Source organism: Chitinophaga nivalis, assembly GCF_025989125.1.
GTDB lineage: Bacteria > Bacteroidota > Bacteroidia > Chitinophagales > Chitinophagaceae > Chitinophaga > Chitinophaga nivalis.
Genome location: NZ_JAPDNR010000001.1, coordinates 8,160,378 through 8,218,048, shown reverse-complemented (window position 1 = coordinate 8,218,048; position 57,671 = coordinate 8,160,378). Strand labels below are relative to the sequence as shown.

At 44.7% G+C, this 57,671-nt stretch carries 46 protein-coding genes and 3 CRISPR repeat arrays (1 of these 49 only partly in view); of the genes, 25 read left to right on the top strand and 21 right to left on the bottom strand.

The features are described from left to right. Positions 1–837 precede the first annotated feature (837 nt). The 3 genes from OL444_RS30255 to OL444_RS30245 form a co-directional block, all read right to left on the bottom strand. Complete coding sequence (locus tag OL444_RS30255; protein ID WP_264727064.1) at positions 838–1,560, bottom strand: NYN domain-containing protein; 723 nt, start codon at positions 1,558–1,560, stop codon at positions 838–840. Between the two features lie 373 nt (positions 1,561–1,933). After that, positions 1,934–2,500, bottom strand: coding sequence for a hypothetical protein (locus OL444_RS30250; protein ID WP_264727066.1), 567 nt, complete (start codon positions 2,498–2,500; stop codon positions 1,934–1,936). 54 nt (positions 2,501–2,554) lie between these two features. Next, positions 2,555–2,854, bottom strand: a complete 300-nt coding sequence (locus tag OL444_RS30245) for a helix-turn-helix domain-containing protein (protein ID WP_264727068.1) — start codon at positions 2,852–2,854, stop codon at positions 2,555–2,557. Between the two features lie 295 nt (positions 2,855–3,149). On the opposite strand from OL444_RS30245, the gene cas9 reads away from it, so the two are divergent. Both cas9 and cas2 read left to right on the top strand, forming a co-directional pair. Beyond that, a complete protein-coding gene (gene cas9, locus OL444_RS30240) occupies positions 3,150–6,749 on the top strand; it encodes a type II CRISPR RNA-guided endonuclease Cas9 (protein ID WP_264727069.1) in 3,600 nt (1,199 codons plus the stop codon). Between the two features lie 21 nt (positions 6,750–6,770). Next, positions 6,771–7,001 carry a CRISPR-associated endonuclease Cas2 gene (gene cas2, locus OL444_RS30235; RefSeq protein WP_307735118.1) on the top strand — a complete coding sequence of 77 codons (231 nt, stop codon included), beginning with the start codon at positions 6,771–6,773 and terminating at the stop codon, positions 6,999–7,001. A gap of 110 nt (positions 7,002–7,111) precedes the next feature. Then, a CRISPR array of direct repeats spans positions 7,112–7,543; the repeat unit is 36 nt; unit sequence AATGAAGTTATACCTTTTTTGCAACCAATCAACAGC. A 702-nt stretch (positions 7,544–8,245) separates the two neighbouring features. Next, positions 8,246–8,808: a CRISPR direct-repeat array (repeat unit 36 nt; unit sequence AATGAAGTTATACCTTTTTTGCAACCAATCAACAGC). Between the two features lie 94 nt (positions 8,809–8,902). Next, a CRISPR array of direct repeats spans positions 8,903–9,269; the repeat unit is 36 nt; unit sequence AATGAAGTTATACCTTTTTTGCAACCAATCAACAGC. A gap of 472 nt (positions 9,270–9,741) precedes the next feature. Here the strand turns inward: cas2 and OL444_RS30230 are convergent. Further along, positions 9,742–10,014 (bottom strand): hypothetical protein, encoded by a 273-nt coding sequence (locus OL444_RS30230; protein ID WP_264727070.1) that lies wholly within the window; start codon positions 10,012–10,014, stop codon positions 9,742–9,744. 186 nt (positions 10,015–10,200) lie between these two features. After that, positions 10,201–10,878, bottom strand: coding sequence for a hypothetical protein (locus OL444_RS30225; protein ID WP_264727072.1), 678 nt, complete (start codon positions 10,876–10,878; stop codon positions 10,201–10,203). A gap of 494 nt (positions 10,879–11,372) precedes the next feature. Here OL444_RS30225 and OL444_RS30220 point away from each other — a divergent pair, with 494 nt between their 5' ends. Continuing rightward, on the top strand, positions 11,373–12,329 hold the full coding sequence (locus OL444_RS30220) for a D-2-hydroxyacid dehydrogenase (RefSeq protein WP_264727073.1): 957 nt from the start codon (positions 11,373–11,375) through the stop codon (positions 12,327–12,329). A gap of 231 nt (positions 12,330–12,560) precedes the next feature. After that, entirely contained in the window at positions 12,561–13,283 is a 723-nt protein-coding gene (locus OL444_RS30215) for a response regulator transcription factor (RefSeq protein ID WP_264727075.1), read from the top strand. A gap of 100 nt (positions 13,284–13,383) precedes the next feature. Here OL444_RS30215 and OL444_RS30210 read toward each other — a convergent pair whose 3' ends face one another. Next, the gene (locus OL444_RS30210) at positions 13,384–14,094 is read right to left on the bottom strand and encodes a YebC/PmpR family DNA-binding transcriptional regulator (RefSeq protein WP_264727077.1); all 711 of its coding nucleotides are present in this window, start codon (positions 14,092–14,094) and stop codon (positions 13,384–13,386) included. Positions 14,095–14,237: 143 nt separating this feature from the next. Then, positions 14,238–15,737, bottom strand: coding sequence for an amino acid permease (locus tag OL444_RS30205; protein ID WP_264727079.1), 1,500 nt, complete (start codon positions 15,735–15,737; stop codon positions 14,238–14,240). A 205-nt stretch (positions 15,738–15,942) separates the two neighbouring features. Between OL444_RS30205 and OL444_RS30200 the strand changes: the two genes are divergently transcribed. The 3 genes from OL444_RS30200 to OL444_RS30190 all read left to right on the top strand — a co-directional run bounded on the left by OL444_RS30200 (position 15,943) and on the right by OL444_RS30190 (position 19,300). After that, complete coding sequence (locus OL444_RS30200; RefSeq protein ID WP_264727081.1) at positions 15,943–17,223, top strand: dicarboxylate/amino acid:cation symporter; 1,281 nt, start codon at positions 15,943–15,945, stop codon at positions 17,221–17,223. A gap of 44 nt (positions 17,224–17,267) precedes the next feature. Beyond that, on the top strand, positions 17,268–17,954 hold the full coding sequence (locus tag OL444_RS30195; protein WP_264727082.1) for a DedA family protein: 687 nt from the start codon (positions 17,268–17,270) through the stop codon (positions 17,952–17,954). A 110-nt stretch (positions 17,955–18,064) separates the two neighbouring features. Beyond that, positions 18,065–19,300, top strand: a complete 1,236-nt coding sequence (locus OL444_RS30190) for an MFS transporter (protein ID WP_264727084.1) — start codon at positions 18,065–18,067, stop codon at positions 19,298–19,300. Here the strand turns inward: OL444_RS30190 and OL444_RS30185 are convergent, their stop codons facing one another. The 3 genes from OL444_RS30185 to OL444_RS30175 form a co-directional block, all read right to left on the bottom strand. Beyond that, positions 19,301–19,762 (bottom strand): MarR family winged helix-turn-helix transcriptional regulator, encoded by a 462-nt coding sequence (locus OL444_RS30185; RefSeq protein WP_264727086.1) that lies wholly within the window; start codon positions 19,760–19,762, stop codon positions 19,301–19,303. A gap of 270 nt (positions 19,763–20,032) precedes the next feature. Next, a complete protein-coding gene (gene mdh / locus OL444_RS30180; protein ID WP_264727088.1) occupies positions 20,033–20,974 on the bottom strand; it encodes a malate dehydrogenase in 942 nt (313 codons plus the stop codon). A 108-nt stretch (positions 20,975–21,082) separates the two neighbouring features. Further along, on the bottom strand, positions 21,083–21,586 hold the full coding sequence (locus tag OL444_RS30175) for a peroxiredoxin family protein (protein WP_264727090.1): 504 nt from the start codon (positions 21,584–21,586) through the stop codon (positions 21,083–21,085). 192 nt (positions 21,587–21,778) lie between these two features. On the opposite strand from OL444_RS30175, the gene efp reads away from it, so the two are divergent. The 3 genes from efp to accC all read left to right on the top strand — a co-directional run bounded on the left by efp (position 21,779) and on the right by accC (position 24,431). After that, entirely contained in the window at positions 21,779–22,345 is a 567-nt protein-coding gene (gene efp, locus OL444_RS30170) for an elongation factor P (RefSeq protein ID WP_264727092.1), read from the top strand. Between the two features lie 141 nt (positions 22,346–22,486). Continuing rightward, positions 22,487–22,972 (top strand): acetyl-CoA carboxylase biotin carboxyl carrier protein, encoded by a 486-nt coding sequence (gene accB / locus OL444_RS30165; RefSeq protein ID WP_264727093.1) that lies wholly within the window; start codon positions 22,487–22,489, stop codon positions 22,970–22,972. A 121-nt stretch (positions 22,973–23,093) separates the two neighbouring features. Then, the gene (gene accC, locus OL444_RS30160; protein ID WP_264727095.1) at positions 23,094–24,431 is read left to right on the top strand and encodes an acetyl-CoA carboxylase biotin carboxylase subunit; all 1,338 of its coding nucleotides are present in this window, start codon (positions 23,094–23,096) and stop codon (positions 24,429–24,431) included. A gap of 134 nt (positions 24,432–24,565) precedes the next feature. Here accC and OL444_RS30155 read toward each other — a convergent pair whose 3' ends face one another. From OL444_RS30155 to OL444_RS30125, 7 genes are all read right to left on the bottom strand, one after another. Further along, positions 24,566–25,387 (bottom strand): hypothetical protein, encoded by an 822-nt coding sequence (locus OL444_RS30155; RefSeq protein ID WP_264727097.1) that lies wholly within the window; start codon positions 25,385–25,387, stop codon positions 24,566–24,568. Between the two features lie 96 nt (positions 25,388–25,483). Further along, positions 25,484–26,308, bottom strand: a complete 825-nt coding sequence (locus tag OL444_RS30150; protein WP_264727099.1) for a hypothetical protein — start codon at positions 26,306–26,308, stop codon at positions 25,484–25,486. Between the two features lie 75 nt (positions 26,309–26,383). Beyond that, positions 26,384–27,196, bottom strand: a complete 813-nt coding sequence (locus OL444_RS30145) for a hypothetical protein (protein ID WP_264727101.1) — start codon at positions 27,194–27,196, stop codon at positions 26,384–26,386. Positions 27,197–27,265: 69 nt separating this feature from the next. Beyond that, positions 27,266–28,096, bottom strand: coding sequence for a hypothetical protein (locus OL444_RS30140; protein ID WP_264727103.1), 831 nt, complete (start codon positions 28,094–28,096; stop codon positions 27,266–27,268). A gap of 97 nt (positions 28,097–28,193) precedes the next feature. Next, on the bottom strand, positions 28,194–29,021 hold the full coding sequence (locus tag OL444_RS30135; protein ID WP_264727105.1) for a hypothetical protein: 828 nt from the start codon (positions 29,019–29,021) through the stop codon (positions 28,194–28,196). Positions 29,022–29,116: 95 nt separating this feature from the next. Next, entirely contained in the window at positions 29,117–29,953 is an 837-nt protein-coding gene (locus OL444_RS30130) for a hypothetical protein (protein WP_264727107.1), read from the bottom strand. Positions 29,954–30,136: 183 nt separating this feature from the next. Next, positions 30,137–32,326, bottom strand: a complete 2,190-nt coding sequence (locus OL444_RS30125; RefSeq protein ID WP_264727109.1) for a glutamine synthetase III family protein — start codon at positions 32,324–32,326, stop codon at positions 30,137–30,139. Between the two features lie 291 nt (positions 32,327–32,617). Here OL444_RS30125 and purL point away from each other — a divergent pair, with 291 nt between their 5' ends. Beyond that, positions 32,618–34,840 (top strand): phosphoribosylformylglycinamidine synthase subunit PurL, encoded by a 2,223-nt coding sequence (purL, locus tag OL444_RS30120; RefSeq protein ID WP_264727111.1) that lies wholly within the window; start codon positions 32,618–32,620, stop codon positions 34,838–34,840. Positions 34,841–35,502: 662 nt separating this feature from the next. On the opposite strand, the gene OL444_RS30115 is transcribed toward purL, so the two are convergent. Then, a complete protein-coding gene (locus OL444_RS30115) occupies positions 35,503–36,744 on the bottom strand; it encodes an aminotransferase class I/II-fold pyridoxal phosphate-dependent enzyme (protein WP_264727113.1) in 1,242 nt (413 codons plus the stop codon). Between the two features lie 172 nt (positions 36,745–36,916). Between OL444_RS30115 and pafA the strand changes: the two genes are divergently transcribed. From pafA to OL444_RS30080, 7 genes are all read left to right on the top strand, one after another. Continuing rightward, positions 36,917–38,587: an alkaline phosphatase PafA gene (gene pafA / locus OL444_RS30110; protein WP_264727115.1), complete on the top strand. Its 1,671-nt coding sequence runs from the start codon at positions 36,917–36,919 to the stop codon at positions 38,585–38,587. A 111-nt stretch (positions 38,588–38,698) separates the two neighbouring features. Further along, positions 38,699–39,529: an enoyl-CoA hydratase/isomerase family protein gene (locus OL444_RS30105; RefSeq protein WP_264727117.1), complete on the top strand. Its 831-nt coding sequence runs from the start codon at positions 38,699–38,701 to the stop codon at positions 39,527–39,529. Between the two features lie 45 nt (positions 39,530–39,574). Then, positions 39,575–40,222, top strand: a complete 648-nt coding sequence (locus tag OL444_RS30100) for a hypothetical protein (protein WP_264727118.1) — start codon at positions 39,575–39,577, stop codon at positions 40,220–40,222. A gap of 100 nt (positions 40,223–40,322) precedes the next feature. Further along, positions 40,323–40,901: an RNA polymerase sigma-70 factor gene (locus OL444_RS30095; protein ID WP_264727120.1), complete on the top strand. Its 579-nt coding sequence runs from the start codon at positions 40,323–40,325 to the stop codon at positions 40,899–40,901. A gap of 82 nt (positions 40,902–40,983) precedes the next feature. Next, complete coding sequence (locus tag OL444_RS30090; RefSeq protein WP_264727122.1) at positions 40,984–41,949, top strand: FecR family protein; 966 nt, start codon at positions 40,984–40,986, stop codon at positions 41,947–41,949. 34 nt (positions 41,950–41,983) lie between these two features. Then, complete coding sequence (locus OL444_RS30085) at positions 41,984–45,349, top strand: SusC/RagA family TonB-linked outer membrane protein (protein ID WP_264727124.1); 3,366 nt, start codon at positions 41,984–41,986, stop codon at positions 45,347–45,349. An 11-nt stretch (positions 45,350–45,360) separates the two neighbouring features. After that, positions 45,361–46,875, top strand: coding sequence for a SusD/RagB family nutrient-binding outer membrane lipoprotein (locus tag OL444_RS30080; RefSeq protein ID WP_264727126.1), 1,515 nt, complete (start codon positions 45,361–45,363; stop codon positions 46,873–46,875). A gap of 128 nt (positions 46,876–47,003) precedes the next feature. Here OL444_RS30080 and OL444_RS30075 read toward each other — a convergent pair whose 3' ends face one another. Next, positions 47,004–47,282 (bottom strand): hypothetical protein, encoded by a 279-nt coding sequence (locus tag OL444_RS30075; RefSeq protein WP_264727128.1) that lies wholly within the window; start codon positions 47,280–47,282, stop codon positions 47,004–47,006. Positions 47,283–47,561: 279 nt separating this feature from the next. Between OL444_RS30075 and OL444_RS30070 the strand changes: the two genes are divergently transcribed. The 3 genes from OL444_RS30070 to OL444_RS30060 all read left to right on the top strand — a co-directional run bounded on the left by OL444_RS30070 (position 47,562) and on the right by OL444_RS30060 (position 50,808). Then, positions 47,562–48,983 (top strand): tetratricopeptide repeat protein, encoded by a 1,422-nt coding sequence (locus OL444_RS30070; RefSeq protein WP_264727130.1) that lies wholly within the window; start codon positions 47,562–47,564, stop codon positions 48,981–48,983. Positions 48,984–49,163: 180 nt separating this feature from the next. Beyond that, the gene (locus tag OL444_RS30065) at positions 49,164–49,928 is read left to right on the top strand and encodes a phosphosulfolactate synthase (protein ID WP_264727132.1); all 765 of its coding nucleotides are present in this window, start codon (positions 49,164–49,166) and stop codon (positions 49,926–49,928) included. 148 nt (positions 49,929–50,076) lie between these two features. Further along, positions 50,077–50,808 carry a shikimate dehydrogenase family protein gene (locus OL444_RS30060; protein ID WP_264727134.1) on the top strand — a complete coding sequence of 244 codons (732 nt, stop codon included), beginning with the start codon at positions 50,077–50,079 and terminating at the stop codon, positions 50,806–50,808. A gap of 92 nt (positions 50,809–50,900) precedes the next feature. On the opposite strand, the gene OL444_RS30055 is transcribed toward OL444_RS30060, so the two are convergent. Next, positions 50,901–51,698, bottom strand: a complete 798-nt coding sequence (locus OL444_RS30055; RefSeq protein ID WP_264727136.1) for a class I SAM-dependent methyltransferase — start codon at positions 51,696–51,698, stop codon at positions 50,901–50,903. Between the two features lie 146 nt (positions 51,699–51,844). On the opposite strand from OL444_RS30055, the gene truB reads away from it, so the two are divergent. Beyond that, positions 51,845–52,540, top strand: coding sequence for a tRNA pseudouridine(55) synthase TruB (gene truB, locus OL444_RS30050; RefSeq protein WP_264727137.1), 696 nt, complete (start codon positions 51,845–51,847; stop codon positions 52,538–52,540). On the opposite strand, the gene tamL is transcribed toward truB, so the two are convergent. Then, on the bottom strand, positions 52,521–54,956 hold the full coding sequence (gene tamL / locus OL444_RS30045; protein WP_264727139.1) for a translocation and assembly module lipoprotein TamL: 2,436 nt from the start codon (positions 54,954–54,956) through the stop codon (positions 52,521–52,523). The genes truB and tamL overlap by 20 nt on opposite strands. Positions 54,957–55,056: 100 nt before the next feature. On the opposite strand from tamL, the gene OL444_RS30040 reads away from it, so the two are divergent. The 3 genes in view from OL444_RS30040 to OL444_RS30030 are tightly spaced (at most 6 nt apart) and all read left to right on the top strand, a layout consistent with a single transcriptional unit that may run on beyond the window. Next, a complete protein-coding gene (locus OL444_RS30040) occupies positions 55,057–55,797 on the top strand; it encodes a TrmH family RNA methyltransferase (protein WP_264727141.1) in 741 nt (246 codons plus the stop codon). 6 nt (positions 55,798–55,803) lie between these two features. Next, positions 55,804–56,832: a hypothetical protein gene (locus OL444_RS30035; protein ID WP_264727143.1), complete on the top strand. Its 1,029-nt coding sequence runs from the start codon at positions 55,804–55,806 to the stop codon at positions 56,830–56,832. Further along, positions 56,798–57,671, top strand: the 5' portion of a protein-coding gene (locus OL444_RS30030; protein ID WP_264727144.1) for a hypothetical protein. 1,448 nt of this gene lie beyond the right edge of the window; the window shows 874 of its 2,322 coding nt (coding positions 1–874); it begins with the start codon at positions 56,798–56,800; its stop codon lies beyond the right edge, outside the window. The genes OL444_RS30035 and OL444_RS30030 overlap by 35 nt, the downstream gene beginning before the upstream one ends.

The window sequence follows — 57,671 nt, the reverse complement described above, 5'->3', positions numbered from 1 at the left end:
AAATAAATGATGTTATACTTTTTTTGCAACCAATCAACAACACATTTCAATTCCCATGTAACCGGTAACGAAATGATGTTATACCTTTTTTGCAACCAATCAACAACTGTCCAAGCTTTCCAGAAGTCGTGCTGGTAAATGAGGTTATACCTTTTTGCAACCAATCAACAACACATAAATCGCTTTCAGGCATTTCCCCTGTAATGAAGTTATACCTTTTTGCAACCAATCAATAACCGGAATGCTACATTCATTAATATCCTTCATTATGAAGTTAAACGTATTTTTAAACAGCCTGTATAATAAAATTATTTAGGAAGATGAATAACGAATCCTATAGCCGTTTTTTTTCCGACATGATCATAAGTTAATTTTTTATGTCTACTTTCTGAAAATAGTTTCTACTCCTTACCGTTGCTTTGTCAGTGGTGAAATATTAATAAAAATAACGGCGCCATACTTTTAAAATAAGCTATCCCGGATAAGTGTCCGATGGATAATTATAAAATAAAGTCGCCTCCGCTTGGGATGGCGACTTTTTATATTTAGAAGGATAGCCATGAAAATGCCATCAACACGAAGGTTGATGGCAGTGGTGTGCATTAAGATGCGTAATCCTAGCGTTAATCAGGACATTTCATCCTAGTGTAAATCTGGGGGTAAATCTAATGGAACAATATTTTTTTGTTGGTCGCTAATAAGAGAGGTTTTTTGTTATATCTGATTACATTCTGACTGAGTTTTTTTATTATTAATATTTAACCCCCTTGTGATAGATAATATTTTAAGAAGTAAGAATATTTCTAATTATAGTTTACTAAATGATTTTTTTAGCCATTAACAACCCTTAAGGAATTTCTCATGTATATCAGTTTCATAAAGATCAATGACTTTGTCTGCCAATACTATAAGATCCCGTGAAACGCTTTTGCTTTTTGGAGGGTTGCCTTTATGCATTTTTACGATATGTACCTGTGTCATATTATTCTTAACGTATCTTATGGCTTCTGCATAGTCATAATCACCACTAACCAGAATAATTTTATCACATTTCTTTTCAACACTTAATGCAATCATTTTGACAGCTAAGGAGATATCAACACCTTTTTCTCCCGAATAGCTTTTATTATATGGATTTACTTTAACAACGCCTGTTTTAACAAACTCAATTCCACCAAACTCAAGACATAGTTTATCATATTGAAATTCTAATGAATTGAAACGTTGCTTTTCATCAGCTAGCCATTTTTCTATGTCCCTTGATTTATCTTCTATGTCATCTAGTACTTGTTTGGGTATAGAGGAGTGAGCCCCACTTTGGTAATTGTTAGTATGTGTTCTATGGAGTTTCCAGACAATAGTATTTCTTATATTAACTGAAGTATAATAAGTGTCTAGTATTTTGGCAGGTCTGAACCAATAGGTTCTCACTAGTTTATCATCAGGCTCAATCAAATGAGAGAATAATAAGTCCCATTTAATATTATTTTCTTTTAAACTAATGTCTTTTAGATTGTAATAAAGGTTTTGTCCATCGATTAATATAACAACTTTATTCATGTGTATGAATTTGAAAATAAAAAGCCATCAACTTGCTGTTGATGGCCAAAGTGTTAATCAGGATGGAAGTCCTAGTGTAAATCACGCATATAAAGCGTTAGTATAAATCTGAGTTTTTGTTAATGTGATATTAAAATCACATTATGAAGCAAAGGTAAATTTTTTTATTAAAAAAACTAAAAAATGGTATTCTTTTATTCATGGATTTAATTATACTTTACCTATCTCACCAGATTTTCTATCATTAAAAGGACTAAGCATTTTTGAAAACACATCAACAGTGTTGGATGATACAGATAAGAGTGAGTTTGTGTGAAAGGTAATGACATCTAAAAATGGTTCTAAGAAAAATATTTTTAGATGTACCATTTAGTCACTTTGGATCCTTATACTGTTTAAGTATCATTTCGCCCAGTGGCGATAGGGTATACCCCGGTTCGTAACTGATGGTTAGTCCAATGTTTTTCAGTTTACGGATATTCAGTTTCAGCCAATCTTTTTCTTTCCCGGTTTTAATGGCGAGATCGGCGGCACGTAGCTTGGGGTTAGCTTTAATAGCTTTTAATATATCGATGGTCCAGGGGCCTTGTTTACTGTAGGCGTCTAATCGTTCCAGTTGGGTTTTAATGGTTGTTATCTCTTCGGTAGTGAGGGCGGTTTGTTCGCGCAGTTGAATACGGGGATCGGCTGCATAATAGCGTACCTGGATTTTATAGATGTCTCCAGTGGGGATTTTTTGAAATGTATCCAACAGGTCTTTGAGATCTTTATAACCTGCTTTGACAGCATCGGCTGCGGTAATTTTGCCGGGAGCTATTTTTTTAATCGATATTATTTCAACGAGTCCGATACTTGTTTTTATCTGGCTGCCGGCAGTAGCGGCAGCTTTATTCCATTTACGGAATGCCAGCGAAATGGTGCCGGATTTTATTCCATCCAAATGTATTTGTTTGAATAGCATAAAAGAACAGATAATATGAATGAGGAATGTCGGTTAGTGTTTTGTTGAGATAGGATCAGGATGTATATAGTCGGACAATAAAATTTTTTCGCCTAAAACCTGCTCTATCTGCAGCATTATTTCTGGTGTGAAATGATGATTGCCTGCCATCCAGTTGTGAACAGTTTCGGGGGATACTTGTAAAGATTTTGCAAAAGCTGTCAGGCTGATACGCTTATGTTCCAGTATGGCTAAAACTTGCTCACTAATGGCGAAAGAATCGGCAATGCGGTTTTTAGTTTCAGCAGGCGTAGCCTGAACAATACGATCAAAATATGGACTTCTTTTATACATGGCGAATGGTTATTGGGTGACTGCAATAAACATACAGTAAGATACTAATTAATAGGGACCCGTTTGGGTAAAAAAATAGCGCCACCGAAGCAGCGCCAAAAGGTTTTACACCTGCGGCCAATGGCCTTACTGTTAAAAGGTTGCAAAAAAGGAATAAAAATATAGAATATCTTATAAAAGCTTTTTAAAGATAACGGCTTTCTACATATGTAAATGTTATGCACTGGTTAATCCGCGCCGGTCCTATGGGGAAGAGTATTACATTCATAGCCTCACTGTATATTAAATCCCTCTTATGACGAAAATCCTGGGTATAGATGCCGGTACCAATTCCCTCGGCTGGGCACTCATCGACGATGTACAACAAGAGATTATTGCTGCCGGTGTACGTATTTTCCCCGAAGGTGTAAACCGTGATAACAAGGGGAAAGAGATCCCGAAAAATATGCACCGCAGAACCAAGCGGCAGGTAAGGCGGCAAAGCGCCCGGCAGAAATACCGTAAATACCGGTTGGCCAGGTATCTGATGCAGTATGATATGTTTCCGGTGGTAGCCGATATCAGGAAAGAGCTGCAGGTGAGTCCGCTGCCGGCAGTCTTGCGGCTTTTTTTCAGTATCGATCCGTATGAATGTCGTAGCCGGGCTTTTAATGGGGAGAAACTGGGTTTATGGGAGTTGGGTAGGGTATTATATCATTTTACGCAGAGGAGAGGCTATAAGGAGGCTATTAACCAGGATAATGACGAAGAAGGCAAGCTGTATGAAGGCAGTGTGAAGGATAATAAAATCGGTATCAATGAAACGCAGCAGCTGGTAATGGAGTATGGCACATTGGGGAATGGCCTGTACCAAACCAATCCCCACGAAAAACGGTGGCGGAACCGGTATACCACCCGGAAAATGTATACCGATGAATTTGAAGTGATCTGGGAACGCCAGCAAATCTTTTATCCGGATCTATTAACGGCTGCATTCAAAGCGCAGATAGGCGATGCTACTACCGGATTGTTGTTTATGCAACGGCCATTGAAATCGCAGTCGCACCTGGTGGGAAAATGTACCCTGGAGAAAAATAAAAAACGATGCCGGGATAGTAGTATCGCATTTGAACGGCGCCGCACCTGGGAGTTTATCAACGGTATTAAATTAGATGGTAAACCGTTGTCAGAACAGCAACGGCAGTTGTTAGTAGGATTATTTTTCAGCAAGGAAAAATTCAATTTTGATGTTATTGCGAAGAAACTGAAAATACCCATTAATCGGTTTAACTACGACGATAAGAAAATGGTGGCAGGTACGTTGTCTATTTCCTCACTACGGAAAATATTCACCCCTGCCATATGGGACGCCAAAACCCTGGAAGAACAGGAAGAAATTTTACAGATCAAATATTTCGCGGAAGACAAGGAAAAAACGAAAGCTTATCTCAGCAGAAAATTCCAGCTGACAGAAAAACAACTCATGCAGTTTCTGCAGTTTAAACCCTCCAAAGGATATAGCAGCCTTTCCTATAAAGCTACCCTACAGGTTTTACCTTTCCTGGAAGAAGGTTATCTGTATCATGAAGCAGTGTGGCTGGGTGGCATTGTTAATGTATTTGGGAAAGCCGCGTGGGAGCTTTTTCCGGAGGAGAAGAAAAATTATATCCTCTCCGGTGCGATCGATCTGTATGGTACTAAGGACTTAGATGTGCCTGCGGCTACCAAACAATGGTTGCAGACAGAATTTGATATTTCTCCGAAGCAGTCTGAAAAAATATACCACCATTCTATTGATTTTGATAAAGGAGATGGCAGTATGCCTTGTTTACCGGAACCGGAAAATGTGCGTAACCCGGTAGTACAGCAGGCATTGTTTGAGCTGCGAAAAGTGGTCAATGCCATTATTGAAAAGTATGGTAAACCGGATGAAATAAGGATAGAACTGAGCAGGGAGTTAAAATCCTCTATTGAAGATCGCAACGAAATCAGGATACGGCAGTTTGAAAATGAAAGAGAAAATGATGCTATCAAATTGCTGCTGGATGAATGGGGTAACCTGCCATATACTGTCGGTAATATACAGAAGGTGAAGTTGTACCGGGAGATTGAGAAAAAATTTGGTCAGGTATTATGCCCTTATAGGGGCGATGTGATTACACCACGGAAATTATTCAATGGGGAAGTAGATGTAGAGCATATCGTTCCCTACACCGTATCACTGGATGACAGTTTGGCGAATAAAACGCTTTGTTTCCGGGAGATGAATAACCGGAAAGGTAATCGGACGCCCTATACATTCTTTACCCAGGATATGGGACCAGCGCATTGGGAAGAAGTAAAAGCCCGCGCTTTACAGTTATTGCCTTATTCCAAATGGCGACGTTTTATTGAAGAGAAAACACCTACCCTGAAAGAATTTGAAGACAAAAAGCTGAATGATACCCGGTATATCAGCCGGGTAGCTAAAAAGTACCTGGAAAAAGTCTGTAAAAAGGTAACTGTCACGCAAGGAGAGGTTACGGGGAAGCTCCGGCATTACTGGGGGCTGGATAGTCTGTTGAATGCCCCGGTAACTACGGAGGAGCTGCCGGATGGAGAATACTATATTGTGATCAATGAGAGCAAAGAAGTGGTGAAAGCGGTGGCCTGGCAAAGCAATAAAAAGGCGAATGACAACACCATAAAAGAGTTGTCTAAATCAGGCATCGTATTACAGGGGAATGTCCGGAAGCACATTTTTTATCCTTATAAAAGCAGGTCTGATCACCGGCATCACCTGGTAGATGCGCTTACTATTGCATTCACGAAAACATCTTACCTGCAACAGCTATCTACCATGAAAGGAAAAGGTCTGCTGAAAGAAGAATTTGTGAAACGGGAGATGAATTTTCCAGAACCCTGGCCAGGTTATTATAACCAGGCATTACAGGCAGTACAGCAGGCAATGGTGAGTCATCAGCAAAGACTACGAATTGTAACCAGCATCTCCAAAACAATAGTGGTGGATAACATCAAACACCAGATAAAGGCAAAATCCATACGGGGACCTTTACATGGAGAAAGTATTTATGGCAGAAGAAAAGACGCCGCCGGTAACACGGCCTTTCATATAACGAAACCATTATCGCAAATTACTAAACGGGCGCAGGTAGATAAAATTGTTGATCCGGCAGTACGCAACGCAGTAGAAGCAGCTATTATCAGCACCTGGCAACAAACGCCTCTATTGTTTACCGCGCTCACCGACAAACAGCTGGTTATCCCGGCTAGTAATGGCTGGAAAATAAATCACTACTCCAAAGAAAAATATGAAGTGCCGGAAGGCGCATTTTTCGAGGTGGAAAAAGATGAGGTAGATAAAAAGATAGTGGCTATTAAACCGAAGGTTTTTTTAACAGCATACAACGGTACTCAAACACCTATCAGGAAAGTACGGATCAAAGAAAACTTTTCCAACGCCGTACCGCTAAAAGAAGGTATTAATCAGTGGGTGGAGCCGGATAATAATTTTGGCGTAATGGTTTACCAGCAATCCGATGGACAACTGGCGGAATACGTGGTTACCTTCTGGGATGCTGTGGAAAAAAGAAAGCAACAAGTACCTGTTTTTGATATGCCGGCAGATGGGTATAAAATAATTGCCATTCTCCAGATCAACGACCTGTTTATACTGGGATTACAGGCAGATGAAATCGACTGGCATAACAAACAGCAGCTGAGTAAACATTTATACCGGGTGCAAAAAATATCCAAGGGAGATTATACATTCCGGAAAGTGACCGCTGCTACGTTGAGTTTCGATAGTGAGTTGTTACGTATCGGCAGCTTCAAAGCCTGGAAGTTGCAAAACCCGATGAAGGTAAAGCTGGATGTATTGGGTAATCTGCAACACAGGGGCATGTTACAGCAATAGTATGTTGAGCGTTCTTATCGTCTGTGTATCAAGGATGAATTTGTAATGATGCAATTCTCCATCTATACCCGTCATTGTGCCAGTGAAGAAAGTACAGAAGTACATATGAAACGGGTTCGGGAGGCGGTTCCGCAAAAAGGACATGTCAGTATTCTGAAAGTTACAGATAAGCAGTATGGAGATATACTTAACTTCTTTGGCGCCACTGAGCAATTGTTACCCCCTGCCCCTACACAACTGGAGCTTTTCTGATAGGATAGTAAAAAATGCAGAATTTTAATGGATTTTTGACAAATTACAATAGATTTTTTAACGAAAAACCTACTGTAATAGTCTGCCTTTCAGCGGATTAGTGAAATACTAATGAAGTTATACCTTTTTTGCAACCAATCAACAGCAGGATCCGGTACCAGCCTGAAACAGATTATAATGAAGTTATACCTTTTTTGCAACCAATCAACAGCTGGTAACATTTTTTAGGCTTTTAATATACCAATGAAGTTATACCTTTTTTGCAACCAATCAACAGCACTATGAATCAATGATCACATCGATGAGATAATGAAGTTATACCTTTTTTGCAACCAATCAACAGCCTGTAAAACATTACATACAAAAGCCGTTAAAATGAAGTTATACCTTTTTTGCAACCAATCAACAGCCCGCGCTGAAAAAGTGGTTACCTAGCGAGGAATGAAGTTATACCTTTTTTGCAACCAATCAACAGCAAGCCGACAGCATTCAGCAATCCTACATTAAATGAAGTTATACCTTTTTTGCAACCAATCAACAGCGAGCCCCTTTCGCGATAGGGAGAGTCGAATTTGAAGCCCAAGTCACCACTTTCATCCAGGAAAATGTGGCTTTGCATAAAAAGTTTTGGGTATAAAAAAAGCCAGACCCTAAAGGCGGCATATTTACAATATGCTTATGATAACCCATTATTGGTCGTCACGCTGATTTAGGCTTTACCTGGCAAGTATAAGCTGGTTATACTGATAAACAAATCTACTGTTTATACTTTGAAGTAGCAATTGAAAACAACAATTATTTAATAGCAAAAAGCATATTTCTATTCCCAATATATAAAATAGAGGTGTTGAATATCTGATAATAGAGAGAAAAATTGTAAGGGAATATTTGAACGTTTATGTTTTTCGTTTGGAGATGTGAGATTGTATTGTATGCCGTGTTATAAGTCTTTGTTTACTGTCTGTATTGGCTGAATAGTTGATCTTATTTCGGAAAATAATGCTTTCCTTTTTTAGGCTTTACTACCTCGAATAAATTTATGATGGCTATGAGGTTTTGTACTTATCAGATTGAAATTATTATAGTACTTGCGAACAGTTTTTCACCTGCCCCTACACAACTGGAGCTTTTCTGATAGGATAGTAAAAAATGCAGAATTTTAATGAGTTTTTGACAAATTACAGTAGATTTTTCAACGAAAAACCTACTGTAATGCTTTACCTTTCAGCGGATTAGTGAAATACTAATGAAGTTATATCTTTTTTGCAACCAATCAACAGCGGGCGGCATCAAACAGATGGTGTATAAAAAATGAAGTTATACATTTTTTGCAACCAATCAATAGCATATGTGAAAGATAACATGGATAATCTTCTAATGAAGTTATACCTTTTTTGTAACCAATCAACAGCTGACAGCAATGTCTTCCCAGTTACCAGTAAAATGAAGTTATACATTTTTTGCAACCAATCAACAGCGATAGGCGAAGAAGGCAGCAGCAAACAGTTAATGAAGTTCTACCTTTTTTGCAACCAATCAACAGCGGAAACGTCGGAAATTTCAAGGAGACATCGAATGAAGTTCTACCTTTTTTGCAACCAATCAACAGCCCGATTACTCATACATAGCAGACAATAGGAATGAAGTTCTACCTTTTTTGCAACCAATCAACAGCTGATCTGCGATACTGGATTGTCAAAGTCCCAATGAAGTTATACCTTTTTTGCAACCAATCAACAGCCGCAAAGATACTGCAGCCAAATCCTACCACAATGAAGTTATATCTTTTTTGCAACCAATCAACAGCCAAGCCGGTCGCCGATAATGTGAATGAAGTAATGAAGTTATATCTTTTTGCAACCAATCAACAGCGAAATACGGAAAAGGTGTACCTGTTTCTGCAATGAAGTTATATCTTTTTTGCAACCAATCAACAGCCGATATCCGGAAACAAATGACGCACAAAATAATGAAGTTATACCTTTTTTGCAGCCAATCAACAGCTAGAACACGAAATTATCCGGGGCGGTGGCAAATGAAGTTATACCTTTTTTGCAACCAATCAACAGCATATATGATGCAGGAGTCATATACGGGATGAATGAAGTTATACCTTTTTTGCAACCAATCAACAGCGGGACAGTTCAGCTGGGCCGGATGCATTGGAATGAAGTTATACCTTTTTTGCAACCAATCAACAGCTGTGATTAAAACCCTAAATACAGATATTACAATGAAGTTATACCTTTTTTGCAACCAATCAACAGCAATATAGTTACAAGAACACACTTTTTCTGCAATGAAGCTATACCTTTTTGCAACCAATTAACAGCAGATATTATTTATGTTGCCCAAAGTACAATAATGAAGTTCTACCTTTTTTGCAACCAATCAACAACAACATCAACTCACCATAATGTAGAAACAAGAATGAAGTTCTCTTTTTTTGCAATCAATCAACAGCACACCAAATAAACATCAAAATATATAATAGGTAAGCCATCCTGATTAATTACAAATTTTAAAAACCCAAAAGCAACATAAAGCAAAGCAAAAGTCCCCAAGCATTATACATCAAACATCTGAACAAACAACAAGCAGCAAACATTTGAAACACCTTGTGGGACAGGTATTCAAATGTGCATTAAATAACAAAGTTACATGGATACAAAGTTAGCTGAGGAAGCTGTTTTGAAGTTACTATTTTTCATCAGAATAAAAAATATTTCTCTCAAAAAAATTACGACACTTGTGCTGCCAGCACTTTGATACATTCTTTTAACTGATCGGTGGTACGCAGGTATTTTGCTTTGTAGCCTAATACATCGGCGTTTGAACTGGTATATCCAAACCGGAGTTCATAATGATAAGGCCCTCTACGTTTTCTGTTAACGCCGGGGAGGGTGTCGAATATAGCTGCGTCATTAGGTTCTTCACCTAAGATAGAGAGTAATAATTTGCCTTTAGAAGAGGGATGCTGGGAGGTGACTTCTACCAAGAATTTTTTGCTCATAGGGAAATTTTTCTATCGAAAATAACGGGAAAAGTTATTCAAAATGGATATTCACCATTATCGAACTAAAGTACTACAGGGAGTATAAGAGGTGAGACTATTTGTGAATTAAAAAAGTTCATAAATGAAAAAACGGCGATGCTCTCACATCGCCGTCTCCGAAACTATACACCTATATTCCAACCATCAATTGTCTTTGGAGGGTTTGGAATTATTCCTGCCGGGTGTATCGTTAATTCGTCTCAGGTTAAAATACGTTTCTGCAAAGGTGACGTCGGTCACCAGTCCTTCTACTAGGTCGTCGAGAATGTCTAATTTTTCTTTTGCTGCATTAATAATTTCAGGAATCGTGCTGGTAGCAGTTTTCCTGGAGCCCGCAATGACGTTACGTTGCGGGGCGAGTGGGGCGGCTTCTGCGATAAGTTTTTCGAGGGCCGTGATTTCCGCTTCTGTTACCTGATAAGGTTCCAGGGAGGGCAATGCCTGCCGGGTATGCTGCGCAATACGCGCGCCGCGTTGCAGCAGCAATTGTTCGGAGGTGTTTTCCAGGGCGGAGTAGGGGAAATCTACATCCTGGAGCATGACGTACAAAGAATCGCTTTTGGCGTATGCGCGTGCTTTCAGACTGAGCTGGTGCATGGCGTCGCGCAGTTTGTCGAAGTGCTGATCTTTGTTTTGGGTGTGCCCGACAGTGTTGTGTTGCTCCTGCAACTGAGATTGGGTAAGTAGCTCAGCAACGTTGGTCCGGAAACCGGCTATCAAGGGTACCGCCGGCGCGATAGGCTGCCAGGTGGCAGGGAATTGGTCCAGGTGGGACAGTACTGCCTGGAACATGCTGAGTACATTGAGTTGTCTACGGTTCATGTGGTTTTTCTTAAAAGGATAAATAAATCATTGAGGGTTGTATATAGTGTGTACAGTTTCTCTTATGTGATTTGCTCAGAAAGTTGGGGTAGGCAGGAAATAAATATCGTGCAAACGATCGGTCGCAATATCAATAATTAATTAACATCACCAAAAAAATAAATCAAGTGTTGTCAGTTGTTTATCCAGTCTTGTCAACGGTTAAACAAGCCTTGTCAATTGTAAAAAACAGGATGTAACGGGGCAGTCAAGTCATGTAAACTGACAGTCAAGCAGTGTAAGCAAACAGAAAGGAAATGTCAGTAAGCAGTCAAGGGTTGTAAACTGACAGTAAGGCGGTGTAAACAGGCAGTCAAGGTCCGACAGCGGGCAGTCAAGGTGTGTAAGCAGGCTATCATAAATTGACAATCGGATGATAAGACACGCCCACCGTTAATACAATTTGTTATGACGCATAATATTATAGGCCTAATTTTATCGCCAAAAAAATAGGGATGAAGAACATTGTTGTACTGGACGGATTTGCTTTAAACCCCGGTGACCTGGACTGGTCGTCTTTGGAGGCGCTGGGTAACGTAACGATTTACGACAGAACACCGGAACACCTGGTACCGGAACGGTCGAAACATGCGCATATCTTGTTAACGAATAAATCGGTGATCAGTGGAGCAACCATCCGGGAGCTGCCCCAGCTGGAATATATCGGGGTTATTGCTACAGGATATAATGTGGTAGACCTGGCGGCAGCGCGGGAGCGGGGTATACCGGTGACCAATGTACCGGCCTATGGTACGGCGTCGGTGGCCCAGCTGACTTTTGCGCTCATCCTGGAATTATGCAACCGGGTAGGCCTGCATGCGGATAGTGTACGGGCAGGGGAGTGGACGCGCAGCATAGATTTCAGCTACTGGAAAGCGCCGCTGACAGAGCTGGATGGCAAGACGCTGGGGATTATCGGCTTCGGGCAGATAGGGCAGGCCGTGGCCCGTATAGCGCTGGCTTTCGGCATGAAGGTAATCGTGAGTCATAAGTATCCGGAGCGGGACGCGATGGCAGGAGTGGCGTTTGTGAGCCAGGAAGTTTGTTTCCGGGAGGCGGATATCGTATCGCTGCATTGCCCGTTGAATGTGGATAACCGGGAGTTTGTCAATGCCGCGTTGCTGGCTACCATGAAAAAAAGTGCGTTCTTAATTAATACCAGCCGGGGACCTTTGATCCGGGAGGCGGATCTGGCGGCAGCTTTGGCAGCAGGTACGATTGCCGGCGCCGGACTGGATGTATTATCGGTGGAGCCACCGGCGGCAGATAATCCGTTGATCACGGCGCCCGGTGTATTGATAACTCCGCATATTGCCTGGGCTACACGCGATGCCAGAAGCCGGCTGATGATGACGGCCATTGATAATGTGAGGGCGTTTTTAGCGGGTCAGACCCGGCATGTGGTGAATTAAAACGGAGCGGGTAAAATTTTTTTTACGGAGAGATACCCCGCCGTTTGTTAAAACCTGTTTATTAGAATGTAGAATGACAACAAATCAAATTTAGTCGGTCCCTCGGGTTACCTTATCGTTGCACATCATGAAAATTCGGAGTCGATCACCCTTTTGTTGCCTATTACATTTAACTGATAACTTATGTATTAACTAACTGCTGAGATTCAATCATCCAAAATCACCCGCAATATGAAAACAGGCATTCTTTTCGTGGAAGACGATCAGTTCTTTGCGAAGGTTGTGAAAAGACAACTGGAGCGAGCTGGTTATGATGTAACCCTTTGTGAAGACGGTGAAGACGGTTGGGATCATTTTCAGAAAAGTATCTACGACGTTTGTTTACTCGACGTGGTAATGCCGAAAAAAGATGGTTTTACCCTTGCGCGTGATATCCGTTCCATCGATGAGAATATTCCAATCATTTTTACGACGTCCCGCTATATGGAGCAGGACAAAATGCAGGGCTTTGAATGCGGCGCCGATGATTATGTGACCAAGCCCTTTAATGTACAGGAACTCATCTATCGCATAGAAGTATATGTGAAACGCAGTAAACTCCTCCGGAGCGAAAAGCGGATCGTATATACCATGGGTAACCTGGTTTTTGACTATACTCAATTCAACATCAGACATAAAGATTCTGAAGCCCATGTTCGTATGGCCCCAAAAGAGGCGGAACTCCTTCGCTTCCTCTGCGAAAATTCAAATAAGAAATTGTTAAGGGAGCAGATCCTCAACAGCGTTTGGGGACAAGACGATTTCTTTACAAAACGGGTAATGGACGTTTACCTCACCCGTTTACGCAAGCACATTGCGCAAGATCCCTCCGTAAAATTGGAAACCTATCATGGAAAAGGCCTCATGTTCATTATCAATGAACTGGACCGAACCCACATGATTGCCAAAGCGTAAAAGCCAGGCCAGGAACTATTTTACCGTTCCAATCAGCAAAAACGTCCGCCTGTAATAGGCGGACGTTCTTGTTTGGTGGTAATATTATAAAAAGATAACCTTATTTCAGATTGTAGAAAACCTGCTGTACGTCGTCGTCCTGCTCCAGGCGGTCTACCAGTTCCAGCACTTCTTTCGCCTGCTCATCATTCAGCTCCACAGTGGTAGTAGGAATACGTTTCAGCTCAGAGCTGATCACTTCCAGCTTTTTATCTTCCAGCGCTTTGGCCATGTTACCATATTCGGTAAAGGCTGCCCGGATGATAATATTGCCTTCACTGTCTTCCCCGATTTCTTCCAAACCAAAGTCGATCAGTTCCAGTTCCAGCTCTTCTATATCCTGGCCGGCATTTTTAATTTTGAATTCACCTACACGGTTAAACAGGAAACCTACGGAACCACTGTTACCCAAACTACCGCCACCTTTGGTAAAGTGCATACGGAGGTTGGCTACAGTACGGGTAGTATTATCAGTAGCAGTATCTATGATAACGGCCACACCATGCGGTGCATACCCTTCATAAACCACTTCTTCGTAATCGGTCTTGTCTTTGCCCATCGCACGCTTAATGGCCGCATCTACGCGGTCTTTAGGCATGTTTACGCTCTTCGCATTGAGGATGCAGCGGCGCAGCGCAGGGTTGTTGTCGGGGTCGGGGCCTGCAGCCTTTACCGCAATGGCTATTTCTTTTCCAATTCTCGAGAATGCTTTGGCCATTTTATCCCAGCGGGCAAACATGGTCGATTTTCTTACTTCAAATATTCTTCCCATTTTGAGAGGTATATAATTATAGGTGACTTGTAAATTCAGAACGCAAAAATAAGAGATTCTGTATAAGTGAGAAAACAGCAAGGGGGAAAAGTGAAAATGAATGCATTTTCGCCTTTCCCCCTTGCTGTAAGATATATAATTAATTATTTATCCAACATTTTACGGGCTTTACTGTGTTTCACGCTATAACCGAAGTATATAATGAAACCAATGCCCAGCCATACAAATAAACGGGCCCAGTTTTCCAGTCCAAGGCTGATAATCATGGTTAAGCAGAAAAGTGCCCCCAGGATAGGAACAAATGGCACCAGCGGCGTACGGAAAGAACGGGGAACCTCCGGATTGCTCTTACGCATCACAATAACGCCGATACATACCAGTACAAAGGCAAACAGGGTACCGATACTGGTCATGTCGCCTACTACGTTGTCAGGTATGAAACCGGAAAACAGGGATACAAACACAAAAAACATCCATTGAGAACGGTACGGTGTACGGTATTTCGGATGCAGTTTGGAGAATACAGGCGGTACCAGTCCGTCGTTACTCATAGAGTAAAATACGCGGGTCTGACCCAGCAGCATCACCAGGATAACGGAAGAAAATCCCGCCAGGATAGCCACTGTGATAAAGGTAGATAACCACTGGTAACCAGGCATGTAAGTATCAATCGCATACGCTACAGATGCTTCACCACCTGCTTTCAGGAAGTCGGAGTAAGGTGCGATACCTGTCAGTACAAAGGAAAAGAGAATGTATAACAGGGTACAGATAGCCAGCGATACCAGGATACCGATAGGCATGTTCTTCTTCGGATTTTTGGTTTCCTGCGCAGCGGTGGAAACGGCATCAAAACCAATGAAGGCAAAGAATACCACCCCGGCTCCCCGTAGTACACCCGGCCAGCCATGATTCCAGAAGCGGGAGTAATCCACGATCTGACCATTGTGCATTTTTACCGTGCCGGCATCAGCTGCAATGGTGAAAGGCGTGTGGTTAGCAGGATTGATAAACTGCCATCCCAGGAAAATAAACAGCAACACAATGGCAACTTTGGTGATAACGATGATGTTATTCACAATAGCAGAACCGCTTATACCGCGGATTAGCAATAAGGTAAGCGCCAGCACGATAAACAGGGATGGTACGTTCATAATACCCTGTACGCCGGCGTCGGAGGTCTCAAATGGGCTATGACACCATTCATAGGGAATGGTAATGTGGAAAACATTGGTCAGCAGTTTATTGAGGTACTGCGACCACCCGATAGCTACGGTAGCGGCGCCTAATGCATATTCCAGCACGAGGTCCCAACCGATGATCCAGGCAATAAATTCTCCCAGAGTAGCATAGGAATAAGTATAGGCACTACCGGCAATAGGGATCATAGAGGCAAATTCTGCATAGCATAATCCTGCCAGTGCGCATCCGATAGCGGCAATGATGAAGGAAATAGTGACAGCGGGTCCGGCATGCTGTCCGGCAGCTGCCGCTGTTCTTACAAACAAACCGGCTCCAATGATAGCGCCGATACCGAGGGCAATCAGAGAACCGGCACCCAGCGTTCGCTTGAGTCCTTTTTCTGAGTCTGATGCTTCGGAGAGTAAAACAGAGAGTTGTTTTTTAGCAAAGAGTTTGCTCATAGCAATCTTATTGTGGTTGACGTGTTAAGGTAGTTTAGTTTGTTGTTGATGGTTGTCGGTCGCCAAATATAATATCTAAATTATAAACGATTACTTTTATTTTGCCCGCTCAGGTTCGTTTTTAGCTGCTTAACCTTATTTTTGGGAAATTTTCCATTAGCAACATACATTATTAAATTTTTTAAAGAAGAAATACCGGCTCTGCATGAAGAAATCATCAAACGTATTGACATTATATATTTTTATAGCCATGGTAGTTGGTATCGGCACCGGTTACGCCGTATTCCTCCTCTATGGCAATGCAGATGCTAAAACCCCCGGATTCGCGCAGGAATTCGCCGATAAAATTTCTATTCTTACTGATATATTTCTGCGGCTCATTAAAATGATCATTGCTCCATTGGTATTTTCCACCCTGGTAGTGGGGGTGGCGAAGCTGGGCGATATCAAAGCAGTAGGCCGTATTGGCGGTAAAACGATGTTGTGGTTTATCAGTGCAACCTTTGTATCATTGTTCCTGGGATTGGTGCTGGTAAACATCCTGCAACCAGGGGTATCGCTGAATTTACCGTTGCCGGATGCACATGCCGCAACGGGAATTGCCAAGGCAGATATGTCCCTGAAAGGCTTCTTTCACCACGTGGTACCGGATAGCGTGATCAGTGCGATGGCTACCAATGAAATATTACAGATCGTTGTATTCTCTATTTTCTTTGGGGTAGCCGCTGCTGCCATCGGCGAAAAAGCGATGCCGGTTGTCAAGTTACTGGATAGCGTGGCGCACATCATGCTGAAAGTAACCGGCTTTGTGATGAACTTCGCACCATTTGCTGTATTTGGCGCTATGTCTGCCATCATCGCCATCAAAGGGCCTGGTGTATTAATTACCTACGGTAAATTCATCGTACAGTTTTATGGCGGCTTATTCAGCCTGTGGATAGTACTGGCATTGGTAGGATGGCTGATTTTAGGTAAACCCGTATTTAAATTACTGAAACATATTAAAGATCCGTTGTTACTGGCTTTTGCCACTGCCAGCAGTGAGGCGGCTTACCCCCGCACCATGGAAGAACTGGAAAAATTCGGATGTGATAGCCGTATCGTAAGTTTTGTATTACCGCTGGGTTACTCTTTTAACCTGGATGGTTCTATGATGTATATGACCTTTGCCAGCCTGTTTATAGCCCAGGCTTATGGTATGCACCTGACTATTGATCAGCAGATCACCATGCTGCTGGTACTCATGATTACCAGTAAAGGTATTGCCGGCGTTCCCCGCGCATCGCTGGTAGTAATAGCAGGAACCCTGTCTATGTTCCATATTCCGGAAGGAGGACTGGTATTGTTGCTGGGTGTGGATCACCTGCTGGATATGGGCCGTTCTGCTACCAATGTAATCGGTAATGCCATGGCTACAGCAGTAGTTTCTAAATGGGAAAATAAGAACGCCGGCGAAATTGCTAACGCTACCTTAACAAAAGTGTAACAGATTAATTCATATTTTACCGATTCTGAAACTGAGTATTTAGCATGGACCAGATGATTGAGTTTTTTAAACACCTCATTAATCCCTCGTGGATTATTGAACATGGTGGACTGTACCTGTTGCTGGCAATTATTTTTGCAGAAACAGGCTTGTTTATTGGATTTTTCCTGCCGGGAGACTCCCTGCTGTTTGTAGCAGGTATCTATGGGGAAGACCTGAGCCGCAGCTTCTTTGATATGCCCCTGGTGGTACTCATGTTGCTGATTGCGGTAGCAGGGGTGCTGGGAAATATGGTGGGTTTCTGGTTCGGTCAGAAATCCGGTCCGCTGATGTTTAAAAAGAAAGACACGTTTTTCTTTAAACAGAAACACCTGCATCAGGCCCACGATTTCTTCGTTAAATATGGTGGCGGCGCTATTTTCTTTGCCCGCTTCCTGCCGATCATCCGTACGTTTGCCCCGATTGTGGCAGGTATCGTACAAATGGACCGCAAAAAATTCATGTTATATAATGTCATCGGTTCCTTTGCCTGGGTATTCTCTATGATGCTGGCAGGGCACTACCTCGATAAACTGTTCCCAGGTCTGAAAGATCGCCTGGAACTGGTGATCCTGGTGATTGTACTGGTTACTACCTTACCGGTGTTTATCAAACTGATTTTTGGTAAAGCCAAACCGCGGCCACACGATCCGGCCGAAGAGAAGCCGGAAGTCACCGATTCCGCGGTGTAAAAAAATACTACATAGTTGTAAAAAAAATACTACAAAAAGGACCTATATGGTCCTTTTTGTTTTTATATTACAGTTATCAACCAATAACTGACGTTTATCAACCAAAACAAATGAAAACCGAAAGCCGTTCCGTTTCTATTTTTAATATAGCGGTGATCGTGGCATCACTGGGCTATTTTGTAGACATTTACGATCTCCTGCTATTTACCATTGTGCGGGTACCCAGCTTAAAGGAATTAGGCCTGCCACAAAGTGAAATCGATGCCGGTGCGGGATTGCTGCTGATCAACATTCAAATGCTGGGACTACTCGTCGGCGGTATCTTCTGGGGGATCATCGGCGATAAAAAAGGACGACTCAGTGTCTTATTCGGTTCCATCCTTATTTATTCTGTTGCCAATATTGCCAATGGTTTTGTGCATAGCATCAATGGTTATCTGCTGTGGCGCTTCGTGGCAGGCTTCGGCCTGGCCGGAGAACTGGGCGCAGGGATTACCCTGGTATCAGAAATACTACCGAAGGAAAAGCGCGGCTATGGTACCATGATTGTGGCTACAGTAGGCGTTTCCGGTGCGGTGGCGGCCAACCTCATTGCCAAGCTGGTAGAAAACTGGCGGATCTGTTATTTCATTGGCGGCGGACTGGGATTGGCGTTGCTGATCCTGCGGGTGAGTGTAATGGAGTCGCAGATGTTTAACCAGGTGAAGGCAACTTCGGCGGCGAGAGGGAGCTTTTTTTCCTTATTTACCCAAAAAGACCGTTTTTTGAAATACCTGAAATGTTTATTGTTAGGTACCCCTACCTGGTTTGTGGTAGGTATCCTGATAGCTTTCTCCAATAAATTTGCGGCTATCATGCAGGTACAGGGCAGTATTAATCCTGGTGACGCAGTGGCTTTTTGTTATGCCGGGTTAACGGTGGGCGATTTTGCCACCGGTTATCTCAGTCAGGTATGGAAAAGCCGCCGGAAGGTGATGCTGTTATTCCTGGTGTTCACGGCTATTATGGTGGCCATATACCTGAATATGCACGGCGCTACGCAGGCGGCATTTTATACGGTATGCACCCTGCTGGGATTCAGTGTGGGCTTCTGGACTATTTTCGTCACCATAGCTGCCGAAAGTTTTGGTACGAATCTGAGAGCCACGGTGGCTACGACGGTACCTAACTTTGCCCGCGGCATGTTACCCTTGATTTCTATATTGTTTATTAAAACACAAAACTACTTTACGTTCTTACAAAGCGGAGCTATTGTTGCAGTGATCTGTATTGGGATTGCGGTGATCACCGCCTGGAAGATCGAAGAAACATTTGGGAAAGATCTCAATTACCTGGAAGAAATATAATTAATGATAGCTTTCGAGCATTTTGTCCAGCAGTTTATTGAGCTGCTGGACTTCTTTTTCATTCAATGATTTGAATGCATCGTCCAGCCGGCCGAGTTCTGTATCAATGGTTTTAAGCAGCTCCAGTCCTTTGGCCGTGATACGCACATCTACTGCACGCCGGTCCATTTCGCAGCTTTTACGTTCTACGAGGTCTGTTTTCCGCAGTCTTTCTACCAGCCGGGAAACATCGCTCATTTTGTCCAGCATTCTTTCCTTTAATACGTTGATACTTGCCGCTTTAGGGTGTTGGCCACGCAGAATACGCAAAATGTTGAACTGCTGCATGGTGATATCATATTGCTTAAAAAATTGCTGATGTCGGGAGGTGATCCAGTTACCTACAAATATGAGGCTGATTAAACCCCGCTGGTTTTCATTTTCGAAGGTTTTTTGTGTGATTAGTTTTTCAAGATTAGACATATACTCAGAGTTAAACTAAATGTGATGTAACGGTTTGGAAGGCTTTCATTTATACCGTGTTAGCACCTTCTATCAAAATTACAATTCTTTTTTAACACTGAATCCGCTTCCAGAGGGAAAATAATATTAAAAAAAATTACGAATTACAGTTTAAAAATTACGCACTGTAAGTAAGATATAAAGGAGATTGTATGAGCGGCTCATAGCGGATGATCTTCCCGGGTATCTTGCTTGCAGTGCGTAACCAATGCTTTAAACGTGATTTTCTTCCTATGCAGTAGCAGACTGCATTTTATCCAATACGTCCATCACTTCTTTTACGTGTTGGGCGGAAGTATTCAGGGAAGCTTTTTCTTCATCGTTGAGTTGCAGTTCAATGATTTTTTCGATGCCTTTTTTGCCTAAAACTACAGGTACTCCCAGGTAAATATCTTTCAGGTTATACTGGCCGGTGAGCCATGCACATACAGGGAATATACGTTTTTCATCTTTTACGATGGCTTCTACCATCTGTGCTGCTGCAGCACCTGGTGCGTACCAGGCGGAAGTGCCCAGGAGGTTTACGATTTCGCCGCCGCCTACTTTGGTGCGTTGGATGATCGCTTCGAGTTTATCTGCTGCTACCAGTTCTGTTACCGGAATACCGGCTACAGTAGTGTAACGGGGCAGTGGCACCATGGTATCGCCGTGGCCACCCATGAGTATTGCCTGGATATCTTTAGGTGAACAGCCAATTTCGTCGGCCAGGAAAGCACGGTAACGGGCAGTATCCAGGATACCAGCCATACCGAATACTTTGCTGCTGTCTTTTTTGGCAGTCAGGAAAGCACAATAGGTCATCACATCCAGTGGGTTGCTCACTACAATAATAATGGCTTCCGGAGAATGTTTGGTGATATTTTCGGTAACAGATTTTACGATGTTGGCATTCGTAGAAATCAGGTCGTCGCGGCTCATACCAGGTTTACGGGGTAAGCCGGAAGTAATTACTACTACGTCACTGTTGGCTGTTTTAGCGTAATCGTTGGTAACGCCGGTAACTTTGGTGCTGTAATAATCGATGGGAGCCTGTTGCCAGGTATCAAGTGCCTTTCCTTCAGCTGTTCCTTCCTTAATATCCAATAAAACCACCTCCTGCAGAAAATCTCTGTGGGCCAACACGTTGGCACAGGTTGCGCCCACATTTCCGGCTCCTACTACGGTAACTTTCATTTTGTCTATAGCTTTAAAAGTGAAGAATGATTGTGATGAATGTAATTAAACAAATGTAATGATTCGGCACTATATAAACAGTTCGTTCCGCGACAATTTAACGCGATATTATTTGTTCAGGAAATACAGCAGGGAATCTACCTTAGCTGTTCCCTCAAAACCCTTTACGAAATGCTGTTTTTTATCATATATATATAATCCCGGGAAATATTTCAGGTCATAAAAGTACATGATCTGGCGGGTGGGTTCACTGGCCATGATGATATTCGGATAGTTTTTGATATTATAACGATCATAATATTCCTTCATTTGCTCTACCTTGAAGGGGGTTACCATCAGGATCTGTGTTTTTTTGAACTTGTCAATATCTTTCAACACTTCTTCGGTCAGGTGCTTACAGTGATCACAATCTACGCTGAAAACAAATACCATGGTTTTTTCATTTTTCCGCAGGTCATTTTTGGTAATGATGTGTCCATCTACCATCGTCAGCGGAAAAGCCGGAATAATTGGATATTGCAGATAAGGTGGTTTGGTAGTGGTGGCAGTAGTGGTTTGAGCCTTTGCTAAAGCGGGCAGCCAGCATAAAATAACTAGAATCAGGTAACGCATGGTCAGAAAAAATTGCTTGATTTAATGTTCAATTTACCCCTTTAATGTGATTTATTGGAGAAAAAAGCCGAAAATTGGGTTGAAAAGGCGCGAATCTCCCTATTTTTGGGAATTAGTTGCTCGTTCATATGCGAAAATTTTTACTTTTGCAATCCGTATAAATTTTTAACTTAAAATCCGTAACCTAAATTTATGGCTACCACCGCAGATATCAGAACAGGATTAATCATCAAACTGGAAAACAGTTTGTATTCTGTTGTAGAGTTTGGTCAGAATAAAACCGCCCGTGCAGCTGCAAAGGTTTGGGCTAAATTGAAAGGCGTTGACAATAGCCGTTCCATAGAGCATACCTGGAATTCCGGAGATACCATCTTCCCGGTGCGAATTGAAAAGAAAGCTTTTCAATTCCTGTACAAAGACGATACTGGTTATAACTTCATGGATAATGAAACTTTTGAACAAATCATTATGCCTGAAAACACCATCGATGCCCCTCAGTTTTTGAAAGATGGTCAGGAAGTGAGTGTACAGATCAACACTGAAACAGATCAGTTTATGGCGGTAGAACTGCCGGATAAAATAGTAATGCTGGTTACTTACTCCGAACCAGGTGTAAAAGGCGATACTGCTACCCGTACCCTGAAACCGGCTACCGTTGAAACAGGTGCTACTGTAATGGTTCCGCTGTTTGTGGAAGAAGGGGAGAAAATTCGTGTGAACACCAAAACCGGTGAATACATCGAGAGAGTAAAAGAATAAACTTTTTATTGGGATTTTTTTATTTAACTGTTTAACCGGAGACTACTGCTGTGACATCACTTGTAGTGGCGCCCTCCCGGATAATAGGAATAGAAAAATCCCTACATATTTTATATAATTTCTAAACCAAAAACTGTCTACATGGACTTTAAACAGATTCAGGAACTGGTAAAAATGATCAACAAATCAAATATCAGTGAACTGAGCATTGAACAGGACAAGTTTAAGATTACAATAAAACAGAAAGATAACGAAGTACAACAGGTTATCGCAGTGCCTGCCGCCGCAGCGCCTGTACAAACAGTAGCCGCTGCAGCTCCTGTAGCAGCCCCTGTAGCCGTTGCTGCTCCTGCCGCCACAGCACCTGCTGCCGCTGCTAAAGCAGACAACCTGGTTACTATCAAATCACCCATGATCGGTACCTTCTACCGCAGCGCTGGTCCAGACAAAGCTGCTTTCGTAAACGTTGGTGACGAAGTAGCTTCCGGTAAAGTAGTTTGCATTATCGAAGCCATGAAATTATTCAACGAAATCGAAAGTGAAGTGAGTGGTAAAATCGTGAAGGTATTGGTAGACGATGCTTCTCCGGTAGAATATGATCAACCTTTGTTTTTAGTTGAACCGTAATAATAGCATCTGAATATAAGCAGTTAGCCTTTAGCCGCTGGCATCCGTGTCAGGTTAAAGGCTAACTGCTGAAAGTCAATTGCTACAAGCTAACCGCTATTATTAACTTATAAGGAAAACAATGTTTAAAAAAATATTGATTGCTAACCGTGGCGAAATTGCCCTCCGGATTATCCGTACCTGTAAGGAGATGGGAATCAAAACGGTGGCAGTTTATTCTACAGCAGATAAAGACAGCCTGCATGTGAAGTTTGCAGATGAAGCGGTATGTATAGGCAAACCGCAAAGCAGCGAGTCTTACCTGAACATCCCTCACCTGATGGCTGCAGCGGAAATCACCAATGCAGACGCTATCCATCCCGGATACGGCTTCCTCGCCGAAAATGCCCGCTTCGCAGAAATATGCGGTGAACATGGTATCAAGTTCATCGGACCCACACCGGATATGATCCGCAGAATGGGTGATAAAATGACCGCCAAAGAAACCATGATTGCTGCCGGTGTACCGGTTATTCCTGGTTCCGAAGGCCTCCTGGAGAGCGTAGAAGAAGCGAAAGTAATTGCGCTGAAAATGGGTCTCCCGGTAATCATCAAAGCTACTGCCGGCGGTGGTGGTAAAGGTATGCGTGTGGTATGGGAAGAAAGTGAGCTGGAGAACGCCTACAACATGGCTAAAAATGAAGCCCGTGCTGCTTTCAATAACGATGGTATCTACATGGAGAAATTCGTGGAAGAACCCCGTCACATTGAAATCCAGATTGCAGGTGACCAATACGGCAAAGTATGCCACCTGAGTGAAAGAGACTGTTCTATCCAGCGTCGTCACCAGAAACTGGTAGAAGAATCTCCTTCTCCTTTCATGACACCGGAACTGCGCGAACAGATGGGTGAAGCAGCGATCAAAGCTGCCAGCGCCATCAACTACGAAAGCGTTGGTACCATCGAGTTCCTGGTAGACAAACACCGTAACTTCTACTTCATGGAAATGAACACCCGTATCCAGGTAGAACATGGTGTAACAGAAGAAGTCATCAATTTTGACCTCGTAAAAGAGCAAATCAAAATTGCTGCGGGTATTCCGATCTCCGGAAAAAATTATATGCCACAGATGCATGCCATCGAGTGCCGTATCAATGCGGAAGATCCTTACAACGACTTCCGTCCGTCTCCCGGTAAAATCACGGTATTACATATCCCAGGCGGTCACGGTGTGCGGGTAGACTCCCACATCTATGCCGGTTATGTGATTCCTCCGTACTACGATTCCATGGTAGCGAAAATCATCACCATGGCACAAACCCGCGAAGAAGCGATCAACACCATGGAGCGCGCACTGAGCGAATTTGTAATCGAAGGCGTGAAAACAACCATTCCGTTCCATCAGCAACTGATGCGCGACGAGAATTTCCGTAAAGGCAACTTTACTACCAAATTCACCGAAACGTTTAAGTTAGTATAACCGGATTTCCTGATCTGGTATTAAGCATTACCTGTTGTGAAAAAGCGATCGCTCTTCACAACAGTGTAATGCTTAATTTTTTTAGGGAATTACGTCCCTGTTGAACTGATACCGGCTGTCATTTTTTTGATAGCTTAATACCCGTATTTGATGTTTTCGATCGTCTCGAAGCCAACTATGCCGAAATAGTAGAAAAAATCAGCGTTAGGGACGGGCATGCTGGTAGGCAAGCCGTATATATTGTAACTGGCAGCGATGAAGGGATTATTGGTACTGTAATCCTTACTGATGAATTGCCAGACAGGATGCAGCCGGTGTGGATTGAACTTATCATCGTAAACCGGGTAGGTATTGCTGCCAGGATTTTGAAGGGAATGCTTACCCTGCTCACGTACATTGATCTGATAAGCGTTTCCCCGACTGTCGTAATGGTAGGTTGTGACAACGGTATCGTGATAAGGACCAGTTACTTTCCTGGTTATTTTGATAATTCTGTTAAGTGAGTCATAAGCATACATGTAGAAATCGTCGATATACGTAGCATTGGGCCTGGGGATAAGCTCGCCATGTGGTCCGAAGGAGCCATAAACATAGATGCTATCCTGAATAATCCTGTTTTTATTGTCGTGCACAAATTTATGCCAGGCATGGAAAGGATCCTCTGTTTGTTCACGGTCGTAAAAGAACTCAATCATGTCGGTGAGGCGATTGTGCCGGTCATATCGCAGTTTGTAATGAGGGTAGCCGGTGCCGGATTCTGCCCGCAATATCCTGACCGGGTAGCCGGCGCTGTTATAGGTGATCTTCACGGAATCACGACCATAATGATACACCCGGTTACCTGCCCAGGAAAGCAATTTTAAGCCCTTATGCGGTGGCGGAAAGGTGGGAGGAGCCGGTTTTACACAACTGGCAAGGATAAGCGTTAACAACACTAAGAGATAGTTTGATTTCATGGTAATAAGGATTTAATAATGGAATAAATAGCGGTGCTGTATGTTCAGTGGTACTGTAATAACCCGTCGTTTGATTGACAGCCGGTATCGTGTTTTTTAGTAGCCATATTTGATGTGATCAATCGTCTTGAAACCAATGATGCCGAAATAAGAGAAATAACCCAGTGTTGGATCAATAGGAATGCTGGTGGGTAAGCCGTATATATTGTAGCTGGCGGCATTGAAAGGATTATTGTTGTTATAATCCCTATCAATGAATTGCCAGACAGGATGCAACCGGTGCGGGTTAAATTGATGATCATAGGTAGGGTAGATGTCTGCATTCGGATATTGCAATGAATCCGTATTGGGCTGGCGTACCTTGATCCAATAAACATTTCCCTGACTGTTGTAATGGTAGTTGGTAGTGATATCATCACTGTTGAGATCACCCATCTTCCGCGTCATTTTTACCATCCTGTTTTGCGCATCATAGGCATAGGAGTACAGGTCATCGATACCTGAGCTATGTGGCCTAGGTAGCGGGCCATGAGGTCCGAAGAAACCAAAAACATAGATGCTGTCCCTTATAATCCTGTTTTGGTTGTCGTGAACAAACTTATGCCAGGCATGGAAAACATCCCCTATCTGTTCATTGGTACCGTAGAATTCAATGAGGTCGGTGAGCCGCTGTTGCTGGTCATATTGCAGTTTGTAATGTGGATAACCGGTACTGGTGTGTATCCGCTGTATCCTGACCGGGTTACCGGCCCTGTTATAGGTGATCTTCACAGAATCACTGCCATCGTCGGGAGCAGCCACACTAGTGCCTTTCCAGGAAAGGATCTTTAATCCGGTATGCTGCGGAAAGATGGTAGGCGCCGGTTTCACGCAACCAGCAAAAATAAGCGTTAATAACGCTAAGAGATAGTTTGATTTCATGGTAATAAGGATTTAATAATGGAATAAATAGCGGTCTTGTATGTTCAGGGATACCGTAATAAATTGACGGTTTTTTTAATAGCCATATTTGATATGATCAATGGTGATAAAACCAAATAAACCGAAGTAGAAAGAAGGTGTTGTTTTAGGTGGAATAGGCACGCTGGTGGGTAGTCCCAGCTTATTATAACCGACAGCGATAAACGGATTATTGGTACTGTAATCCTGATCAATGAACTGCCAGACAGGATGTAATCTGTGTGGATTGAATTTGTCATCATACACCGGATAAGTGTTGAGTGCCGGTTCGCCGTAAGGTCGCTGTTCATTGATCCAATAAGCATTACCGTGTTGGTTGTAATGATAGGTAGAAATAGTAGCATTCGTGGCGTGGCCACCTACTTTTCTGGTCACTTGTACAATCCGGTTGAGCGAGTCGTAGGCAAACGTAATCACATAACCAAGATCCACCTGGTTGCCACTTCTGGGTATAGGACCGTGCGGGCCGATACGACCAAAAACATACACGCTATCCAATGCGATCCTTTGTTGTTTGTCGTAATAATATTGATGCCATTCGTCAAAAATATCTCCGATGGCTTCTGCGCCAATGGTAGAATTAATCAGCACCCGCAGCCGGTCCTGCTGATCGTACCGGAGCTGATACTGTGTAATGCCGGTACTGGTATGTGCCCGCTCTACCCTGATCGGATTGCCTTTACGGTTATAGGTAAACCGAACGGAATCTGGACCATCATTCGGTGCCGCAATACTGGTGCCTTTCCAGGAAATAATTTTTAAACCGGGATACTGTGGATAGGGAGTAGGAGTAGGTTTAAGGCAACTGGTTAGCGCAAGCGCTAAAAAGATAATGGTCAATTTTTTCATGTTGCAGGTCAATAAAAATGATGGCAAAAATGCCTTACGCATAATGATGATATGCGTAAGGCAATCGTATTAATTGTATTTAATCACCAGGTTGTTAAAACTGTTCAATCCCATGTATATTAATCCGTTAGGATTGCTGACGATGCCAGGAACGTCATTGGGTAAGCTGTAGATGTTGTAGGAACTGGCGGTAAACGGATTGTTTTTACTGTAGTCCCTGTCTATAAACTGCCAGAAGGGATGCAGCCGGCGCGCATTGGTTTTAGTATCATAAGTAGGGTAGGTGTCGGTCACGTTTGGTGTGCCGGCATTGTTTTTAAAAGGATAGCTGGTATAGGTGATTTTATAGGCATTTCCCAAAGAATTATAATACCAGTCGATGGTATAATAAGGCGCCGTAGGAGAAAGCCCCATCGCCATTTTAATGATCCGGTTACTGCCGTCATAGGTATACCGGAAGATGTTACCCAACGTGACTTCTGTTTGGTCAGGGCGTGGCAGGGGACCATGCGCACCGATCACCCCAAAAGAATAGGTGGAATCGAGCACAATTCTACCCTGTGGATCGTAAGATAATCTATGCCAGGATTCAAAGTAACTGCCGATGCTTTCTCCGCCATTATATTCCCAGATAATATCTGTAAGTCTGTTTTGTGCATTGTAGCGGAGTTCATAACCCGGGCTGCCGGTACCAGTATAACCGCGCTTTACCCGGGTAGGATTTCCCAGGCTATTGTAGGTAATCACTGCAGAATCCAGCCCGGGGCTGGACAAATAACTTGGCCCAACCAGTTTTAAAATCCTGGTACCGGCAAGGCTGGGTTGAAGTTGACGGGATGCATCCTGTTTGGAGCAGCTGACCAAAACAATAGCCAGCAGGAACAAAGTGATTTGTTTCATGGGGAATAGAGATTTATGGAAAGATAAAAAAACAGTCAGGATACCATACAGCATGATGGCTGATATGGATTATGCGATGTAACAGCAGGTAGTGCGGTTAATGCGCATATTTGATTTCGTCGATAGCGGAAAAACTATTTATACCTAGTATGTTGAGGTATTCTTTGGGATGGATAGGAATGTCGAGCGGCAGGCCGTAAATATTGTAGGCCGTTGCCTGAAAAGGATTGTTACGGCTGTAGTCGAGGTCTATCAGTTGCCATACGGGATGCAGCCGCCGGAAGTTGACTTTATTATCGTACACCGGGTATCTATCCGTATCCGGGTAGGGCAGGGAATCCGGTTGGTGCCATACATCACGTGTGTGGATGCGGTAAGCATTGCCGGCGCTGTTGTAGTACCAGGTAGTTGTTATGGTATGTACGGGACCCACTTCCATGGATGACCGGTTGATGCGGTGTTGGGAGTCGTAGGAAAAGGAGAAAATATTACCGATGGTAACGGCAGGTTGTCCGGGCCTGGGGAGGGGATCCTGTTGCCCGATAACACCGAAGGAATAAGTGGTATCAGCGATGACCTGGTTGTAACGGTCATAATGGTAGCGGTGCCAGATTTCGAAGTAGTCCCCAATGTTTTCGCGGCCATTGTATACGCCAATGATATCTCTTAACCTGTTTTGGCGATCGTAGCGCAGTTGAAAACTTGGGCTGCCGGTGCTGGTTTCACCTCTCACGATGCGTATCGGGTTACCGGCGTTGTTATAGGTAATGATGATGGAGTCGCGGCCGGGTGCATAATTATTCCGGCCTTTTATATCCGTGATCCGGAGCGGTGGTGTGTAGGGGAATCCGGCAGGGTTGTTTTTCAGACAGGCTGTCAACAGCGGGAGTGCTGCCATTCCCAGGAGTAATACATGTTTTTTCATACAGGTAAAGGGTTGGGCAACATACCGTATTACGTGCCTGCCGCCTGGATGGGGGAGTAGCGTAATACGGTAGGTGCAGGGTTGATGAACATTGTTTATTGTTGATACTTAATATTCAGCTCAGCAAAGTTCAGCAGGAGAAAACGTAATCCGGTTTTAGGATCTGTATTGATGCGGGTGGGCAGTCCGTAAACATTGTAGGTAGTGGCAATAAAAGCATTGTTGTTGTTATAATCGCGGTCGAGGTATTGCCATACAACATGCAGCTGGTGCGGATTCACTTTGTTGTCATATACCGGGAAGATATCATGACTGTAGTTATAGCTGGAATCGGTGCCCGTGCTGACCCAGCTTTCATTGATTTTATTGGCGTTGCCTTTGGAGTTGTAGTAGTAGGTCGTAAAGAAAACGGGGTAGTCATGACCACGGGTTTCGGTGGTGCGAATCAGCCGTTTCTGTGCGTCGTACGTATAGGTGGTTACGTTGGATACCTGCAGGCCGGGAACATTGGGATTGCCGGGCAGCGGGCCATTCGGGCCGATGATGCCAAAGGAAAAAGTCGTATCTGCAACGAGGCAATTGTATGCGTTGAAGGTAAGTTTAGTCCAGGTTTCAAAATAAGGATTGCCGGTTCTGTAGGCGCCAATCACATCTTTTAACCGGTTGGCGGCATCGTACCGGAGCAGGTAGCGGGGATAGCCGGTACCTACCTGAGTAGGGGTAATACTCACAGGATTGCCGAAGGCGTTGTAACTGATTTCGGCAGAATCCTGTACGCCGGAATAAGCAATGGTACCTTTCAGTTGCAGTATTTTACACTGCTGGCCTGAAGCAGCAGGAAATTGCAAATAATCAGTTTTGATGCATCCGGTAAACAGCAAGGAAACAATAGCTATGAGGGCGCAAGGCGCAGCTATGACATGTTTTTTCATGAGTAGTCATTTATTGAGGGTGTAATTGATGGTTAACAGTTAAAAATTAAAAGACGGTAGTATTAATTTTCTGAGGGTGTATGGTATGTTAGGGTGCTTAAAACTAAGCAGAATAATTGATAAAACAAAAAAGCCCCGGATGAAAATCCGGGGCTAATCATACACCAAAACAATCTTACGGTTTTATCGCAAGAAAAGCAGCTCTCTGTATTTGGGCAGTGCCCATTTTTTGTCATCCACCAGGAACTCCAGTTTGTCGGAGTGGTAGCGGATAACTTCAAAGTACGGCTTAATCTTTTCACAATAGTCGATCGCCTTCTGGCGGCTGTCGGTCAGCTTATTAGCTACCTTACGCGCCTCGATCATAGCCTGTACATTTTCACTGATCGTATTAACGTGTTCAGCTATTTTAGCGGCAATTTGTTGTTGAGCTTTAGACGCGCTATCATCCAGTCCGATTTCTTTCAGGCCGCGGATGTTGCTGATCAGATCATTGAGATAACTGAACGCAGACGGCAGAATCGTATTGGTAGCGAGATCGCCGATTACACGGGCCTCGATCTGTACTTTCTTCACATAATCTTCCAGCAATATTTCGTGACGTGCGTGTAGCTCTTTTTCATTGTAGACACCCACTTCGGTAAAGAGTTTGGTTGATTTCTCAGTTACCATGGCGTCGAGTGCCTGTGGAGTCGTTTTGATATTAGGCAAACCTCTTCTGGCAGCCTCTTTTTCCCATTCTTCACTATAGCCGTCTCCTTCGAATAATACTTTTTCCGAATCTACAATATATTTCCGAAGAGTTTGCATAATTGCAATTTCTTTTTTCTCGCCTTTTTCGATGAGACTGTCTACTTCGGATTTAAAGTCGGTGAGGGTCTTGGCCATGATGGTATTCAGCACGGTCATGGCGGAAGCACAGTTAGCTGTAGAACCTACCGCGCGGAATTCAAACTTGTTGCCGGTGAAAGCAAAAGGAGAAGTACGGTTACGGTCAGTATTGTCCAGCATCAGCTCCGGAATGTGGCGGTGCAGATCCAGTTTCAGGATGGCTTCATCCTGCTCATCGAATTTATTATTTACCCGGTTTTTCACTTCCTGTAATACTTCAAAGAGGTATTTACCTGTGAAAACAGAGATGATAGCGGGAGGCGCTTCGTTGGCACCCAGGCGGAAATCATTGCTGGGAGAGGCGATAGAAGCTCTCATCAGGTCAGCATAATCATGTACCGCTTTGATGGTGTTTACGAAGAAGGTGAGGAACATCAGGTTGGTCTTCGGTGTTTTACCGGGAGCCAGGAGGTTAACACCAGTGTCTGTAGCGAGGCTCCAGTTGTTGTGTTTACCTGAACCGTTGATGCCTGCAAATGGTTTCTCGTGCAGTAATACCTTCAGTTTGTGACGTTTGGCCACTTTATTCATTACGTCCATCAACAGGGAGTTGTGGTCCACCGCGATGTTGATTTCTTCAAATATAGGAGCACATTCGAACTGGGAAGGTGCTACCTCGTTGTGGCGGGTTCTTAATGGAATACCCAGTTTGTAGGATTCCATTTCAAAGTCGCGCATGTAGGCATAGGCACGTTCCGGAATAGCGCCGAAGTAGTGGTCTTCCAGCTGCTGACCTTTGGAAGGAGCGTGACCTACCACGGTACGGCCGGTCATGATCAGATCAGGGCGGGCGTTTGCCATGGCTTCGTCTACCAGGAAGTATTCCTGTTCCCATCCGAGGGTACCGGTTACTTTGGTAACGTTTTTATCGAAGTAGTTACATACATCTACCGCCGCTTTGTCGATAGCTGCCAGTGCTTTCAGCAAAGGAGCTTTGTAGTCGAGTGATTCGCCGGTGTAGGCAACAAATATAGTAGGAATGCAGAGTGTTTTACCATAACCCTGTTCCAGGATAAAGGCAGGGGAAGATGGATCCCAGGCGGTGTAGCCGCGGGCCTCGAAAGTAGCTCTCAGACCACCGTTCGGGAAACTGGAAGCATCTGGTTCCTGTTGTACCAGCGCGTCGCCGTCGAAGGTTTCCAGGGCAGTGCCATCCCCTTTCAGGGTGAAGAAGGAGTCGTGTTTTTCAGCGGTGGTACCGGTTAAAGGCTGAAACCAGTGGGTGTAGTGGGTAACGCCTTTTTTCATAGCCCATGCTTTCATTCCGGAAGCAATTTGCTCGGCCATTTTACGTTCCAGCTTGGTGCCATTTTTTACTGAGTTCATCAGGCTTTTGTAGGCTTCATCGCTCAGATACTCCCTAACAATTTTTCCTGTAAAAACGTTGCTGCCAAATACATCGGTAATTTTACCATTGTGTTCCGGGAGCGTTAAGTCTACGCCAGCTAATCCTTCCAGCGCTTTGAAACGTAACGATTGCATGCTGTAAAATATTTTACACAAAAGAACGCAACCCGCTCTATAAATGCAAATTTTTTGTTCAGATTAACCAAAAAATTACATTTATCTGTTTTAAAAGGATGTTTTTTTACGTTTTCGTTAAATAATTTGGGGTGGGTAGTGTTAAAACTGATAGATTAAAAAATTAATAATATGTTTCGGCAGACATAAATATTCCTCCCGTTTCCTTCCCCGGTAACCTCTTGGCATTTGCAGGAAAATCATGTAGGTTTGCACTTCTTTTTAATTACTCGTTTTTTTATACTTAAATACATGCAAACCACCGTAGAAATTGCTGAACAGCTAGGACTTACCGCTGACGAGTTTGAACGAATTAAATCCATCTTAGGCCGCACACCCAATTTTACAGAACTGAGCATGTACTCAGTAATGTGGAGTGAGCACTGCTCTTACAAAAATTCTATCGTCTGGCTCAAAACCCTGCCCCGCGAAGGCGATCGCCTGTTGGTGAAAGCTGGTGAAGAAAATGCCGGTCTGGTAGATATCGGTGATGGCTACGCAGTGGTATTTAAGATAGAATCCCACAACCACCCGTCTGCTATCGAGCCTTTCCAGGGCGCTGCAACAGGTGTAGGCGGTATTCACCGTGATATCTTTACAATGGGTGCCCGTCCTATCGCTGCACTCAACTCCTTGCGCTTCGGTAATATCAACGATAAAAAAACACAACACCTGGTAAAAGGTATTGTTCATGGTATCGGCCACTATGGTAACTGCTTCGGCGTTCCTACCGTAGGTGGTGAAACCTATTTCGAAGACTGCTACGGTACCAACCCGCTGGTAAACGCGATGAGCGTAGGTATCGTGAAAGTAGGACAAACCGTTTCCGCTACTTCCCACGGTGAAGGCAACCCTGTTTTCATTGTAGGTTCTGCTACCGGTAAAGACGGTATCGGTGGTGCTTCTTTCGCTTCTGCCAACATCACGGAAGACAGCGTGGAAGACTTACCAGCAGTACAGGTAGGAGATCCTTTCCAGGAAAAGAAATTGCTGGAAGCCTGCCTCGAAATCATCAAAACAAACGCCATCGTAGGGATGCAGGATATGGGCGCTGCCGGTATCACCTGCTCTACTGCAGAAATGAGCGCGAAAGGCGAACATGGTATGAACATCTGGCTGGATAAAGTACCTACCCGCCAGGAAAACATGAAAGCATGGGAAATGCTGCTGAGCGAAAGCCAGGAGCGTATGCTGATTGTCGTGAAAAAAGGACAGGAAAAAGAAATCCTCGATATCTTCGAAAAATGGGATCTGCACTGCGTGCAAATCGGTGAAGTAACCAAAGATACCAACCTGAAGTTCTATATGAACGGAGAACTGGAAGCAGATGTTCCTGCCGAAAGTATGGTACTGGGCGGCGGCGCACCACAATATCACCGTGCTTACACTGAACCTGCTTACTTCCAGAAAATAAAAGCATTCGATATTCAGAACGTAACCGATACCACTAATGCCCGCTTCGTGGCAGAAAGAATCGTAGCGCTGCCGAATATCGCTTCCAAACGCTGGATCTACAACCAGTACGACAGCATGGTAGGTACTGCCAACGCTACTACCAATGCACCAAGTGATGCACCGGTAGTACTCATTAAAGGCTCCAAAAAAGCCCTGGCAATGACTACTGACTGTAACAGCCGCTATGTATATGCCGATCCGCATAAAGGTGGTCAGATTGCCGTAGCGGAAGCTGCACGTAACATCGTTTGCTCCGGTGGTGAACCCGTTGCGATTACCAACTGTCTGAACTTCGGTAACCCTTACGATCCGGAAGTATACTACCAGTTTGTACACGCTGTACAAGGTATGGGTGAAGCCTGCCGTAAATTCAATACCCCGGTAACCGGCGGTAACGTGAGCTTCTACAACCAGTCTCCTGATGGCGCGGTATACCCTACACCAACCATTGGTATGGTGGGTATCCTGGACAGCATGGACCAACGTATCACCCTGGACTTCAAAGAAGCCGGTGACCTGGTATACTTGATTGGCCGCAGCCGCAACGATATCAACAGTTCAGAATACCTGCACAAAATCATTGGTATCGAATTCAGCCCGGCTCCGCATTTCAACCTAGATGAAGAACATCACCTGCAACAAGCGATCGCTAAACTGAATAAAGCAGGACTGATCCAGTCTGCACACGATGTGAGCGAAGGTGGTTTGTTCATCACCATGCTGGAAAGCTCCATGCCGAAAGGTCTGGGCTTCGACATGCATCTGAACGCGAAATACCGTAAAGATGCTTACCTGTTTGGTGAAAGCCAAAGCCGTGTAGTGGTAACCGTTAAACCGGCAGATAAAGAGCAATTCGAAGCCTTGCTGCATGGTCTGGTAGATGCTTCTGAAGTATCTGTACGCCACGAACAGATCGGTATGGTAACCGGTGATCACGTACGCGTGAACAACGAAGACTGGGGTACTGTCAGCAGCTGGAAAAAAATATATGATACCGCTGTGGAAGAATACCTGAAATAAGGCATCACACAACTATATATCAAAGCGAAATAATGAGCATTCCCTGCTTGTTATTTCGCTTTGGTCATTTAAGGCTTCCCGGTGGCCGGAACACGAAATAACCATGCCCACGAAAGTGCTATGTCGTTTTATCGCACTATAGCCGGCGCCTTGTCCAGCGCATAGGTGGCCGGCTGATGCCGGTAACTGCTGCAAAGCAGCTACAGTCGTATGAAGACTCATTTCTGTCGTCGGAAAAATGAGAAAATGGATGGCATGTTGATTTCTGATGACGTTTCCCGGCAGTCGAAAATCTTTAACATCCTGTTAACGAAATGGCATTTTTGTGTTATAGAATCTTGCAAAATGTAACATATTTTTGATAAGAATCAAATGCAAACGATTCCTTAATTAAAGATAGACCATCCATATAAGATACTTGGAATCACTTGGTTATTCCAAATTCTATGAAAACCAATTGTTCTCTACCATGTCCTAATGAAATCTAGTGAAAATTTACACCTAGTGAAAGAACGATTTGTAGTAAGGGCTGAGTAAAATCAGCCCTTTTGTATTTTATCACAATAGCAGCGTATATTACTAATACCCGCCTTTTCCCATTTTCAATAAAAAAGCCTCCCCATGAAACAGGGAGGCTTTTAGCTTTTTTATTTCCAGGTATCCTATACCATTGGAATCTCTGCTACCTGGTACACTTTCTGGTCCAGTTTCGCTTTGGTTTCACTGAATGCTTTCAGCGTCAGTTCAATATCTTCATCATTATGCGCTGCTGTTGGAATCAGGCGGTAAATGATCTGGCCTTTCGGAATAACCGGATATACCACGATAGAGCAGAAAATATTGTAGTTCTCACGCAGATCCAGGCACATCGCTGTAGCTTCCGGAATATCACCCTGCAGGTAGATAGGCGTTACCGGAGAATTGGTTCTGCCGATATTAAAACCACGCTCTTTCAGCCCGTTTTGCAGTTTATTTACATTATCCCACAGTTTTGCTTTCATTTCCGGATGCTGGCGCATCAGCTGTACCCTTTTCAGGTGGCCGATAACGATAGGCAAAGGAATGGATTTAGCAAAGATCTGGGAGCGCATGTTGTAACGCAGGAAATTGATAATGGCTTTCTCTCCACTCATGAAAGCACCGATAGAAGCACCGGACTTCGCAAAAGTGTTGAACAGCAGGTCAATTTTATCCTGAACACCCTGTTCTTCACCCGTACCGGCGCCTGTTTTACCCATAGTACCAAAACCATGTGCATCATCTACCAGTAAACGGAATTCGTATTTGTCTTTCAGGGCAGCAATTTCTTTCAGTTTACCCTGGTCACCGGCCATACCAAACACCCCTTCCGTTACCACCAGAATACCACCACCATTGGTTTTAGCCAGTTCAGTAGCACGACGCATCTGCTTTTCGAAATCTTCTATGTCATTATGCTTGAAAACATAACGTTTGCCCGGGTGTAACCGAAGACCATCCAGGATACTGGCGTGGCATTCTGCATCGTATACAATTACGTCCCTGCGGCCGCAGATAGCATCAATCGCACTCATGATACCCTGGTAACCATAGTTCAGTAAGGTCGTATCTTCTTTGCCCATGTAATCCGATAACTCTTTCTCCAGCTGCTCATGATAGTTGGTGTTACCGCTCATCATGCGGGCTCCCATCGGGGAAGCCAGTCCAAAGTCGGCGGCAGCCTGAGCGTCTGTAGCACGTACTTCCGGGTGGTTCGCTAACCCCAGATAGTTGTTCAGGCTCCAAACGATCTTTTCATTACCCCGGAATTTCATGCGGGGACCTATTTCACCTTCCAGTTTAGGAAATGCGAAGTAGCCATGGGCTCTGTCTGAATGTTCCCCGATAGGGCCCATATGTTTCAGCAGTTTCTCGAAAATATCCATACGCTATATTATGTAATGGTTAATTGCTTTCAATAAAAACGGCCACAAAGGTATTAAAATATTAGTTTCTGTAAACTTGGTTTACATTTGTCCACATCTTTTGCAATTACAGCTATGAAACACCGGTCCTTTACCGGAAATTACACGGAACATTTAAAATAATTACAATCTGATGAAACGGAACTACCTTTTAACAGCCGCACTATTAATGATTGCTCCGGCTGTTTGGGCTCAAAAAGCAACCTCTCCGGCGGCATTCAACCACCAGGCTGCCTCCAAACCCACTAAAGCAACTTCCAGGCCTAAATTAGTAGTAGGCGTGGTGGTAGACCAGATGCGCTGGGATTACCTGTACCGCTACGGCAACAGATACACTGCCGGTGGCTTTAAAAGATTATTGCAGGACGGTTTCTCCTGCGAAAATACCCTGATTAACTATACCCCTACCATCACTGCCTGCGGCCATACCTGCGTGTATACCGGCTCCGTACCTGCGGTACACGGCATTATCGGTAATACCTGGTACAGCCCCATTATCGGACGTACCATGTATTGTGCAGAAGATACCACTGTGACTACCGTGGGAAGCACTTCTGCCGCCGGTAAAATGAGTCCGCGCAACATGCTGGTAACCACCATTGGTGATGAGCTGCGGTTATCCAACAATTTTCAAAGCAAAGTAGTAGGTGTAGCGATTAAAGACCGCGGCGCCATCCTGCCTGCCGGACATAGCGCCAACGCTGCTTTCTGGTATGATGGCAGCACCGGCAACTGGGTGACCAGCACCTACTATATGAATGAACTGCCAACATGGGCACAGGAATTCAATAACCAGAAATATCCACAGCAATACCTCAGCAAGCCGTGGACGACCCTGTATCCGCTGTCTACCTACACCCTCAGCACAGCAGATGAAAAACCATATGAAGGCCATTACAAAAACGGCGTAAACAACAGCTCTTTTCCGCATGACCTGAGCAGCATTGCCAATGGTACTATTGCCGCTTCTCCTTTTGGTAACACCATGACACTGGAATTTGCCAAAAAAGCGATGGAAGCCTATAGCCTGGGTAAAGGCAGCGTAACCGATTTCCTGGCTATCAGCCTCTCTTCTACCGATTACGTAGGTCACCAGTTCGGACCTAACTCCATCGAAGCAGAAGATACCTACCTGCGTTTAGACCAGGATCTGGCTACCCTTTTCCAGTACCTGGATGCCAAAGTAGGAAAAGGACAATACCTGTTCTTCATCACTGCCGACCATGGCGTCGCTCACGTACCCGGCTTCATGGAAGAAAATAAATTACCGGGAGGTACCTGGGATGACCGCGCAGCTATGAATGACCTGAACAAACAGGTAGCTGCTAAATTTGGTGTAAATAATGCGATCAAGGCGGTAGATAACTATCAGTTCTGGATGAATCATGATGCAATTGCTACGGCGGGTAAAAGTGAAGCAGACATCCAGCAGTTTATCATTGCTGAACTGCTGAAATCTCCGGCTATCGCAAATGCTTTCCCAATCGCCCATTTGATGACCACCACCTTGCCGGAACCAATGCGTCGGATGATGAGCAACGGTTTTAATGCAAAAAGAAGCGGTGATATCCAGATCGCACTCACACCAGGTTATATCGATGGCGGTAAAACCGGTACTACTCACGGTTTATGGTACCCTTATGATGCACACATCCCGCTGGTATGGATGGGATGGGGCATTCACCCGGGTAAAACCAACCGTACGGTAGGTATGACCGATATTTCACCTACCCTCGCTGCACTGCTGCACATACAGATGCCTAGCGGTAATGTGGGACAGGTGATTGAAGAGATCACAAAATAGGTGTGTTTTTTTTCTTAGATTGCCACCTAAAGCCATAAAATCAGTTGCGCATTACAGGGTAGATAACTCGGGAGAGCATAACAAATGATCTTTTTGACTATCTTCCCGGTAATGCGTAATTTTTGTGGGGTAGATGCCTGGTTAAATTATCAATTCTTTATCATGGACTTCTCTTTTCTACAATATAATGTGGCGGAACGCGTTGCTATTATAACGCTCAACCGCCCTGAAAAAAGGAACGCACTGAATGGATTATTTGTAGCCGAATTACGGCAGGCATTTAAAAAGGCGGCAGCAGATGAAGGAGTAAAAGTAATTGTAGTAAAAGGAAACGGAGAAGCTTTCTGTGCCGGCGCAGACCTGGAGTATCTGCAACAGCTGCAAACAAATACCTATGAAGAAAACCTGGCCGATTCCCGGGAACTCATGCAGCTGTTCCAGGAAATTTATCAGTTGAATAAAGTAGTCATTGCCCAGGTAGAAGGACATGCCATCGCAGGTGGATGCGGATTGGTAACCCTCTGTGATCTCAGTTATGTGGTACCGGAAGCAATGATGGGATATACAGAAGTGAAAATAGGATTTATCCCGGCCCTCGTAGCCGTATTCCTGGTACGCAAAATAGGAGAGGGACGTGCAAGGGAGCTGTTATTGACCGGTAAGTTGTTTACTGCCGAAAAAGCCGCGCAGCATGGTTTGATTACCGCTGTAGTGCCAGCCGCAGAAATAGCAGCGCATGTAGCAAAAGTGGCCGCCAGCCTATGTAACGACACTTCTGCACACTCCCTGAACGTTACCAAACAATTGATTGGCACGGTGTTGGACCTTCCATTGTCAGAAGGGTTGGCGCACGCAGCTACACTGAATGCCCAAACCCGCGGACATGAGGATTGCAAACGGGGTATTGCCGCTTTTTTAAATAAAGAAAAATTGACCTGGTAGTTTGTTGAAATACACCAGCTGCCAGCCTGAATTAATACACCACATATGTCATACCGGTTGTTTTTGACGTTTATCTTTTTATGCCTTACCAGTTCCCTGCTGGCACAGCGTACTGTTTCCGATGCCAAGATTATCTATAAAATGGAATTGCCGCCGGAACAGCTCCAGATGGATGCGATGCTGGAAGGCAGCACCTTCACGCAGTACATGCGCGGCCCTTTGAGCCGTATTGATATGAACTTCAATATTGTACACTACACCTATCTGATCAACAGTAAAGAGGAATCCCTCACCACCCTCATCGATCAGCATGGCACCAAATATTTGATCCGTGCAGGTAAGGAACAATATGAAAAAGAACTGAAACAATACGAGAACATACAGTTCAGCGATCAGCCGGTCACCAAAAATATAGCCGGTTACGACTGCAGAAAAGCCATTGGCACCATGCCGGACGGACAAACCTTTGAGGTATTCTATGCCACCGATCTGGTACCGGAAAACAAACAGTATAACCGCCGTTTCGTCAACCTGAAAGGCATTCCCCTGGAATTTGAAATCGTGACAAAAACAGGCGCCAAAACACGGGTGATCGCTACTAAAGTAGAGTTGTTCCCGATTCCCGCTTCTTATTTTGATGTACCTAAAACAGGATATAAAATCGTTAGCCAGGAAGAATTAAAGAATATGTAGGCAGACTTAATAATGAGTTAATATACTGCTGCTAATTTTGCGCCTCTTGACACTTAAGCAGATTATTGTATTTTTAGTGATCAATGGAATTTCCTGCAGTATGAACAATGATGATAAGCTGATATGTGAACAGATCATACAGGGTAATCAACAAGCTTTCCGGCTCCTGTATCAACGGTACAGGAACCTTGTATATGGCTATACCATCAAACTTACTACCGCCGCAGATGTAGCAGAAGAAGCCGTACAGGAAATCTTTATGAAGATCTGGATCAACCGCGCTACCCTGGACCCGGCACGTTCTCTGGAGGCATACCTCTACAAATCCACCCGCAACTTTGTATTCAACTATCTGAAAAAAGCATTGCACGACGAAAAAATACGTCGGCATTTCTTTGAGTCTACTCCACAAACGGCTGTACCCACTGATAAAATACTGCTGGTAAAGGAACTGGAAATCATCCGTTCCCGTGCTATCAGCAGCCTGCCACCGCAGCGGCAGCTCATCTTCCGGCTAAGCCGCATCAATGGACTCAGCAACCAGGAAATAGCCGTGCAGCTGGGGATTTCCGGCAATACCGTGAAAGATCAGCTGGTAAAGGCTTCCAAAGCCATCAAAGTATATATGATCAAACACGCGGAACTGGCCGTCGCACTGGCCATGGTAGCATTATCCTGATTATCATCTCCCGAAAAAAATATTTTTTCTTCACCGATCGTACATTACCTCCCGACGATTGTATTACTTATTACAGGTACTTATGGCAGACAAGCAACATATCCGGAAACTGTTTATAAAGCTGGCGGCAGGAACCTGTACGCCTGCTGAAAAGGCGCAGTTAAAGGAATACCTGGACACGGCCACTTCGGACGAAGCCTTGCCCCTGATCAGCGACCTTGAAAACCAGGATAGCTGGCCGGAAATGCCGGCAGCGCAGGCCGACGCCGTGCTGGAAAATATATTGGCTGCGGATGCACCGGCAGATAACGTCGTGTATAAACGCTTTCCTGTATGGCGGATAGCCGCTGCCGTTACCATCCTGATGGTACTGGCAGCCGTTACCTACTGGATCGTGCAACCCGGTGCTGCTGGTACTTTGTATAAAAATGAAGGAATGGCGGTACGTACCATCACCTTACCGGATGGTACAGTTGTACAGCTGAACAAAGGCGCCGTATTACAGGTGGCCGCCGGCTTCAATAAAAAAACCAGAACCGTGCAGCTGAACGGAGAAGCCTTCTTTTCTGTGGCGCCTGCTGCTGGTAAAGTGTTTACGGTAACAGCCGGAAATGACCTGCAGATAAAGGTATTGGGTACTGAATTCAATGTATGCACCACACCCGGACATACACAGGTTGTACTCAACAAAGGCAGTGTGAAAGTGGAAATGGCCGCAGCACCTCCTATGTTACTGCAGCCAGGGGAAATGGCCAGCCTGGATAAAAAGAGCCGGTTGCTGCGTAAGGAAAAAGCAGATACCCTCTTCTTTACTGCCTGGAAAAATAATTTCAGGGCATTTAAAAATGAAAAACTGTCAGCTGTTGCAAGCTATATAAAAACACACTACGGCTATACGCTGGTATTTGAGCAGATAACGCCTGCCGACCTGTATTTCACCGGATATTTATCGTCAACAGATCCGGACAAAGCGATGGAAACACTGGAGCAGTCATTTAATTTGAAAAGAACAATGAAAGCAGATTCAATTTTTTTACATAAACAGTAATCACATCCCGGTTTAATTTAATCAACCATCACCCATGAGAAAACTACGATTCGGCGTCGCCATGATGCTGGGGTATGCTATTGCCAGTACTCCCGCTTATGCTGCTACGCAAAAAACAGTAGAAAGTTTATATCCTCAGGCAGATGACATGCCGCTCAGTATTTTTTTGAGTAATCTGGAAGCTAATATGGGCGTGCGCTTTAGCTATAATGCCGCTTTGCTGAAAGATAAAAAAATCAGCCCGCAGCAACAGGATAATATCCGGGCCAAAGGTATCGACCCGGCACTGAATATGTACCTGCAACCTTTTGGTCTGACAGCCGTTAAAACCAGCGACCGGTTTTATGTGATCAAGTCTGCTGTGGTTCCACCAGTACCGGCGACCAGCAAGTCGGCAGATAATTTGACTACCGCAGTAGTAGCAGCACAAACCGTACAAGGCACGGTAACGGATGCGGCTACCGGTACGCCTTTACCAGGTGTAACTGTGCATGTCAAAGGTACTGCCACCGGCGCGGTAACTACTGCCAACGGTACTTTTGTGATCCGCGAAGTACCGGAAAATGCTATACTGGTATTTAGTTTTATCGGTTATCAGCAACAGGAAATCACACTCAACAACCGTACGCAACTGCAGGTATCCCTGGTAGAAGAAAAAAGGGCATTGAGTGAAGTGGTGGTAACGGCACTGGGTATTAAACGCGAAGAAAAATCACTGGGTTATGCCGTACAGAAAATAGGAGGCGATGCTGTACAAACCGTAAAGGGCGTAGATATTGCTACATCACTTACCGGTAAAGTATCGGGGTTGGTGGTGAAAAACAGCACGGAATTTTTTGAGAAGCCTACCCTGGAATTAAGAGGCGAAAATCCGTTGCTGGTAATAGATGGTATTCCTTATGCTTCCATGTCTTTACGCGATATCAGCCCGGATGATATTCAAAGTATGGATGTGCTGAAAGGCGCTACGGCAGCAGCATTATATGGTGCCCGTGGTGGTAATGGTGCGATTATTATCGTCACCAAAAAAGGAGCAGACAGCAAAGGTCTCACCGTAACAGTCAATAGTAACACCATGTTTGCAGCAGGCTTTCTGGCTTTACCCAAAGTACAGACTGCCTACAGCGCCGGCCTGAATGGTAATTACAGTCCTACGGATTATGTGTGGGGCGCCCGGCTGGATGCCGGCGTGATGGCTGATCAATGGAATCCGCTGACCAAACAAATGGAAAACGCGGAACTGACGTCTAAAGGAAAAAACAACCTCCAGCATTTCCTGGAGCCGGGACTGGTCACCAACAACAACGTGAGTGTGGCGCAAACCGGCGAGCATGGCAGCTTCCGGGCATCATTGTCGCATGTGTACAACAAAGGACAATACCCCAACGCCAAACTGAATATGACTACTTTCACCCTGGGCGGAGAACTGAAAGTAAGTGATAAATTCACGATGGAGAGCCATATGGGATACAACAAGCGTATCACACCACAGGTAAATGGAAAAGGCTATAACGACCAGGGATATATTTATAATCTCCTCATGTGGACAGGCCCCGAGTATGATATCCGCGACTACCGCGATTACTGGCTGGTACCACACGAAAAACAAAACTGGAACTACAATGCCTGGTACGACAACCCTTACCTGATGGCTTACGAAAAGCTGAATGGTATCGACCAGAATATGCTGAATGCAAGTCTTTCTGCTTCCTATAAAATTTTCAAAGGCGCCAAACTGATGCTGCGTAGCGGGTTGGATTATTACAACAACAATGAAACCAAACGTAATCCGATTGGCATCAATGCTACCCGTGGCTGGAATGCGAAAGGGATGTATATGAAAGACAATAAATCTGGTTATAGTATTAACAATGACCTGTTGTTCAGCATCGAAAGAAAAGTGGGTGATTTTAATATAGATGGATTAGCTGGTGGTACGATTTATTTTCTGCGTGATGAAAGGCTGAAAGCCACTACCCGTAACGGTATTTCGGTACCCGGATTTTATTCACTCGCTGCTTCTGTAGAACGGCCGGATGTGGATTTCTATACCTATAAAAAACAGGTGAACAGCTTGTTCGGAAAGGTCACCGTGAACTGGAAAAATAAAATCTTTGCCGATGTAACCGGTCGTAACGACTGGACTTCTACTTTACCTGCTGCTACCCGTTCCTATTTTTACCCTTCAGTAGGTAGTAGTGTGGTAATGTCTGAATTTATCAAACTGCCTAATTGGTTTGACTTCTGGAAGGTGCGTGGTTCCTGGGCCGTATCCAAAGTGGACCTGGGTATTTATGCCAACAACACTTTGTATAATACCACAGTAGGCGACTGGGGCGGCAACAATTCTGCGTCCTATCCCAGAACCATTATCAACAATAATATTAAGCCACGTACGGAACGTACCTGGGAAGTGGGTACGGCAGCGTATTTCATGAAAAAACGTTTACGCGCCGACGTTACCTACTATAACAAATACATTTATAACGTACAGCAGAAATCACTGATATCCCAGGCTGCCGGATTTGATACCGCATTGGTGAATATCAATGAAACATATGTACGGAGAGGGCTGGAAGTAACCCTGGATGCAACGCCGGTACAGCGCAAAAACTTCCAGTGGGATGTAACCCTGAACTGGTCTGCTTCTCATCAGTATTATAAATCACTGGATGCGGTGCGTTCCAAAGACAACCTGTGGACGCGGGTAGGTAGCAGAACAGATGCCTATGCAGATACCGATTGGTTAAAAGATGGCGCTGGTAACCTGATTATCCGTGGCGCTGGTTTACCTGTGAGAAGCGATTATCAGTCCCGCCTCGGTTACAAAGATCCCAGCTGGGTATGGGGCCTGACCAACAGCTTCCGTTACCGCAATTTCACTTTTACCGTTGGGTTGGATGGCAGGGTAGGTGGTATCCTGTATAACTATATCTATGATAAATTGTGGGATACCGGTTCTCATCCTGATTCAGATAACTCCTGGCGTTATGATGAAGTAGTGAATAAAAACAAATCTTTTGTAGCAGATGGAGTGAAGATCATATCCGGTAGTGTGGATTATGATAAGTATGGTAATATCCTGAAAGATGACCGGGTATATGCTGCCAATGATAAAAATGTTTCCTACCAGATGTATGCCCGCAAATTCCGCGGCGGCACCGCTGCCGGTACGCAGGATGCGACTTTCATCAAGGTGCGGGAACTGTCGGTAGCTTACCGGGTACCGGCTGCGCTGGCCCGTCGTGTAGGTGCCCGTTCTGCTGCAGTAGCCCTGACCGGACAGAATGTTTTCCTCTGGACCAAGGCCTATAAATTTGCCGATCCGGATGGCGCCAGTGATGATGTAACGTCGCCGGCTGTACGATATGTAGGCGTGGATTTTAAACTTACTTTTTAACCAGCATTTTCATGAAAAAGATATATCTGTTTTTATTGCTTACAGCTGCGGGATGTTCCAAGTTTGATGAAATCAATACCAATCCCGACAAGCCGGTTACAGTAACGTCGCCCATGCTGGCTACCCGGTTGATCCTGGATATCACCCGCGGTGACCTGGGACAAACCAAGTCATTCATGCAGCACGCGTTGCTGGGGAAATATATATCCTGGTCGGAAAATCAGGAAGCGAATCAATACAATAAATTCGGGCGCATCAGTTATAGCAACCTGTTGGTATTGAATAATGTGGAAAAGATGATCAGCTTTGCGCCGGATGAAAAATCCCGCAACACCTATAAAGCGTTGGGGAATTTCATCAGCGCCTGGAAGTTTTATCACCTGACCATGCAGGTAGGAGATATCCCTTACAAGGATGCATTGAAGGGTGAAGCGGGTGTTATTCAGCCGGCATATAATACGCAGAAAGAAGTATTGCTGGGCATCCTGGCATCGCTGGATGAAGCAGACCAACTGTTTGCCAACGGCAGTGATTTCAGTGGCGATCCGGTGTACAACGGCAAAGTGGCCAAATGGCGTAAAATGGTTAACAGTTTTGAGCTGCGGGTATTGTTAAGTCTGTATAAAAAAACGGGTGATGCGGACCTGCAGGTGATGAAACGTTTCCAGCAGATTGTGAATAACCGGCCGTTATTTTCCGGAAATGAGGATAATTTCCAGTTGACTTACTCTGATGTAGCCGGACAGAAATATCCTTTTTACAAGGAGAATAACCAGTTTATTATTTACAACATGGTCAGCGATGTGCTGATCAACAGGCTGAAAGCCTTGCAGGATCGTCGTTTATTCTACTATGCTGCGCCTGATCCGATACTGGTAAAAGGCGGTGCTGCTGCCAACACTTATGCCGCCTATAAAGGCGTGGATCCGGCAGCTACCGGCGACCAGGTAGGAGCGGTGGCTTCCTCTAAAGATTATTCGCCGCTGAATGCCCGTTATACGGAGCTGCCGGCAGGGGAACCGGTGTACCTGATGGGATATGCCCAGTTACAGTTTATCCTGGCCGAAGCAGCTATGAGAGGGTGGATCAACAGCAGTGCGGAACAATACTATAACAATGGTATCACCGCAGGTATGAAGTTTACGGCTGATTTTACACCGGATAATGCAGCGTATCATCATGGTATGCCTATAACAGATACGTATATACGGGATTATATTGCCAGTGCGGCGGTGAAGTTTGCGGCTACGCCCCGGGAGCAGCTGGAGCAGATTATTACCCAGGAGTATCTGACTACTTTTATGCAGGCGCCGTACAATGCGTATTTTGAATATCGCCGTACCGGGTACCCGGCTTTCCCGATCAATCCGGCCTCTAACCAGAATATACCGGCAGATAAGATGCCTGTGCGCTGGTTATATCCGCAGCGGGAGCTGGATTACAACGGAGATAATGTTACCAGAGCGACCACGGCGCAGTATGGTACAGATCACAGCAATGGGGTGATGTGGATATTAAAGGATTAATACAAGGCCGGAGCAACAGGAGAATACCTGTTGCTCCGGTTTGGGTATAAACAGGCATAAAAAAAGACCGGTTAAAAAGTCATACAACTTTTTAACCGGCCTGTATAGTACTTGAAGAAACGTCGGAGTTAGCCTTTCTTAAGCGGCAGAATAACCTGCAGTTTTTGAAAGTTCATATTTCCCGGTTGTTGTGGCACCTGTACAGAGTAGGGTACTACGTAGGTGACATTGCCCTGGGTGTAGGTCATTACCGTACGGAAATTGATTACGTTGGTATTGACATACTTATTATTATTAAATCTAAAATCCGAAGATAAAGTACCGCTACGGTAACCCGCGTCCAGGCTCAGCTTGGTCTTGGGCATGGCAGTATTCAACACAAATGTGGTGTTGTCTGCTTTTTTCACTTTGTCTTTATTATTATCGGATGGCAAAAAACTATTATTCGCCTGCGCATTGAGAGCAAAAAACGCTAAAGCGCCCGCTAACAAGCAAGACAATGAAAATGTGCGTAATATGTATGGTTTCGCTTTCATTGTGACTCAAATGTACAAACATTCGGATATATCTTATAACATATCCTTAACGTAAAGGTACAATTAAATCACAAGAAAATGTTAAAAATTTTATAAAGGGTTATTATACCGGTATTTTGGCGGTTAGATAAAAGTCTTATATTTACACTGATGAATAAGGACTTTTCATTTTTAAACGAAGATTTTGATGATCTGAGAGACTTGTTGCAGCAGTTTGAAAACCTCCGGGCAGGTAAGTCTCATTCTTTTTTGGACGAAGATTCATTTGAGCAGATCATAGACTATTATGACGAGCATGACGAAATGCCGATCGCATTGCAGGCCGCAGAAATAGCCATCGAACAATTCCCTTACTCCTCCACCTTACTCCTCAAAAAGGCCAACTTACTCATCGAAACCAAAAAATACAAGGAAGCCCTTAACTTACTGGAAAAAGCAGCAGTGCTGGACCGGAATGATATAAATCTTTATATTTTACAGACCGATGTTTACCTGGCGCTCAATCAGCACCAGAAAGCGGCTGCCGTGCTGGAAGAACAGATCGGACAGTTTTCCGGCGAAGACAGGACCGACCTGTTGCTGGAACTGGCAGATGTGTACGATGATTGGGAGGAGTTTGAAAAAGTGTTTGATTGCCTGAAAATGGCCCTGGAATATGATCCCAACAATGAGGAAGCGTTACATAAAATCTGCTTCTGGACAGAGTTTACCGGCCGCAATGAAGAAAGTATCCGGTTACATAACTATATTATAGATGAGCATCCTTTTAATCACCTGGCCTGGTTTAACCTGGGCACGGCTTATCAGGGGCTTAAATTATATGAAAAAGCCATCGATGCTTACCAATACGCGGTAGCCATTGATGAAAAGTTCGATTACGCCTATCGTAATATGGGCGATGCCTTTATCCGCCTGCGTAAATACGCAGATGCCATAGAGGTATTGCAGAAACATCTGGAAATAGCCAAACCCGAAGATGTGATTTATGAAGCCATCGGACATTGTTACGAAAGACAACGTAAATTTACCCAGGCCCGCTATTACTATCGGAAGGCTTCCCACCTTAGCCCCAACGATGATAAACTATACTATAAAATAGCGGTGGCCTACATGATGGAAGCCAATTGGGATAATGCCGCCAAATCACTGCTGAGCGCCCTTAAAATCAATAAACAGAGCGCAGAATACAATATGAGCCTGGGAGAATGTTACCTGGAGCTCGGCAGAAACAAAGAAGCCCTGGTACATTTCATGAACGCCGTACGTACACGCCCCAAGAGCGCCACTGCCTGGCAGGAGCTGCTAAAAGGCCTGTATGTGTCCGGTTTCCTGGAAGAAGCCCTGGTACAATTGTCAATTGCAGAGGAAAAAGCAGGCAGGAAACCCGTATTTATCTATTACCGCGCAGCTATCTTAATAGCTATGGGAAAGACCAAGGAAGGCATGTTACAGCTGGAAACAGCCCTGCAACAGGCGCCTAAAGTCGTGAAAAAACTGGTAGAGCTGGACCCGGCCATCCTGCAGCATGTGAGTGTGGTAGACCTGATTGCGCAATATCGTCGCAAACGTTAACCAGTGTTATTTACTTTAATAAAATAAAGTATACTTCTTATTTTTGCGCCGGCTTTTAATTGTCATGAACAAAAGTCAATAGTATTTCCGGTTACTAAAATTGCTACTAAGCTATCCCAATGTGCCTAGCTAAACTTAGTATGTGTTTTACTGACCAATAAGAAGATAAAAATATTTCAAATGAATTTTAATCTGACACAGATTCCGGAAAGGACACAGAAGCCCCGTACACATGGATTGACTATGGTAATGGATAAGGGGTTGAGTTTGGAAGAAGCAAAGAACTTTTTATCGGTTGCAGGACCTCATATCGATATCCTGAAACTGGGATTTGGTACGGCTTTCGTCACGCCCAACCTGCGTGCTAAAATAGAGCTTTATCAGGCAGCAGGCATCCCGGTTTATTTTGGGGGTACTTTGTTTGAAGCCTTTCTGATCCGTAACCAGTTTGACGAGTACGTGAAAGTGGTAAAAGATTATGGTATTAGCTATATGGAAGTATCCGATGGTTCTATTACCATCCCGCACGCCGAGAAATGCGGATATATCGAGAAATTAGCAAAAATTGGTCTGGTATTGAGTGAAGTAGGGTCGAAGGATGCAGAACATATTATTCCTCCCTATAAGTGGATTGAGCTGATGAGCGCAGAACTGGCTGCCGGCGCCACTTACGTAATTGCAGAAGCCCGTGAAAGCGGCAACGTAGGTATCTATCGCGGTAGCGGTGAAGTACGCGAAGGACTGGTGCAGGAAATCCTGACACAGATCCCTGCAGAAAAAATTATCTGGGAAGCACCACAGAAAGCACAGCAACTGTACTTCCTGGAACTGGTAGGCTGCAATGCCAACCTGGGTAACCTGGCCCCCAATGAAGTCATCTCCCTGGAAGCTATGCGTATAGGCCTGAGAGGAGATACCTTCCACCTTTTCCTTGACAGAGAATAATTTTTTTGGAATTAGGCTTTAGGAAAGTAAGAATGATGCATCTTACAGCAGATATAGGAGAAGATAAACAGCTGATCTTCGCACGTATCTACGGTAAGATGTATCATGCTTTGCTCCTGACTCGTAATTAAAATCAAATTATTGATTCATGAAAATTTACGGACTTATAGGTTATCCGCTGAGTCACTCTTTTTCCAAGGGTTTCTTTGCAAAAAAATTTGAAGCAGAAAATATAACCGATTGCCTGTACGACAACTTTCCCATACCCGCTATCACAGAATTCCCAACCTTACTGCATCAGCAGCCTCACTTAAACGGATTAAACGTAACCATCCCTTATAAAGAAGTCATCATCCCTTATCTGGATGGGTTAAACGACGCCGCTGCCCGCATTGGTGCCGTGAATTGTATCCGCTTTGAAGGAGGAAAAAAAATAGGGTATAATACAGATGTCATCGGATTCAGTAATTCTATCCGGCCTTTAATACTTCCGCATCATACCCACGCCCTGGTGCTGGGTACCGGTGGCGCTGCCAAAGCAGTAATGTATGCCCTGCAGGAAATGAACATTGCCTATACGCTGGTTAGCCGGCAGGCCACTGCGGAAGCGATTGCCTACGATGCACTGGATCAGGCAGTCATAGAAAAGCACACCGTTATTATCAACACCACACCACTGGGGATGTATCCGCAGGTAGATGCTGCGCCGGATATCCCTTACCAGTACCTGACTTCCCGGCATTTGCTCTATGATCTGGTGTATAATCCGGCTGTTACGCTGTTCCTGCAGCGCGGTGTGGCGCAGGGAGCTATCACTAAAAACGGGCATGATATGCTGATCCTGCAGGCGGAAGCTTCGTGGGAGATCTGGAACGGTTAAGTCATTACCACATTCCCGGAAATAAAAACATCTTCCGGAATACAGCACTATTACTGTTTTCCGGAAGATGTATATCTTATATCTCCGTTATCTTATTCTGGTTTGACCATATAATACACGCAGGTGGTGACGAAATTCCTGATAAAAGGAATCGCGGCAACCGGCTTCCACTGTACGCGGGGCTTCACACCAAACTTGTATTGATAGATAGGATTGATCAGATAAAACCGGCGCTGTGTAATCTTATAGTGCTGGCGTTTCACAATCCGCTCAAAGCGTTCGATGGAAATACCGGTAGACTTTACTTCTGTAAGATCCTGGATCACATCCGCCTTTTCGCCGAACAACCGCAGTACGCCCCGGTATAAAGGCATCGGTAGCAGGTGGACGTATGGCATCATACTGAGCAGCTTATTCTGACAGATCTGCTGATGGCCGCCATGCGGCATATACCACGGTGGAAAACCGAAGTATACCTGTCCGCGCGGACTGAGCAGCTGTTTCAGGTGGCCAATGATTTTTTCCTGGTCAGGAATATGTTCAATGGCATCTTTCAGTATGATCACATCAAAAGCGTTGCGGAACGCTCCCAGAAAATCAACGTCATAAATATTCTGGGCAATCAGCTTTAATTGCCCGCCTGCTGTATATTTCTCCAGAAAGCTTTTGGCCAGTTCAATACGGGTGGGAGCCAGATCCACACCCACACAGTTACAGCCTTTCTCCAGCAGAGGTGCCAATACACCGCCTTCCCCGCAACCGACTTCCATCACCCGAAGCCCTTCCAGATGCGGAAACTCCAGTTGTATGAACGGCAGTACATAATTGCGTGAGTTGTCTACCTGCTGCTGGTAGCGTAACGTTGCGTCTTTATGGTGTTCTAACGACATGGTTTTAAAATTGCGTGAATTTAGTAAAAAGCTGGTAGCTTTCAGCACCGTTCTAATAACAGTTTAAAATAAATTCATCTGTTATTCATTCATTGTTAGCCGCTAAATGCTGGCCTTCCTCCGCTAAAACAGCCTATCTTTGCAGCATGCAAACTGAAGAAAAAAATAATTATCAGGAAGGAGCTGTGATACTGATCAACAAGCCTTTAACATGGACTTCCTTCGACGTCGTGCGTAAAATAAGGAATACCACCAAAGCCAAGATTGGACATGCCGGTACCCTCGATCCGCTGGCGACCGGATTGCTGATTTGCTGCACCGGTAAAATGACAAAAAAAATAAATGAATACCAGGCCCAAGAGAAAGAGTACACCGGTACTTTTACTTTAGGCGCTACCACGCCTACCTTCGATAAAGAATCTGAGCCGGAAAATTTCAAAGATATCAGTCAGCTCGATGAAGCCACACTGCTGGCGGCTACACAGCCTTTCCTCGGTGAAATCATGCAGCTGCCGCCGATACATTCTGCCATCAAACAAAAAGGTAAGCCTATTTATCTGCTGGCAAGAAAAGGAGTAGATGTAAAAGTAGAACCCCGGAAAATTACCATCAGCGAATTTGAAATCACAAAAATAGCCTTGCCGGAAGTACATTTCCGCGTGGTATGCAGTACCGGTACCTATATCCGTTCCCTGGCGAATGATTATGGCGCTAACCTGGGCTGCGGTGCTTATTTAAGCAGTTTGTGCAGAACCCGGATCGGTCAGTTCAAACTGTCTGATGCCACGGAAATGGAGGACTTTATTGCTGCCAACACGGTTCCTAAAACGGATAACCAATAGCCACGTTCCAGGTAATGTTTTGCTTGCGCCATTCCCGGTCGCCCAGGTTCCACTGACTGATATACCAGCCGTTTTTATCACCGGTGAAATAAGGTACTTTCAGTGGAATCCCCCAGTCGAGGCGGATCAGGAAGAAGGAGAAATCCAGTCTTAAGCCGGCGCCGGTGCCTACGGCCAGGTCGCGATATAAATTACTGAACTGAAATTCAGAACCAGGTCTGTCCGGATCTTTCTTGATCATCCAGATATTTCCCATATCCAGGAAGGTAGCGCCTTTGAGGTTGATGGTACCGCCAAACATCCGTAACAGGTCGAAGCGGTATTCCACGTTGCCTTCCAGTTTCATATCACCGGTCTGGTCAGGAAAGATCTGTGCATTGGCAGATGAATCCTTGTATACACCCGGTCCCAGGGTACGTAGCCGCCAGGCGCGGATACTGTTGGGACCCCCTGCAGTAAACTGTCTTACATAAGGTAACACCTGTGAAAAACTGTACGGGATACCCACACCGGCATACAACCGGGTCGCAATACTACTATGCGGGCCTATCTTCCAGAAGTGCCGGTAATCGGCTTCTATCTTCACAAAATTGGAAATATTCACTTTGGTAAGCGTTTCCAGGTTTGTTTTCTTATTGGAAACGGCATTCAGTAAACTGTTGATCCCGTTGAGATATAGCCCCGACTCTTCTATGTTAATCCGGAAATAGGTATAATGACGTTGGTGAAGCAGATCGTTGTTGCTGAATATATAGGACACACTTTCTCCGCCAATAAATGCCGGCTCAAAGCTGCGCCGGAGGTAGGGATTAGGCTCCACGGTAGAATCTTCAAATGTTGGGTCCAGGGTCACGCCTACATAGTTCAACGTAACCGGGCGTACAATCCAGCGTTTATAGGCCGACTCATTCCAATCGTACCCATAGGACACATTGATGCTGTTGATATTAAACTTATCTACCCGCGAAAGATAGTTGGCGCCCATCGATAAGCGGGTTTTTACATTGGAACGGTTGGATTGCCGGATATTAAATGGCAATGCAAACCGCGGCCAGGTAAGACTTACTTCTCCGCCAAACTGTTTGGACTGCAGCTCCCATCCGCCCGGGCTGGGATTACGGATCAGTTCCAATCCGGTATTGAGCGTCATGCCCAGCTGGGTAGCTGTTTTATTGAGATTGATGTGCCGGTAGTTGAGGCTGATGCCACTACCCAGCAGATAGTCAGAGCTGTTGCTCACCTCCAGGTTTGTTCCCAGTTCCTGCCTGCGGCGGGGCGTGAGAAACACATAAGCATCCAATGTATTGGCCGTATCTTTCCGCTCCTTGTATTGCAGGGTTACGAATTGCCAGATACCAATATCATAGAGTTTATTGACGGTATTATTGTATCCCTGCAGGGAGTAGGTTTCTCCGGGTCTCAGCAGAATGGATTTGGATAATATCTTGGGCCGCAGAATCTCCTGACGGGAGCGGATGGTAATGAACTTCCGGGTATCCTGTTTAAAAGTACTGTCATTGGGGCTGGTGTTCAGCGGATAATCCGGATAGGCGTATATTTTGCCGATATGATACAGCTGCCAGACAGTAGAGTCTTCCGGATTTTTGATTTTCACCTCTACATCCATGGTAGGTTTTTCCCGGCCTTTGTTTTCATTGAAGATATTGACAAAGCCTTCAAAAGGATTGAGGGTATTGCGGAACAAAGCTTTATTGAGCGTATCTACACTGTATTCTATCGCATCGCGGTTAAATTTATAGTAACCGGCATCTTTGATAATACGGGTGAGTCTTTCCCTTTCACTGGATAAGGTGGCCGACTTATAGGCCATCCCTTTTTTGATCAGGGATAATCTTTCGTTGGCTTTTACCAATGCCAGCAAAGCCGTGTCGGGAACTGTATAGGTAATTTTATCTATCACGAAATTCCTGCCGGTATTCACCAGATAGGTGGCGCTGGTTTTGCGGTGTTTGGTTTCTGTGCTGTACGATACCGTGGCATAAAAGAATCCCTGGTTACGCAGGTAGCTGGTCATCCGGTCTACCGACTCTTTTGATTTGAGGGTATCGTAAATAACCGGTTCTTCCAGGTTTCTTTTGGAGAGAACGACATTCCAGAACCAGTTGGATTTTTTTTCATTATACTTCTGGTTATAGAGCCATACTTTAATACGGGTATTCAGTAATTTTTTATTGGGCTGTTGCGTCATCAGCGACTTGGAAGACAAGGCACTGCGGAGATCCTGTTTTTCTGAATTGAGGATATCTCCTTTAACATCTACTTTGCTGCTGGTATATAAACGCTGATTGTCTTGCAGGTACCTGGTATTGGAGCAGGCGCCCAATGTGAGCAGAACAGCCAGTAGCAGTAAGTATTTTAGCAGTAAGGTTGTTGCATTATGCGGCGGCTGCGTCACGGGTAAAAACGTTATTGATATTTTAAAAAGCTAATGCCGGAAAAACCGGTGGCCAAGCCTCTTCTTGGCTAGTTAAAAGAAAACTTGTAGGTTTGGCCCCATGTTGTCAAAGGCGCAAATTAAATATATTCAATCATTACAGCACAAAAAAAACCGTCAAAAATCCAGCCAGTATATAGCCGAAGGCGATAAGATCGTACAGGAGCTGCTACAGGCGGGGATGCCGGTGAAAGCAGTATATGCTACTGCAGATTGGCTGGAACAACATCACACCCTGTTGGCAAAATTGCCTGCAGTAACCGTAACAACGGTAGACACAGCAATCCTGAAACAATTATCTTCCCTGACTACGCCCAACAGGGCCATGGCATTGCTGGATATGCCGGCGTCCACTGATCCGTTGCCGGCTCCCGGTACGGTAGTGATGGCGTTGGAAGGTATCCAGGATCCGGGAAACATGGGTACGCTCATTCGTATCGCCGACTGGTTTGGTATTCCGCAGATCATCTGTTCTCCGGATTGTGTGGATGTATATAATCCCAAAACCATTCAGGCTACCATGGGCAGCCTGATCAGGGTACGTATAGCCGAATACGATATAAAAACATTATTACAGCAAACTTCCCTGCCTTCCTATGCAGCTACCCTGCATGGCAAAGATATTACCGGGTACGCCGTTATCAGGGAAGGTATTATTCTCATTGGCAATGAAGGCAGAGGCCTTACCGAAGAAGTGATGGCACTGGCGACCCACCGTATTACCATTCCCCGTATCGGAGGCGCCGAATCCCTGAATGCTGCGGTGGCCGCCGGTATCATTTGCGGCCGTCTGCTTATTTAACCGATCATGCGCTTCCGGATATACCTGAGTTATTTGTTGTTGTTATGTATGGCCTGTCATTCGCCCGTACAGCGGAAAGTTACGCCCGCATTTTATTTCTGGAAACAAACCTGGACCGGCAATACCACCGAAAAACAATATGTGGCGCAGCTGCCTGCAAAACGCCTCTACATTAAAATGTTTGATGTAGAGCTGGATGATGCTACCCAAACACCTGCACCTGTAGCCACTTTCCGTCAGGCCGCGCCATTGTCCGATAGTGTGGATATTATTCCGGTCGTATTTCTCATGAATAACATCTGGGAAAAAGCCGATACCACCCTCGCCGGAAATGTGGGTAAGCTGTTGCAGCAACTATGTGAGCAGATTCCTGCTGCCCGGATACCCGAAATACAGCTGGACTGCGATTGGACAAAAAACAGCCGGACCGCTTATTTCGATTTTCTGACCAGGATCCGGCAACATCCTTTTTTCCGGAACCGGTCCTTATCTGTCACCATCCGGATGCACCAGGTGAAATTTCTGACAGCGAGCGGTACGCCGCCTGCCGACAAAGGTTTGTTGATGTGTTACAATATGGGCGACCTGCGTAAATACGGCGACCACAATTCCATACTGGATGAAACCACGATGGCGGCCTACATCGGTAAAGACCGGGTTGCCCGTTATCCGTTGCCGCTGGATCTGGCCTTGCCGCTGTTCGAATGGAGTGTATTGTTCCGCAAAGGGCAATATGCCGGCATCCTGAGAAACATCAGCACACAGGAACTCCGCAATACCCGCCTGTTCGACCATAGCGGACAGCTGTTGTATACGGTAAAACAGGATACGCTGTTAAATGGCTATGCGTTACGGCAGGGAGAAGTGGTGCGTCGCGAAACCACCAGCCATGAGGCCCTGAAAGCCGCTGCCCGCCTGGTAGCGCAACAACGCCAGACCTATGATCCCGTTGTTATTTTTTTCCATCTTGATTCAGTCACACTTCATAATTACCCTTTGGATGAACTACAAAAAATTTATCGTCTTTTTAATTAGTTGTGGTGTCATGTTGCTGGGCAACGTATTGTACACCTTGTCATGTGGGCCGGAACCTGATCCTTATGATTATTACATCTCTTTCTTCAATCCCTACACCAAGGGGCAGGGATACGAGCCATTTTATTATTCGTCTTTATCAACTTTCTATGATGAGACGGGACCATCGGAAGCCGTAGCCAATGTGATAGACTGGCAGCGTTATACCGGCAGCAAAGTAACGGGGCCGGATATACAGGAATATATTTATACCTACCCGGTGGCGCAGATGGCAACTATTGCGGCGGGTACCTCCACACTACCGGACAGCGTACAGCGTAATACCTTCGTACAATACCTGCTGCAGGAGAAAAACAGGGAAGCTGCCCGCTACCTGTTGTTTGCCAAAACCTGCGAACCCATGGCAGTGGTGGAAGACAGATGGAGTGCGCCTAACCGCAATGAAAAGCTGATGCTGGCCCTGTATAAAGAAGGGGAGGAACTGTATCAGCAAACCAAAAATAAAGATATCCGTGACCGTTATGCCTATCAGCTGATCCGGCTGCAGCATTACAGCCAACAATACAAAGCCGCCATTACCGATTTTGATAAATGGTTCGACCGGAAAGGAGGAAATTCACTGATCTACTATAAATCTCTGTCGCTGAAAGCCGGTGCGTTATTGCACATGGAAGACTCGGTACAAAGCGCTTATCTGTTTTCCCGTGTATTTGACAAGGCGCCTTCCCTGCGTATCAGCACTTTTATTAGTCTGAGATGGACGGCTGCACAACCGGAAGCGGTATATGCTTTATGTAAAGATGATAAGGAGAAAGCCAGTGTAGCCGCTGTTTACGGGT

What these genes read in the sequence shown, in the direction of transcription:
- OL444_RS30255 (WP_264727064.1), bottom strand. Translation starts at nt 1,560, where the DNA reads ATGAATAAAGTTGTTATATTAATCGATGGACAAAACCTTTATTACAAT.
- OL444_RS30245 (WP_264727068.1), bottom strand. Translation starts at nt 2,854, where the DNA reads ATGTATAAAAGAAGTCCATATTTTGATCGTATTGTTCAGGCTACGCCT.
- cas9 (WP_264727069.1), top strand. Translation starts at nt 3,150, where the DNA reads ATGACGAAAATCCTGGGTATAGATGCCGGTACCAATTCCCTCGGCTGG.
- OL444_RS30230 (WP_264727070.1), bottom strand. Translation starts at nt 10,014, where the DNA reads ATGAGCAAAAAATTCTTGGTAGAAGTCACCTCCCAGCATCCCTCTTCT.
- OL444_RS30225 (WP_264727072.1), bottom strand. Translation starts at nt 10,878, where the DNA reads ATGAACCGTAGACAACTCAATGTACTCAGCATGTTCCAGGCAGTACTG.
- OL444_RS30220 (WP_264727073.1), top strand. Translation starts at nt 11,373, where the DNA reads ATGAAGAACATTGTTGTACTGGACGGATTTGCTTTAAACCCCGGTGAC.
- OL444_RS30215 (WP_264727075.1), top strand. Translation starts at nt 12,561, where the DNA reads ATGAAAACAGGCATTCTTTTCGTGGAAGACGATCAGTTCTTTGCGAAG.
- OL444_RS30210 (WP_264727077.1), bottom strand. Translation starts at nt 14,094, where the DNA reads ATGGGAAGAATATTTGAAGTAAGAAAATCGACCATGTTTGCCCGCTGG.
- OL444_RS30205 (WP_264727079.1), bottom strand. Translation starts at nt 15,737, where the DNA reads ATGAGCAAACTCTTTGCTAAAAAACAACTCTCTGTTTTACTCTCCGAA.
- OL444_RS30200 (WP_264727081.1), top strand. Translation starts at nt 15,943, where the DNA reads ATGAAGAAATCATCAAACGTATTGACATTATATATTTTTATAGCCATG.
- OL444_RS30195 (WP_264727082.1), top strand. Translation starts at nt 17,268, where the DNA reads ATGGACCAGATGATTGAGTTTTTTAAACACCTCATTAATCCCTCGTGG.
- OL444_RS30190 (WP_264727084.1), top strand. Translation starts at nt 18,065, where the DNA reads ATGAAAACCGAAAGCCGTTCCGTTTCTATTTTTAATATAGCGGTGATC.
- OL444_RS30185 (WP_264727086.1), bottom strand. Translation starts at nt 19,762, where the DNA reads ATGTCTAATCTTGAAAAACTAATCACACAAAAAACCTTCGAAAATGAA.
- mdh (WP_264727088.1), bottom strand. Translation starts at nt 20,974, where the DNA reads ATGAAAGTTACCGTAGTAGGAGCCGGAAATGTGGGCGCAACCTGTGCC.
- OL444_RS30175 (WP_264727090.1), bottom strand. Translation starts at nt 21,586, where the DNA reads ATGCGTTACCTGATTCTAGTTATTTTATGCTGGCTGCCCGCTTTAGCA.
- efp (WP_264727092.1), top strand. Translation starts at nt 21,779, where the DNA reads ATGGCTACCACCGCAGATATCAGAACAGGATTAATCATCAAACTGGAA.
- accB (WP_264727093.1), top strand. Translation starts at nt 22,487, where the DNA reads ATGGACTTTAAACAGATTCAGGAACTGGTAAAAATGATCAACAAATCA.
- accC (WP_264727095.1), top strand. Translation starts at nt 23,094, where the DNA reads ATGTTTAAAAAAATATTGATTGCTAACCGTGGCGAAATTGCCCTCCGG.
- OL444_RS30155 (WP_264727097.1), bottom strand. Translation starts at nt 25,387, where the DNA reads ATGAAATCAAACTATCTCTTAGTGTTGTTAACGCTTATCCTTGCCAGT.
- OL444_RS30150 (WP_264727099.1), bottom strand. Translation starts at nt 26,308, where the DNA reads ATGAAATCAAACTATCTCTTAGCGTTATTAACGCTTATTTTTGCTGGT.
- OL444_RS30145 (WP_264727101.1), bottom strand. Translation starts at nt 27,196, where the DNA reads ATGAAAAAATTGACCATTATCTTTTTAGCGCTTGCGCTAACCAGTTGC.
- OL444_RS30140 (WP_264727103.1), bottom strand. Translation starts at nt 28,096, where the DNA reads ATGAAACAAATCACTTTGTTCCTGCTGGCTATTGTTTTGGTCAGCTGC.
- OL444_RS30135 (WP_264727105.1), bottom strand. Translation starts at nt 29,021, where the DNA reads ATGAAAAAACATGTATTACTCCTGGGAATGGCAGCACTCCCGCTGTTG.
- OL444_RS30130 (WP_264727107.1), bottom strand. Translation starts at nt 29,953, where the DNA reads ATGAAAAAACATGTCATAGCTGCGCCTTGCGCCCTCATAGCTATTGTT.
- OL444_RS30125 (WP_264727109.1), bottom strand. Translation starts at nt 32,326, where the DNA reads ATGCAATCGTTACGTTTCAAAGCGCTGGAAGGATTAGCTGGCGTAGAC.
- purL (WP_264727111.1), top strand. Translation starts at nt 32,618, where the DNA reads ATGCAAACCACCGTAGAAATTGCTGAACAGCTAGGACTTACCGCTGAC.
- OL444_RS30115 (WP_264727113.1), bottom strand. Translation starts at nt 36,744, where the DNA reads ATGGATATTTTCGAGAAACTGCTGAAACATATGGGCCCTATCGGGGAA.
- pafA (WP_264727115.1), top strand. Translation starts at nt 36,917, where the DNA reads ATGAAACGGAACTACCTTTTAACAGCCGCACTATTAATGATTGCTCCG.
- OL444_RS30105 (WP_264727117.1), top strand. Translation starts at nt 38,699, where the DNA reads ATGCGTAATTTTTGTGGGGTAGATGCCTGGTTAAATTATCAATTCTTT.
- OL444_RS30100 (WP_264727118.1), top strand. Translation starts at nt 39,575, where the DNA reads ATGTCATACCGGTTGTTTTTGACGTTTATCTTTTTATGCCTTACCAGT.
- OL444_RS30095 (WP_264727120.1), top strand. Translation starts at nt 40,323, where the DNA reads ATGAACAATGATGATAAGCTGATATGTGAACAGATCATACAGGGTAAT.
- OL444_RS30090 (WP_264727122.1), top strand. Translation starts at nt 40,984, where the DNA reads ATGGCAGACAAGCAACATATCCGGAAACTGTTTATAAAGCTGGCGGCA.
- OL444_RS30085 (WP_264727124.1), top strand. Translation starts at nt 41,984, where the DNA reads ATGAGAAAACTACGATTCGGCGTCGCCATGATGCTGGGGTATGCTATT.
- OL444_RS30080 (WP_264727126.1), top strand. Translation starts at nt 45,361, where the DNA reads ATGAAAAAGATATATCTGTTTTTATTGCTTACAGCTGCGGGATGTTCC.
- OL444_RS30070 (WP_264727130.1), top strand. Translation starts at nt 47,562, where the DNA reads ATGAATAAGGACTTTTCATTTTTAAACGAAGATTTTGATGATCTGAGA.
- OL444_RS30065 (WP_264727132.1), top strand. Translation starts at nt 49,164, where the DNA reads ATGAATTTTAATCTGACACAGATTCCGGAAAGGACACAGAAGCCCCGT.
- OL444_RS30060 (WP_264727134.1), top strand. Translation starts at nt 50,077, where the DNA reads ATGAAAATTTACGGACTTATAGGTTATCCGCTGAGTCACTCTTTTTCC.
- OL444_RS30055 (WP_264727136.1), bottom strand. Translation starts at nt 51,698, where the DNA reads ATGTCGTTAGAACACCATAAAGACGCAACGTTACGCTACCAGCAGCAG.
- truB (WP_264727137.1), top strand. Translation starts at nt 51,845, where the DNA reads ATGCAAACTGAAGAAAAAAATAATTATCAGGAAGGAGCTGTGATACTG.
- OL444_RS30040 (WP_264727141.1), top strand. Translation starts at nt 55,057, where the DNA reads ATGTTGTCAAAGGCGCAAATTAAATATATTCAATCATTACAGCACAAA.
- OL444_RS30035 (WP_264727143.1), top strand. Translation starts at nt 55,804, where the DNA reads ATGCGCTTCCGGATATACCTGAGTTATTTGTTGTTGTTATGTATGGCC.